This is a genomic window from Cupriavidus sp. SHE (assembly GCF_000812445.1).
Taxonomy (GTDB): Bacteria; Pseudomonadota; Gammaproteobacteria; order Burkholderiales; family Burkholderiaceae; genus Cupriavidus; species Cupriavidus metallidurans.
In genome coordinates, this window is record NZ_JWMB01000107.1 from 57672 (window position 1) to 113570 (window position 55899).

Annotated in this window: 56 protein-coding genes (2 of these 56 running past the window's edge); 25 read left to right on the top strand and 31 right to left on the bottom strand. The window is 64.7% G+C overall.

The genetic code is table 11. The features are described from left to right. Window positions 1-1356, bottom strand: partial view of an EAL domain-containing protein gene (locus RN01_RS31775; RefSeq protein WP_029700357.1) — the 5' portion only. The gene continues 390 nt to the left of window position 1, outside the view; only the first 1356 of its 1746 coding nucleotides appear in the window; the start codon lies at window positions 1354-1356; the stop codon falls past the left edge of the window. A gap of 18 nt (window positions 1357-1374) precedes the next feature. Here RN01_RS31775 and RN01_RS31780 point away from each other — a divergent pair, with 18 nt between their 5' ends. Further along, entirely contained in the window at window positions 1375-3363 is a 1989-nt protein-coding gene (locus RN01_RS31780; protein ID WP_024570308.1) for a diguanylate cyclase domain-containing protein, read from the top strand. An 81-nt stretch (window positions 3364-3444) separates the two neighbouring features. Here RN01_RS31780 and RN01_RS31785 read toward each other — a convergent pair whose 3' ends face one another. Beyond that, window positions 3445-3816 carry a hypothetical protein gene (locus tag RN01_RS31785; RefSeq protein ID WP_017510601.1) on the bottom strand — a complete coding sequence of 124 codons (372 nt, stop codon included), beginning with the start codon at window positions 3814-3816 and terminating at the stop codon, window positions 3445-3447. Window positions 3817-4026: 210 nt separating this feature from the next. On the opposite strand from RN01_RS31785, the gene RN01_RS31790 reads away from it, so the two are divergent. Both RN01_RS31790 and fumC read left to right on the top strand, forming a co-directional pair. Next, window positions 4027-4377: a four-helix bundle copper-binding protein gene (locus RN01_RS31790; RefSeq protein WP_011520154.1), complete on the top strand. Its 351-nt coding sequence runs from the start codon at window positions 4027-4029 to the stop codon at window positions 4375-4377. A gap of 165 nt (window positions 4378-4542) precedes the next feature. Next, window positions 4543-5946: a class II fumarate hydratase gene (gene fumC / locus RN01_RS31795; protein ID WP_017510600.1), complete on the top strand. Its 1404-nt coding sequence runs from the start codon at window positions 4543-4545 to the stop codon at window positions 5944-5946. Window positions 5947-6061: 115 nt separating this feature from the next. On the opposite strand, the gene RN01_RS31800 is transcribed toward fumC, so the two are convergent. The 4 genes from RN01_RS31800 to RN01_RS31815 form a co-directional block, all read right to left on the bottom strand. Then, complete coding sequence (locus tag RN01_RS31800) at window positions 6062-7225, bottom strand: porin (RefSeq protein ID WP_017510599.1); 1164 nt, start codon at window positions 7223-7225, stop codon at window positions 6062-6064. 226 nt (window positions 7226-7451) lie between these two features. Beyond that, complete coding sequence (locus RN01_RS31805; RefSeq protein WP_017510598.1) at window positions 7452-8783, bottom strand: MFS transporter; 1332 nt, start codon at window positions 8781-8783, stop codon at window positions 7452-7454. Window positions 8784-8832: 49 nt separating this feature from the next. Continuing rightward, window positions 8833-9942, bottom strand: a complete 1110-nt coding sequence (locus tag RN01_RS31810; RefSeq protein WP_017510597.1) for a M14 family metallopeptidase — start codon at window positions 9940-9942, stop codon at window positions 8833-8835. A gap of 12 nt (window positions 9943-9954) precedes the next feature. Continuing rightward, window positions 9955-10758, bottom strand: a complete 804-nt coding sequence (locus RN01_RS31815) for a gamma-glutamyl-gamma-aminobutyrate hydrolase family protein (protein ID WP_024570307.1) — start codon at window positions 10756-10758, stop codon at window positions 9955-9957. A 116-nt stretch (window positions 10759-10874) separates the two neighbouring features. Here RN01_RS31815 and RN01_RS31820 point away from each other — a divergent pair, with 116 nt between their 5' ends. The 3 genes from RN01_RS31820 (at window position 10875) to RN01_RS31830 (ending at window position 13014) form a co-directional block, all read left to right on the top strand. Next, on the top strand, window positions 10875-11822 hold the full coding sequence (locus RN01_RS31820) for a LysR family transcriptional regulator (protein WP_017510595.1): 948 nt from the start codon (window positions 10875-10877) through the stop codon (window positions 11820-11822). 173 nt (window positions 11823-11995) lie between these two features. Then, a complete protein-coding gene (locus tag RN01_RS31825; RefSeq protein WP_017510594.1) occupies window positions 11996-12511 on the top strand; it encodes a hypothetical protein in 516 nt (171 codons plus the stop codon). A 125-nt stretch (window positions 12512-12636) separates the two neighbouring features. After that, the gene (locus RN01_RS31830) at window positions 12637-13014 is read left to right on the top strand and encodes a hypothetical protein (protein ID WP_017510593.1); all 378 of its coding nucleotides are present in this window, start codon (window positions 12637-12639) and stop codon (window positions 13012-13014) included. Between the two features lie 31 nt (window positions 13015-13045). Here the strand turns inward: RN01_RS31830 and RN01_RS31835 are convergent, their stop codons facing one another. Continuing rightward, a complete protein-coding gene (locus RN01_RS31835; RefSeq protein WP_223277398.1) occupies window positions 13046-13321 on the bottom strand; it encodes a hypothetical protein in 276 nt (91 codons plus the stop codon). Window positions 13322-13794: 473 nt separating this feature from the next. Here RN01_RS31835 and RN01_RS31840 point away from each other — a divergent pair, with 473 nt between their 5' ends. Further along, window positions 13795-14037, top strand: a complete 243-nt coding sequence (locus tag RN01_RS31840) for a hypothetical protein (RefSeq protein WP_008643961.1) — start codon at window positions 13795-13797, stop codon at window positions 14035-14037. Between the two features lie 50 nt (window positions 14038-14087). On the opposite strand, the gene RN01_RS31845 is transcribed toward RN01_RS31840, so the two are convergent. Together RN01_RS31845 and RN01_RS31850 are read right to left on the bottom strand one after the other, a co-directional pair. Continuing rightward, window positions 14088-14306, bottom strand: coding sequence for a hypothetical protein (locus RN01_RS31845; protein ID WP_011520164.1), 219 nt, complete (start codon window positions 14304-14306; stop codon window positions 14088-14090). 206 nt (window positions 14307-14512) lie between these two features. Next, window positions 14513-15208, bottom strand: coding sequence for a Crp/Fnr family transcriptional regulator (locus RN01_RS31850; RefSeq protein ID WP_017510591.1), 696 nt, complete (start codon window positions 15206-15208; stop codon window positions 14513-14515). Between the two features lie 155 nt (window positions 15209-15363). Between RN01_RS31850 and RN01_RS31855 the strand changes: the two genes are divergently transcribed. Continuing rightward, window positions 15364-16998, top strand: a complete 1635-nt coding sequence (locus tag RN01_RS31855; protein ID WP_017510590.1) for an acyl-CoA synthetase — start codon at window positions 15364-15366, stop codon at window positions 16996-16998. Window positions 16999-17077: 79 nt separating this feature from the next. Here the strand turns inward: RN01_RS31855 and RN01_RS31860 are convergent, their stop codons facing one another. Both RN01_RS31860 and panE read right to left on the bottom strand, forming a co-directional pair. Then, entirely contained in the window at window positions 17078-18661 is a 1584-nt protein-coding gene (locus RN01_RS31860; protein WP_017510589.1) for a S9 family peptidase, read from the bottom strand. 169 nt (window positions 18662-18830) lie between these two features. Then, window positions 18831-19754: a 2-dehydropantoate 2-reductase gene (gene panE, locus RN01_RS31865; protein WP_017510588.1), complete on the bottom strand. Its 924-nt coding sequence runs from the start codon at window positions 19752-19754 to the stop codon at window positions 18831-18833. Between the two features lie 568 nt (window positions 19755-20322). On the opposite strand from panE, the gene RN01_RS31870 reads away from it, so the two are divergent. Further along, window positions 20323-21099 (top strand): enoyl-CoA hydratase, encoded by a 777-nt coding sequence (locus RN01_RS31870; RefSeq protein WP_017510587.1) that lies wholly within the window; start codon window positions 20323-20325, stop codon window positions 21097-21099. Between the two features lie 48 nt (window positions 21100-21147). Here RN01_RS31870 and RN01_RS31875 read toward each other — a convergent pair whose 3' ends face one another. The 3 genes from RN01_RS31875 to RN01_RS31885 form a co-directional block, all read right to left on the bottom strand. Continuing rightward, window positions 21148-21576 carry a MarR family winged helix-turn-helix transcriptional regulator gene (locus tag RN01_RS31875; RefSeq protein WP_008652586.1) on the bottom strand — a complete coding sequence of 143 codons (429 nt, stop codon included), beginning with the start codon at window positions 21574-21576 and terminating at the stop codon, window positions 21148-21150. 157 nt (window positions 21577-21733) lie between these two features. Beyond that, a complete protein-coding gene (locus RN01_RS31880) occupies window positions 21734-22063 on the bottom strand; it encodes a calcium-binding EF-hand protein (RefSeq protein WP_008652587.1) in 330 nt (109 codons plus the stop codon). A gap of 154 nt (window positions 22064-22217) precedes the next feature. Further along, window positions 22218-22424 (bottom strand): hypothetical protein, encoded by a 207-nt coding sequence (locus RN01_RS31885; protein ID WP_017510585.1) that lies wholly within the window; start codon window positions 22422-22424, stop codon window positions 22218-22220. A 212-nt stretch (window positions 22425-22636) separates the two neighbouring features. Here RN01_RS31885 and RN01_RS31890 point away from each other — a divergent pair, with 212 nt between their 5' ends. Continuing rightward, entirely contained in the window at window positions 22637-23473 is an 837-nt protein-coding gene (locus tag RN01_RS31890; protein ID WP_017510584.1) for a hypothetical protein, read from the top strand. A gap of 92 nt (window positions 23474-23565) precedes the next feature. Then, window positions 23566-24273: an HAD-IA family hydrolase gene (locus tag RN01_RS31895; protein ID WP_024570304.1), complete on the top strand. Its 708-nt coding sequence runs from the start codon at window positions 23566-23568 to the stop codon at window positions 24271-24273. A gap of 39 nt (window positions 24274-24312) precedes the next feature. On the opposite strand, the gene RN01_RS31900 is transcribed toward RN01_RS31895, so the two are convergent. Both RN01_RS31900 and RN01_RS31905 read right to left on the bottom strand, forming a co-directional pair. Then, window positions 24313-25338: a hypothetical protein gene (locus RN01_RS31900; protein ID WP_024570303.1), complete on the bottom strand. Its 1026-nt coding sequence runs from the start codon at window positions 25336-25338 to the stop codon at window positions 24313-24315. A 34-nt stretch (window positions 25339-25372) separates the two neighbouring features. Beyond that, window positions 25373-25708 (bottom strand): cupin domain-containing protein, encoded by a 336-nt coding sequence (locus RN01_RS31905; protein ID WP_008652211.1) that lies wholly within the window; start codon window positions 25706-25708, stop codon window positions 25373-25375. 509 nt (window positions 25709-26217) lie between these two features. Here RN01_RS31905 and RN01_RS31910 point away from each other — a divergent pair. The 6 genes from RN01_RS31910 to RN01_RS31935 all read left to right on the top strand — a co-directional run bounded on the left by RN01_RS31910 (window position 26218) and on the right by RN01_RS31935 (window position 31408). Further along, window positions 26218-27294, top strand: a complete 1077-nt coding sequence (locus RN01_RS31910; RefSeq protein WP_017510581.1) for a porin — start codon at window positions 26218-26220, stop codon at window positions 27292-27294. A 123-nt stretch (window positions 27295-27417) separates the two neighbouring features. Further along, window positions 27418-27783, top strand: coding sequence for a hypothetical protein (locus RN01_RS31915; RefSeq protein WP_008652207.1), 366 nt, complete (start codon window positions 27418-27420; stop codon window positions 27781-27783). Window positions 27784-27859: 76 nt separating this feature from the next. Beyond that, complete coding sequence (locus RN01_RS31920) at window positions 27860-28567, top strand: hypothetical protein (RefSeq protein ID WP_024570302.1); 708 nt, start codon at window positions 27860-27862, stop codon at window positions 28565-28567. A 1-nt stretch (window position 28568) separates the two neighbouring features. Next, window positions 28569-29216 carry a hypothetical protein gene (locus RN01_RS31925; RefSeq protein WP_017510579.1) on the top strand — a complete coding sequence of 216 codons (648 nt, stop codon included), beginning with the start codon at window positions 28569-28571 and terminating at the stop codon, window positions 29214-29216. 228 nt (window positions 29217-29444) lie between these two features. Then, window positions 29445-29750 carry a DUF485 domain-containing protein gene (locus tag RN01_RS31930; protein WP_017510578.1) on the top strand — a complete coding sequence of 102 codons (306 nt, stop codon included), beginning with the start codon at window positions 29445-29447 and terminating at the stop codon, window positions 29748-29750. Next, window positions 29747-31408, top strand: coding sequence for a cation acetate symporter (locus RN01_RS31935; protein WP_017510577.1), 1662 nt, complete (start codon window positions 29747-29749; stop codon window positions 31406-31408). The genes RN01_RS31930 and RN01_RS31935 overlap by 4 nt, the downstream gene beginning before the upstream one ends. 28 nt (window positions 31409-31436) lie before the next feature. Here the strand turns inward: RN01_RS31935 and RN01_RS31940 are convergent, their stop codons facing one another. Next, window positions 31437-31715 (bottom strand): hypothetical protein, encoded by a 279-nt coding sequence (locus RN01_RS31940; RefSeq protein WP_024570301.1) that lies wholly within the window; start codon window positions 31713-31715, stop codon window positions 31437-31439. A gap of 160 nt (window positions 31716-31875) precedes the next feature. Here RN01_RS31940 and RN01_RS31945 point away from each other — a divergent pair, with 160 nt between their 5' ends. The 3 genes from RN01_RS31945 to RN01_RS31955 all read left to right on the top strand — a co-directional run bounded on the left by RN01_RS31945 (window position 31876) and on the right by RN01_RS31955 (window position 33720). Next, window positions 31876-32064, top strand: a complete 189-nt coding sequence (locus tag RN01_RS31945) for a hypothetical protein (RefSeq protein ID WP_008648821.1) — start codon at window positions 31876-31878, stop codon at window positions 32062-32064. Between the two features lie 82 nt (window positions 32065-32146). Further along, window positions 32147-33409: a serine hydrolase gene (locus RN01_RS31950; protein WP_017510575.1), complete on the top strand. Its 1263-nt coding sequence runs from the start codon at window positions 32147-32149 to the stop codon at window positions 33407-33409. Between the two features lie 62 nt (window positions 33410-33471). Then, entirely contained in the window at window positions 33472-33720 is a 249-nt protein-coding gene (locus RN01_RS31955; protein ID WP_011520185.1) for a hypothetical protein, read from the top strand. Between the two features lie 82 nt (window positions 33721-33802). Here RN01_RS31955 and RN01_RS31960 read toward each other — a convergent pair whose 3' ends face one another. Continuing rightward, complete coding sequence (locus RN01_RS31960; protein ID WP_017510574.1) at window positions 33803-34450, bottom strand: DsbA family oxidoreductase; 648 nt, start codon at window positions 34448-34450, stop codon at window positions 33803-33805. Window positions 34451-34690: 240 nt separating this feature from the next. On the opposite strand from RN01_RS31960, the gene RN01_RS31965 reads away from it, so the two are divergent. Then, on the top strand, window positions 34691-34885 hold the full coding sequence (locus tag RN01_RS31965; RefSeq protein ID WP_008648807.1) for a DUF1059 domain-containing protein: 195 nt from the start codon (window positions 34691-34693) through the stop codon (window positions 34883-34885). Window positions 34886-34966: 81 nt separating this feature from the next. Here RN01_RS31965 and cyoD read toward each other — a convergent pair whose 3' ends face one another. The 4 genes from cyoD to cyoA are packed head-to-tail and all read right to left on the bottom strand — an operon-like array spanning window position 34967 to window position 38960. After that, window positions 34967-35332, bottom strand: coding sequence for a cytochrome o ubiquinol oxidase subunit IV (gene cyoD / locus RN01_RS31970; protein ID WP_008648806.1), 366 nt, complete (start codon window positions 35330-35332; stop codon window positions 34967-34969). Beyond that, entirely contained in the window at window positions 35329-36018 is a 690-nt protein-coding gene (gene cyoC, locus RN01_RS31975; RefSeq protein ID WP_017510573.1) for a cytochrome o ubiquinol oxidase subunit III, read from the bottom strand. The genes cyoD and cyoC overlap by 4 nt, the downstream gene beginning before the upstream one ends. A 2-nt stretch (window positions 36019-36020) precedes the next feature. Beyond that, on the bottom strand, window positions 36021-37997 hold the full coding sequence (gene cyoB / locus RN01_RS31980; protein WP_017510572.1) for a cytochrome o ubiquinol oxidase subunit I: 1977 nt from the start codon (window positions 37995-37997) through the stop codon (window positions 36021-36023). Window positions 37998-38000: 3 nt separating this feature from the next. Then, a complete protein-coding gene (cyoA, locus tag RN01_RS31985; protein WP_024570300.1) occupies window positions 38001-38960 on the bottom strand; it encodes a ubiquinol oxidase subunit II in 960 nt (319 codons plus the stop codon). A 111-nt stretch (window positions 38961-39071) separates the two neighbouring features. On the opposite strand from cyoA, the gene RN01_RS31990 reads away from it, so the two are divergent. Beyond that, entirely contained in the window at window positions 39072-40469 is a 1398-nt protein-coding gene (locus RN01_RS31990; RefSeq protein WP_017510570.1) for a PLP-dependent aminotransferase family protein, read from the top strand. Window positions 40470-40478: 9 nt separating this feature from the next. Here the strand turns inward: RN01_RS31990 and RN01_RS31995 are convergent, their stop codons facing one another. Then, window positions 40479-42239, bottom strand: a complete 1761-nt coding sequence (locus RN01_RS31995; RefSeq protein WP_024570299.1) for an OPT/YSL family transporter — start codon at window positions 42237-42239, stop codon at window positions 40479-40481. Between the two features lie 226 nt (window positions 42240-42465). Between RN01_RS31995 and RN01_RS32000 the strand changes: the two genes are divergently transcribed. Beyond that, window positions 42466-43401 (top strand): 2-hydroxyacid dehydrogenase, encoded by a 936-nt coding sequence (locus RN01_RS32000; RefSeq protein WP_017512206.1) that lies wholly within the window; start codon window positions 42466-42468, stop codon window positions 43399-43401. A 12-nt stretch (window positions 43402-43413) separates the two neighbouring features. Here RN01_RS32000 and RN01_RS32005 read toward each other — a convergent pair whose 3' ends face one another. The 5 genes from RN01_RS32005 to zwf all read right to left on the bottom strand — a co-directional run bounded on the left by RN01_RS32005 (window position 43414) and on the right by zwf (window position 48705). Then, on the bottom strand, window positions 43414-44745 hold the full coding sequence (locus RN01_RS32005) for a HAMP domain-containing histidine kinase (RefSeq protein WP_017512205.1): 1332 nt from the start codon (window positions 44743-44745) through the stop codon (window positions 43414-43416). Next, entirely contained in the window at window positions 44745-45473 is a 729-nt protein-coding gene (locus tag RN01_RS32010; protein ID WP_008646337.1) for a response regulator transcription factor, read from the bottom strand. The genes RN01_RS32005 and RN01_RS32010 overlap by 1 nt, the downstream gene beginning before the upstream one ends. A 6-nt stretch (window positions 45474-45479) precedes the next feature. Further along, window positions 45480-46490: a glucokinase gene (locus RN01_RS32015; protein WP_017512204.1), complete on the bottom strand. Its 1011-nt coding sequence runs from the start codon at window positions 46488-46490 to the stop codon at window positions 45480-45482. A gap of 4 nt (window positions 46491-46494) precedes the next feature. Continuing rightward, window positions 46495-47175: a 6-phosphogluconolactonase gene (gene pgl, locus RN01_RS32020; protein ID WP_017512203.1), complete on the bottom strand. Its 681-nt coding sequence runs from the start codon at window positions 47173-47175 to the stop codon at window positions 46495-46497. An 81-nt stretch (window positions 47176-47256) separates the two neighbouring features. Further along, the gene (gene zwf, locus RN01_RS32025; protein ID WP_024570298.1) at window positions 47257-48705 is read right to left on the bottom strand and encodes a glucose-6-phosphate dehydrogenase; all 1449 of its coding nucleotides are present in this window, start codon (window positions 48703-48705) and stop codon (window positions 47257-47259) included. Window positions 48706-49025: 320 nt separating this feature from the next. Here zwf and edd point away from each other — a divergent pair, with 320 nt between their 5' ends. Then, the gene (edd, locus tag RN01_RS32030; RefSeq protein WP_008646344.1) at window positions 49026-50852 is read left to right on the top strand and encodes a phosphogluconate dehydratase; all 1827 of its coding nucleotides are present in this window, start codon (window positions 49026-49028) and stop codon (window positions 50850-50852) included. Window positions 50853-50965: 113 nt separating this feature from the next. On the opposite strand, the gene RN01_RS32035 is transcribed toward edd, so the two are convergent. The 3 genes from RN01_RS32035 to RN01_RS32045 all read right to left on the bottom strand — a co-directional run bounded on the left by RN01_RS32035 (window position 50966) and on the right by RN01_RS32045 (window position 54199). Further along, a complete protein-coding gene (locus RN01_RS32035; RefSeq protein WP_017512202.1) occupies window positions 50966-51820 on the bottom strand; it encodes a mechanosensitive ion channel family protein in 855 nt (284 codons plus the stop codon). 130 nt (window positions 51821-51950) lie between these two features. Continuing rightward, the gene (locus tag RN01_RS32040) at window positions 51951-52868 is read right to left on the bottom strand and encodes an AraC family transcriptional regulator (protein ID WP_024570297.1); all 918 of its coding nucleotides are present in this window, start codon (window positions 52866-52868) and stop codon (window positions 51951-51953) included. Between the two features lie 71 nt (window positions 52869-52939). Then, window positions 52940-54199, bottom strand: coding sequence for an MFS transporter (locus tag RN01_RS32045; protein ID WP_017512200.1), 1260 nt, complete (start codon window positions 54197-54199; stop codon window positions 52940-52942). 308 nt (window positions 54200-54507) lie between these two features. Between RN01_RS32045 and RN01_RS32050 the strand changes: the two genes are divergently transcribed. Continuing rightward, window positions 54508-55899 carry the 5' portion of a TonB-dependent siderophore receptor gene (locus tag RN01_RS32050; RefSeq protein ID WP_029700355.1) on the top strand. Its footprint extends 762 nt past the window's final position, so only the first 1392 of its 2154 coding nucleotides appear in the window; its start codon is at window positions 54508-54510; its stop codon lies off the right edge, out of view.

A 55899-nucleotide genomic window follows, 5' to 3' on the forward strand; every position in this document is an offset into this window, starting at 1 on the left:
GCCGTCGACGAGAATGCCCTCGGTCACCTCGATGGTCAGACTGGCGGCCGGCAGCCCGGAAGCGCGCAACGCCTGCGCGACGGCCGCCGGGAAACTTGCCTGACGCAATTGCAGCGGCGAAATATTGACCGCGACATCGATATCGCACCCCAGCTCCTGACGCACCGACTGAATATCCTGGCAAGCCTTGCCCAACGCCCACTCGCCAAGCTCGCTGACGAGCCCGCACTGCTCGGCGATCGGGATGAACTCAGACGGCTGCATCACGCCGCGCTCGGGGGTCTCCCACGCGATCAGGGCCTCGACCCCGAGCAGCGCCAGCCTGGAAACGTCGACGATTGGCTGGTAGCGCAACCGGAACTCCCCCTTGGCCAGCGCGCGACGGAGCAACCCCTCGATCGTGAAGCGCGTCCGCGATGCCTCCGCCATCTCGCTGGCAAAACGCCGCAGTTGGGCGCGCCCGCCATGCTTGGCGGCATACATCGCCGCGTCGGCCGATTTCATCAGGTCCGTCAGCGAATTGCCATCCTGGGGAAAGATCGCCATGCCGAGCGAGGGCGTGACGCGAACATGTTCGCCCGCCAGTGGCAGGTCCTCGGACACGCGCGCAAGAATCTTGGCAGCCACCAGTTCGGCCTCGCCATCGAAGCGCAAGTCTCCAAGCGCCACGGCAAATTCGTCGCCGCCCATGCGTGCCACCACATCGCGGGGCCGCACCGCCCCGCGAATGCGGTCGGCGATGGTCCGCAGCAGGTCATCCCCCACGGGATGGCCGAGCGTTTCATTGATGTGTTTGAAATGGTCGAGATCGAGCAACAGCAACGCCACACCACTGCCACGACGGCGCGCTTCCGCGAGCAGTACTTCGCATCGCTCATGCAGTTCCGACCGGTTTGGCAGCCCCGTCAGCGCATCGTGCTTTGCCATGTGGCTGATATAGGCATCCGCAAGCGTCGCTTGCTTGCGCGCTTCCTGGCGCTCACGCCGAAGACGGCCTGCGAGCCATCCCGCCAGCATGACCGCAGCCGTCGCGAGTAGCAGCGGAAGCCAGACGAGCGGTGACAAGAGCGGTTGCATGAACGAAAGAATGAAACAGCAGTGGAGGCGTTGTGGGCCCTTTCTCTGGCGAAGGACACCCGAAGAACACCGTGTCTGGCGCACTATACCTTGTGTGCTTGCGCCCGCACAGTAGCGGTCGGTTCGCTTCCGATGACAAGAGACGCATGGAACGCAGGCTGTCAAACCCGGTTTCTCCGGACTTTCATCATCAGGCGAACGTGATAACTTACGTTCGCCAGCAACCAGATATGCGCAAAGCGCTGGCTCCAGCGAATTCACAGGCTTTCGATGCCACATCGACTCCGTGACACTCACATGCCCCGGTTACTGCCGTCGCTCAAGGTACGCATTGCGCTGATCACCACAGTGCTTGCCGCCATTCTCGGCGGAGGCATCGTCATCGGCTCGCTCTACTTCGCCCATCTCGATCTCGAAGACGCGCTGCAGAACCAGCAGGACTCCATCGTCAAGCTATCGGTGGACCAGCTCGACACGGCGATGGACGACCGTATCGAGCTGCTCTCCCACCTGGCACCGCAACTGCGCGACACGCTCGCTTCCGCGCATGAGCAGCCACACGATGCCGTACGGGCGGCGCTACAGCAGGCAATCGACCGCACGATACCGATGCCCGAGGCGTTCAATGCCGTGATGGTCGTCGACGCGGCTGGCACAGTCCTGACCATGGACGGCAAGCCCGTCGAGGTGGGTGACCGCGCCTACTTCCTCGAGGCCATTCGCACGCGCAATGTCGTGGTTGCCGCGCCGATCCGCTCCCGCGTCGGCGGCTATGTGGGCGTCCTGGTGGCGGTACCGGTGCTCTCGTCGTCCGGTGAGTTCCTGGGCGTCGCGGGGGGCTGGCTCAACCTTGCCAACTCGAACTTCCTGGTGGAAATCGCCAACAACCGGCTGGGCACCACGGGCTTCTACTGTCTGGTGTCGGCCGGCAGCGAACCCGTCTATGTCCAGCATCCGGACCCCACCATGGCGCGCAAACCCGCCCACGCCGTTGGCGAGACCTGCGGCGTGGACGATCACAGCGCGCCGCTGGAATTTCTCACCCCGACCCGGCCCGTGATCGCCCGCCGGCTGATGGCAAGCACGGGCTGGGAACTCGTGGCCGTGATGCCGGCGCAGGAAGCCTATGCGCCACTGCGCCAGATGCAGCGGCGATTCCTGATGATGTCGGCCATCGCCCTGTCGGTGGTGGCGCTGCTGATCTGGCTGGCGGTACGTCAGTTGCTGACGCCGCTTTCCCGCCTGCATCAGGTGGTGCAGGCGAGCGCGAACGACCTGGATGCATTTCAGCGCTTGCCAAAGCGTCCGCACCGCGACGAGATCGGCGATGTCACCGGCGCCTTCATCCGCCTGATGCGTGACATGCGCCAGCGCGGACTGCAACTGGCACGCAGCGAGCGACGGCTGCGCGCGGTCACCGACACGCTCCCGGCACTGCTGGCCTTCATCGACAGCGACGAACGCTACGTCTTCAACAACATCGCCTACGAGCGTGTGTTCGGTATGTCGCTGGATGAAATCCAGGGCAAGACCGTGCGCGAAGTGCTGGGCGAGGAACGCTACGCGCGCGCCCAGCCCTTCCTGCAACGCGCGCTGCGGGGCGAGGAGGTCAGCTTCGAGGCCGAGTATCACTTCCCGCATCATCACTGGATGGAAATGAGCTATCGCCCGGAATGGGGCGAGGATGGCCGGCAGGTGGTGGGCGTACACATCCACGTGGAGGACATCACGCGGCGCAAGGTGGAGAATCTGCGGCTGTCGCACATCTCGCGAACGGACCACCTGACCCAACTCCAGAACCGCAACGCCTTCGAAAGCCAGTTGCGGGACGCGATGACGCTGAGCCGCGCCGAGCAGCAACTGATGGCCCTGCTCTATCTGGACATGGATCGCTTCAAGGCCGTCAACGACATCCACGGCCATGCCACCGGCGATCTGCTGCTGCAGGCATTCGCGCTGCGTCTGCGGCGCTGTGTGCGCGAGAGCGATCATGTCGCGCGCATCGGCGGGGACGAATTCGCGGTGATTCTCGAGGACATCGGCACGCCAGCCACGGCGCAGCGAATTGCCAGCGCGATCCTGGAATCGGTCGGTCGGCACTTCTATTTCGATGGAATACTGGCCGACGTCGATGTGAGCATCGGCGTGGCGCTCTACAAGGGCACGCCGATCAGCGAGGAAACGCTGATGCGGCAGGCCGATGTATTGCTGTATCGCGCCAAGGCCCTGGGCCGGGGCCGCTATGAAATCGGCCCTGCGGAACTGCTGGCAGACGTTGGGGCCTGACCCACTTTCGGCGCTGAAAGCCGCCTGACAGTGTCAGAATCGGCTGGCCGGTGGCGCTAGAGATGGAGCTGGAGCTGCTGCTCAGTGCTTCGTGGACTCGTCGGAAGCGTCCGACGCCTGGGGCGCATCCGCGTCGAACGGCACATGGCGGCCGTCCGCCGACTGGTAACCGAGCTTCGCGCTCTCGCCCATCATCCTCTCGTAGGCCAGCATGGCCTCGGCCACGGCCTTGGACTCGCCCTTGAACACGACCACGTCGTTGCCGCAGTTCGGGCATTGACCGCCGAATACCGCGTCGATGCCGTGCAATCCCGGCGCCGGGATGGCATCGAAATTGGTGAACGCCGTCTTGCAGGCTCCACAGACCAGTTGTGCCGGCCGCAGTGCATCGACGCGCGCACGCGCCTGTTGTGCCCGTTCCTCGGGCGTTCCCCGCCGTTTTGCCTCACCCATGATGCTGTCCTTTCTGACTGCCTGTTTTCGTCTACCACCGCCTTCTGCGCGCTTCGTCGCCCAAACCCCATTCAAAGGATTCATCCAGACTCCGCCGGCGCATGGCACGGGCGTGCCATTGTAGACCAGTACGCGTGTCCGGCACGACCACGATACGCCTGCTATTGTGGATAACGGTTGCCTACCACCTACCCCCCAAGGAGGACACCGATGATTCGACCCACCGTGCAGGAGAATTTCTCCCGTTACGCCGACTGTATCGCAGCCTGCAATGCCGCCGCCGCCGCATGCCTCAAGTGCGCGGCCGCTTGCCTGGAGGAGCCCGACACGAGGAAGATGACGCGCTGCATTGCGCTCGATATGGATTGCGCAGGCATCGCCAACCTGGCCGCGTCCTACATGCTGCGCAACAGCGAGTTCGCGCCGCTGGTCTGCGAAGACTGTGCCGAAGTGTGCAAGTGGTGCAAGGAGGAATGCGAGCGCTATGACCATTGGCATTGCCAGGAATGCGCCAAGGCCTGCGCCGCCTGCATGGAGATGTGCCTGAAGATGACTGCCTGAAGCGCCCCGTCCCAACCTGACCAGGCAACCGCCGCCGGCGTGCATCCATGCACGCACCGGCGGCAGGGACTTTGTTCCAGTACCCGGCGGATATCACACCAGGCGGCTATCCTTGCAGATCGTACTCAGCACTTGCTGCGATCCCTTTCCTGAAGGAGTCCGTCCATGTCCGAGAAGTCGTCCGCCACCCGCATCGAGAAAGACAGCCTTGGAGACGTCGCCGTCCCAGCAGATCATCTCTGGGGTGCCCAGACCGAGCGATCGCGTCAGAATTTCCGAATCGGCAGCGAAAAAATGCCGCCTGCGTTGATCGAGGCGTTCGCGATACTGAAACTGTGCGCGGCCCGCGCCAACCGGGAACTCGGTGTGCTCAAGCCCGATCTGGCCGATGCCATCGAACGCGCAGCCGAGGAAGTGATCGCCGGCAAATGGCCAGGCGAGTTTCCGCTCTCCGTCTGGCAGACGGGCTCCGGCACGCAGACCAACATGAACCTGAACGAGGTCATCTCCAACCGGGCCATCCAGCTCCTGGGCGGCGAGGTCGGCAGCAAGAAGCCGGTGCATCCGAACGACCACGTCAACTGCAGCCAGTCTTCCAACGACAGCTTTCCGACGGCGATGCACATCGCGGCCACGCGCGCGATCCAGCAGACGCTGCTGCCTTCGCTGGAAAAACTCCAGCAGACTTTCGCGAAGAAGGTCGAGGCATTCGACGATATCGTCAAGGTCGGCCGCACCCATCTGCAGGACGCCGTGCCGCTGACGCTGGGCCAGGAATTCTCCGGCTACATGACACAGGTGGCCGATGCCCAGTCGCGCCTGCAACAGGCCATGCTGCGCGCGATGCCGGTGCCGCAGGGTGGCACGGCAGTCGGCACCGGACTCAACGCGCCGCCGGGATTCGCCGCCGCCTTTGCCCGCGCGCTGGCCACCTACACCAGCCTGCCGTTCGAGCCCGCGCCAAACCGCTACGCACTGCAAGCCGCCCACGACGCGCTGGCCGACCTGTCCGGCGCGCTGAACACCACGGCTTCGTCATTCCTGAAGATCGCCCGCGATTTCATGCTGCTGGGCTCGGGGCCCCGTGCCGGCTTTGCCGAACTGCAATTGCCCGCCAACGAGCCCGGCTCGTCGATCATGCCCGGCAAGGTCAATCCGACGCAGGCCGAGGCCTTGGCGATGGTCTGTTGCCGCGTCATCGGCAATCACACGACGGTGACACTGGCAAACAGCCTCGGCACGCTGGAACTCAATGCGTACAAGCCAGTGATCATCTACAGCCTGATGCAGTCCGTCACACTGCTGGCCGACGCCGCATCGAGCTTCGCCGAACACATGGTTGAAGGCGTGGAACCCGATCGCGCGCGCATTCAGGAACTGCTTGAGCGCTCGTTGATGTCGGTGACCGCGCTCAACCCGCATATCGGCTACGACAAAGCTGCCGAGATCGCGAAGCTTGCGGTGAAGAAGAACCTCTCGTTGCGCGAGGCCGCCATCGCATCGGGCCACGTCACCAACGAACAGTTCGATCAGTGGATCGACTTCAAGGCAATGACGAAGGAAGTCTGAGAGGCGATCAGAAAGGCGAGCGCGCTATTGATCTGGTTGAAACGACAAGGCCAGGCAAGTGAAGGGATTCACTTGCCTGGCCTTTTTAGCCACCGGCAGGCCGGGGCCCAGACGATCAGAACTTGTGACGTACGCCGAGCGCAACGCCGAGCATCGTGCTCTGGCCGCTGGCGAGGAAGTATCCGTTCGCGAAGCTGATGGCCGACGTATCGAAGTTGAGGCCCGCGTTCTTCGAGAACGCCGTCGTCAGGTACAGGTCGGTGCGTTTGGACAGCGTGTAGTCAGCGATGAAGGACACCTGCCATGGGTTGGCCAGATGCGTCTGGCCCAGCAGGTTCTTCACGTTGTCGTAGTTGTACTCCAGCGTCAGACCGAGCGCCGGGGTGACCTGGTAGTTGCCGCCAATCCAGAAGAAGTCGTCCCGCAGAATCAGCGTGGAGCCGTCTTGCGCCTTGTTCTGACCCCAGCGATAGCCGCCCATGATCTTGGCGGTGGCACCCAGCGTATAGCTGGCACCGATCGTCGCTTTCTTGAATGAGCCGGTACCAACGAAAGCGCCCGCGGCTGAGCTAAGGCTCGGGTTGTACTGGTCATAGGCCACGGCCACACCGAAGGGGCCGGCTGCATATTCCGCACCGAGGCCATAGGCGGAGTCGCGACGGAACTGGCCCGGCACTTCGCCATTGCCGCCCACGCTTGGCGCACCCAGGCTCGTGCCCGGCAGCGCGACACCCGTGCCGAACGACCAGTGCGCGATGGCCGTCACCGGGCCGAATGTGCCGATGTATTTGGCCGTGTTGTCTTCGCGAAGGTTCGCACCTGCGAATGCCACGACGGGTTCGTACTGCACCGCATAGGCCGTGGGCGAGTAGTTCGCCATGATGTGGAATAGCGACGTGTACTGGCGCCCGAACAGGAACTGGCCATAGCGGCTGTCGAGTCCAACGTATGCCTGGCGACCGAACAACCGGCCTTGCGACTGCACACCATTGTCGATGCTGAACCCGCTTTCCAGCACGTACACGGCCTTGGTGCCGCTGCCGAGGTCCTCCACGCCGCGCAAACCCCAGCGTGAACTGGACAGGCCACCCGAAGTCAGTCGCCATGTGTTCCCACCCTGCCCGGCATTGAAGCCATTAGCAGGTGTTGGCGGCTGAGAGCCAAGATGACTCACGTACTCGATGTTGGCATCCGCGACACCATAGAGCGTCACGCTCGACTGAGCGTGTGCAGTACCCATGGCGCCAAGCACCGCCGTCGCAAAAAAGATCTTCTTCATCGTTATGTTTCTCCTCTCATCGGTCTGAAAGACCTTCCACTCCTGCCGGAGCGGCGCGAAAACACCACCGCTCCCACAAAACTTCAAGCCGCCGTGCCCGAGACAGGTTGCTGGTCAGGAAAATGGGCGCAATTGCCCCCCGCCAGCGAATTACCCCGGCTTTGGCTCGCACTGCAGATTGGGAACACTGGGACGGCACTGCGTCCCACTGGCGAACAGGCGTGTGCTATTCGGAGATGTCGGTGCCGCGCGTTTCCGGCAGGAGCCAGATCGCCACAAGGCTGACGATGCTGGTGGCGGCGAGGTACCAGGCCGGCGCGTTAGGGTTGTGCGTCCAGGCCAGCAAGCCTGTCACCACGAACTGCGTGGTCCCTCCGAATAGCGTGGTACCGATCGCGTAGACCAGAGAGACGCCGATACTGCGAAAGCCAGCCGGCAACAACTCAGGAATCACGACGATCGATGCCGCGGCACTCATGGCGGTGAGCGCTGCGAGTACCGCTGTCACGGTCAGGAAGCTGATGGCACCGGGCATTGCACCCAGCCACCAGAACATTGGCACGATCAACAGCATCAGCGCGACGCGCGGCGCAATCAGGACAATCTTCCGGCCGCGCCAATCGCATAGCCAGCCTCCCACCAGGCCGAACGCGAACGTCATCACGCCACCAACCAGCGCACTGGTCTGCGCAAGTGTTGCGGGCAGGTGCAACGTCTGGATTGCGTAAGTGGTCATGTAGTTGCCAATCTGAGACGCGACGGAGGCAGACAGCACCATCAGCACACCCAGAACAACATAGCGCCGGTGCGACTTCATCAGGCCACCGACCACCTCGGTCGTGCTCCGCTCGGTCCGGGCTTCGAAGGTTTCGGGCAGGCTGCGGCGAATCTTCAGGGCGACCGGCACGAGCGCGATGCTAATCACGAAGGGGATACGCCACCCCCAGGCGGCCAGGTCTTCCGCCGGCAGCAACATCGACACTGCAACGCCCAGCAGTCCACCAACCGCCACGGCAATACCCTGGCTGGCCAATTGCCAACTCGCGTAAAGTGCGCGGCGATGCGGCGGCGCGGCCTCGACGAGTAGCGCGGTTGCTGGCCCCACCTCTCCGCCGAGCGCAAGGCCCTGTAGCAGACGGCAAGCCACCACGATGATGGGGGCAGCGATACCGATGGACGCATAGCTTGGCGTGGCGGCCATGCCAAGCGTGCCAAAGGTGATCAACGCCACGGTCAGGATCATTGCAGGCTTGCGACCGGCCCTGTCAGCCAGCGCGCCGATCAGTACGGCGCCGAGCGGGCGGGTGAAGAATCCCACTCCGAAGGTGGCGGCCGCGAGCAGCAGGCTGCCGAACTCGCCACCGACCGGAAAAAATGCGCGACCGATGTAGACGGCAAAGTAAGCGTAGATGACGAAGTCGTAGAACTCGAGGGCGTTGCCGGCAACGGCGGCGGCAACCGCGGCCCGACCAATGACTGGCCGAACGTCGGGCTCGCCGACATCCCTCGCCGTGTGAACCGCAAGCGTCTGGGCAGACGCCGGACTGGTGGCGCGCATTTTGTCTCCTTGGAATCGTTATGAATGGGCTGAGGGCCTGCTCAGACGATCAGTCTTCCCGCAGTCCATTCAGGGTCTGCAGGAACACGTCGCGGCCCTGTTGCCAGACAGCCTGTTGCCAGTCGTCCGCCTGGGGATAGAACGCATCCTTGAGGGTCTGGCGGATGGCCGCCGTCTGCAGCGGGTCAGACGAACCGTGGCGGTGCAGCCAGTGTTCGGCACGGCTGGCGCCAATGACTTGTGGCATCGGATACGTGCCGAACTCCAGGCAGAGGTTGGTCTGCTCGGCCTGCGCGCACTCGTCGAAGAGCGCGAACTGGATCGGCCCGGTCATCGGGATGCTGTTCGAAGTCCCGGCATGAACGGACGTCACATCTCCCCACCAACGACGCGCTCGCTCCAGCGAACGCCCTTCGTCGAGGCAAGCGAAGATGCGCTCCCCCACGCCATAAGGTCCAAGCCCGGTGTGAACATCAATGGAGCCCAGGTGCTGGCAGTTGCGCGCATGGCGTTGGAGGATCCGACGAAATGTGGTGTTGCTCCAGGCTGGCTCGCGTCCGCCGAAATGCATGCCATCCTCGAAGCGGTATTGACCCAGCGAGACAGCACGCTGAAACCCCTTCACACCCCACTCCTTGCGCAACATGAACAGCGCCAGCTCGTTGTCATCGCCGGGCGGCCACTCCCTGGGGAGCAAAAGTTCGTGGATCTCCGCATAGGGCTTGTTGTCCGGCAGCGGAGCCGAGAAGTCGACGAAATTGCGGTTCAGGTCGACGTTCTCCTGCGTCTCCCGGCGCGAGTACGAAAACCCGTGGGGATTGACCGCATGGATATACAGCACCGCCGTGTCCGGCGCGGCTACCGGGCCAAGGCCAAGCAACCCGGTCTGAATGGCGGAGCCACAATAGCCTTCCACGCCGTGCACGCCACTGATGATGACGACCAGCTTCGAAGCATGCAGCGGCCCGTCGCGCACGACGTCCGTGGCCAGCGTCTCGCCATGTGCGCCATCGAGCGGCAGTTCATGGGACTCGACGTCGAGCCCGCGCGATGCGGCGGCCTGCAGGAACTTCTGCCGGGCCTCCGCGTAGTTTCGACTGAACAGGTTACGAACTTCTGGTTGCACCTTGACTCCTCGATGATGCAGCGCTGATTCCATATGCCGATGACCTCAGGCGGGGAATGTCGGTCTGGATGCGCGCGTCCGAGTGGCGCGACGTTCGCCACATGCGCGTCCAAACTCGGAAAAGATCGCTTTGGCCAGGCCGCAATCGTCGATACGCATCTCCGGATGCCACTGGACGGCAAGCGTGAATTGCGCTGCGTTGGCAAGCGAGAACGCCTCCACGAGCCCATCGGGCGCCGTCGCTTCGATACGCAGTCCGGCACCGAGCCGCTCGACGCCCTGGTGATGCAGCGAATTGACCATGGCCGAACGCCCGGCGATCCCTGCCAGCCAACCGCCAGGCACGATGTGAATATCGTGGCTATCGTCGTACCACTGCTGGATCGGTCGGTCGTGGTCGCCCTCCCGATGATCCAGTCGGCCAGGCTGGGCGTGCACCGCGCGCTCGAGCGTGCCGCCATGCAAGACGTTCAACTCCTGAAAGCCACGGCAAATCCCCAGTATTGGGACCCCGGCATCGATCAGGGCTGGCAGCAGACCAAACACCGCGGCGTCACGGTGGGGGTCCTGGCATGTCGTTGCCGGCAGGGGCGTGGCTCCATACCTTTCCGCCGCGATGTTGGACGGACTGCCGGTCAGGACGATGCCATCCAGGGTGTCGATCAACGTGTCGGCATCGATGGCGTCGGCGCACGCCGGGAGCAGCAGCGGCTGCGCACCGGCAATCTCGCTAACAGCCCGCACATAGCCACCGAGAACCGAGTAGGCCGGATGCCTGTGGAGGTCGATACGATCCGTGATGATCGCCACGACCGGAAGAAGTGACTTTTGAATTGGGGCGGATGACATGGAACGATGCGGCAGTCGGAATGGATCTGGCCGCAGTTTGGAGACATCCACTACTTGTGTAAATTGCAACTAAATTCTGGTTAGAATGCAATTCATGCAAGTGGACTGTCATCGTCATGAATACGCGTCAACTACGCCACTTTCTGGCCCTTCTCGATACCGGCTCATTGGCCGCGGCGGCCGAATCGGTTCATCTGAGCCAGCCAGCGCTATCTCGCAGCATCCGCGCGCTTGAAGACATGCTTGGCGTGCCGCTGTTCGACAGGAATGACCGGCGGCTGCGCCCGACCACCTATGCCATCGCCTATGCGCCCCGCGCGCGCAGCATGCTTTCCGACGAAAAAGAAGGCCTGCGGACACTCGGCCTGATGCAGTCCGGCGATCTCGGCACGTTCTCGGTAGGGATGGGCTCGTCGCTTGCCACGCCAATCCTGCGCCCGATGCTGGCTGAACTGCTGCGCACATCGCCTGGACTGCGGCTGCGCAGCCTGATCGACACGTCCGAGCGACTCCTTGATGCCCTGCATGCCGAACGCATCGACTTCTTCGTCGGCGACACCCGCGTGGCAAAGCTGCACGATGGGCTGGCGATCGAATCCATCTTTCCTTGCACATTTGGCTGGTATGCGCGGCGCGGTCACCCGCTCGCAAACAACGAAAATGTCAGCGCCGCGCAGATCCGCGAGTACCCTCTGATCGCGCCCGGCTACTTCGAGCCTTCGCTGGGACAGCGGCTTGCGCAGCTCTATGAACTGCCCGCGCCAGTGCAGGACCAGTTCGCGCTGATCTCGGATGACATCGGCACCGTACTGGAGATCGTGGCATCCACCGATGCAGTTGTCCCGCTGACGGACCTTGCCGCGATCTCCGCGCTCAAATCACAGCTCATTGTTGAACTTGCCGTACGGCCCGCACTGGAACTGGACTTGACGCTCGGCATCGTCCGGCATGGCAACCGCACCATGGCGCCCGCAACCATGATGGCCTTCGAGATCATCCGCCAGCGGTTCGCCATGGCGGCAAGCGAGATTGCCACCATCAAAGGACTTGCGGCGGATCGGTGATCCCACTCGATCCGCATATGGGCAGTTCGATCAGTGGGCGGGCTTCAGGACGACTTCCGCGACGATGCCCAGAATGGTCTGATTCATGACCCATGGCAAAGGGCCATGGCTGCGGGCGTTGCGGCGCTGTGATAGTTTCCGCAGGTTGTTTCAATGCCTGTCTGGAAGTCCCCATGCATAAGCTTGTCTGTGTCACCACCCTCCTGCTGACGGCGATGTCGGCGGGGATGCTGACCGGCTGCAGTTCACTGATGAATGAGGGCACGACGGCTGTCGCTGGCATGGGCGGCGCTGCCATTGCCGGCGCGGTCACGGAAAACGCGGCGATTGCCACGGGCATTGGTCTCGGTGTGCAGGCTGGCGCCAAGGCCGCCCTGCAAGCCAGTCAGCGCAAGGTACACGCCGAAACGCAGCATCAGATCGCGCAGGTGGCTGGCAACCTCGATGTCGGCGCGGTGGCGACCTGGGAAGTGGCTCACGCCGTGCCCCTCGAGCCCGATGAGAAGGGACGGGTGACCGTGACGCGCTTGCTAGGCAATGCGTACCTTGCCTGCAAGGAGATCATTTTTTCCGTAGACGATGCGAACAAGGGCAACGGCTTTTATATCGCCGCGGTTTGCCGCGACGGGTCGGTATGGAAGTGGGCATCCGCCGAGCCCGCTACCGAGCGGTGGGGTTCGCTTCAGTGAGGACGCTCTGCGCGAGGTTGGTCTTGTCGGCGGCGGTCGCGAGTCTCTGCGCGTGCAGTTCCGTCGGCGAAATCTCGGGTGCCGTAGCCGGAATTACCACCGGTGCCGTCACGGCAAATCCTGTTGTGGGATACGGTGTCGCGGTCGGCGTCAGCGCGGCGGCCGATGCGGCTGGCAAGTACGTCTACCGGTACTGGCAACGCGAGGAGCAGGACAGCATCGCAGCGGTCATTGGTGATACGCCCATCGGCTTCGAGCAGCCGTGGGAGGTCCGGCATGCCGTCGCCTATGGCAATCAACGCGGCGTGCTACAGGTAATCCGCGTCATCGACAGCCCACTTGCTCTCTGCAAGGAAGCCTTGTTCTCCACCGTCGAGTCGGAAACGAGCGGGCAGCCCGCCAAGACTTCCCAATGGTTCTTCGTCACGGCCTGCCAGCAGCAGGGCCAGTGGAAATGGGCCAATGCCGAGCCAGCGGTTGCACGCTGGGGCAACCTGCAATAACCACCTGCCACTACCCCTTGACGCTCCTGGCTTACGGCGCGTGCGGCGTGGGCCTGGGGCGAGGCGGCTGCGGAGGGTGCGGTGGATTCGGCGGATAGGGAATCGGCCCGCCACCGGGCCCCACCTGGATATACGGGGCGACGATGTACGGGTACTGCCCCGATCCGTCGGTTGGCCCCATCGGCTGCGTGCCGGTCACGCCCCGCTGCGAAAGCGGCGCGGTGCTCAGCTCGGTGCCGCCGCTGCTGCCATCACGGATACCGCGTTGCGTATCGAGCGACTTCGTCTGCGATGCGGCGAATGCCATGTCAGACGCTGCGCCAAGCAGCACAACGATCGCGACGCCTCTCAACCAATGAATCGACCCTGTGAACATGAGCGTTCCGTCTTGATATGGGAATGCCGGTGACCACCAGGGGCGAACTGCACCGCTGCAACCGGCTCGAGCATGGCTGCCTGACAGCCATATCGACACAGCGTAGCAGCGTCCTGGTCACTTCAAAGCGGCATTTACCGCCGGAATCCGGCATTTATTCCCAGGAATATTTTCGTCTTCTTTCGGGAATAAGGCGCCGGGCCGGGCAGTTCTACAGGTGCATGGCACCGCGGCGCGTAGAGCCGGAACGACAGGATCGAACGATTCTCGGGCGCGTGGTCGGCATGCAAGCCCATGCGCGGCCGTTGGTGGCCATGCGATCCATTGCGACCCACTGCGGCCCGTTGCGGCCCGTTGTGGCCACAGGCGCTGGGCACCCTTTCGTATTGCCTCAGGAGATGATCATGAAAGCCCGTATCGCGGCGGCAGCCGTTGCCGCCATTGCCTCGCTTGCATCTTTCGCCACGGTGACGTCCGCCGCCGGACTCACCCCCACTACGACGGCGATGCCGGAAGGTCACGCACATGCCATCGGACCACGTGATCCGTACACCGATGGTGGCAAGGCAAGCAGGTTCGATGTCTATGCAGACACCGCGAATGTCACGGACCGGCGCGACCCGTACACCGACGGCGCGCACAGCTAATCCACGACAGCAATCAGGTGGGCCCTGGCCCACCTGCGCTACCCGCAGCGTTATGCGGGCACGGAGATCGCCGCTGCGGGCGAGGAGGAAGTGGCCAGCACGCGAGCGGACCGCACGCGCTTCTTGTCGAGCACGGCAACAACGATCAGACCAAGCGACGGGCTCAGGATCAGCGAGAAGAGAATCCAGGCAGGGCTGGAGCGTCCCAATGCAGTGGCAAACATGCCGACACCGAGGGAAGCGAGAAACCAGACAGAAATCGCGAGCATGGTGGCAGATCCCATGAGTCAAAGTGATCGCCGCGTGAACGTGGCGAGCCCTCAGTATGGGAACATCCGCAACCAGTAGCACTTGGGGAAAGGCATTAAGGGAAAGGCACTAAGGGAAAGCGCTAGCCGCAAGTGCCCGACACGTGACTCGCGGCACCAGATTGCGCACCCGGCGCCGCAATTTCGACGCCCTCAGCCTCTCGCCCTCACAACTCCGACAAGCCGAAGCGTCGCAATCCCTCGAGATCGGTCACCCTGATGGTCTGGTAAGCGAGGCTGACCATGCCGCCAGCCTCCAGCCGGCGCAACGCCTGATTCACACGCTGACGCGACAGACCGGTCAGCAGGCCAATCTCTTCCTGTGAGAGTTCCAGCACTTCCGTGGTCTTCGGGTACAGCGCCGGATGGAACAATTGCGCGACGGCCTGTGCGACACGCGCATCGGCGCCAAGCAGCCGATCGTTCTGCACCGTGGCAATAAACTGGCCCATGCGCTCGTTGAGCTGCCGCACCACGAAACCCGCGAACGGCAGGCTGTCCGACAGCAGCGTGTTGAAAACCGTCTCCGGCACCAACAGCACGCGCGAGTCGCGGATCGCAATCACGTCGTAGCGGCGATCCTCGCGTTTGATCACGCTGCCCTCACCGCACCAGCCTCCGGCGGGCACGCCGGAAAACGTGCAACCACGCCCGTCCGGCGTATAGACCGCGAGCTTGATCAGCCCCGTATCCACCCCGATCCAGTAGCGGGAGAACTCGCCGCGCCGGGCGATATAGCCGCCTGCGGGGTATTCGCGGACAACGGTCTCGGACGCCGCCAGCGCCTGATGCGCCGGGGACAGCGCACGAAACCAGTCATGCTGGGCCAGCAGAGCGTTAACCTGATCAAGGGACGAAGACATTTGATAAGAATCAATTTTCTGGGCACTCACAATGCTGCAACGCATCGAAAACGCCAGATCTGTCATCCGGACGACAGAGTCCGCCGGAGGCGAGATGATAGCTTGCGCCGGATTTCATTCGACGAATCCCCAAGGATCACAATAGGAGACACGCCATGCCGACCGACTACGACACCGGACTGGCCCGCAACCCCGCCAACTACGTTCCGATCACCCCGCTCGACTTCATCGCCCGCGCGGCCGAGGTCTACGGCGATCGCCTGGCCATCGTGCATGGCACGGTGCACCAGAACTGGCGTGACACCTACACGCGCTGCCGGCGCCTGGCCAGCGCGCTGACCCGCGCTGGCGTGGGCAAGGGCGATACCGTGGCGGCGCTGCTGCCCAACACCCCGGCGATGGTCGAGGCGCACTTCGGCGTGCCGATGGCCGGTGCGGTGCTGAACGCACTCAACATCCGCCTGGACGCTGCCAACCTGGTCTTCATGCTGCGCCACGGCGAAGCCAAGGTGCTGCTGGCGGACACCGAGTTCGCCGATGCCGCCCGCCAGATGGCGCGCGAGGTGCTTGGACTCAAGGTGATCGCGGTGGAAGACGTGCTCGGGCCCGACGCCGAGCGGTTCGGTGACACCGATTACGAGTCCTTCCTGGCCAGCGGCGATCCGGAATTCGACTGGAAGATGCCCGGCGACGAGTGGGACGCCATCGCCCTGAACTACACGTCGGGCACTACCGGCGACCCGAAGGGCGTGGTCTATCACCATCGCGGCGCGGCCATGAACGCCATCTCCAACATCCTGGAGTGGGACATGGCCAAGCATCCGGTCTACCTGTGGACGCTGCCGATGTTCCACTGCAACGGCTGGTGCTTTCCGTGGACAGTGGCGGCCCGCGCCGGCGTGAACGTCTGCCTGCGCAAGTTCGAGCCGAAGCTGGTCTTCGACCTGATGCGCGATGAAGGCGTGACGCACTACTGCGCCGCGCCGATCGTCCACACCGCACTAGTCAACGCGCCGCCGTCGTGGCGCGAAGGGCTGCGCGGGCCGGTGCGCGGCATGGTGGCGGGCGCCCCGCCCCCGGCGGCGGTGCTGGCGCAGATGGAAGCAATGGGTTTCGACCTGTCGCATGTCTACGGCCTGACCGAGGTCTACGGCCCGGCCGCGGTCTGCGCGGAGCAGGACTCCTGGCACACGGTGTCGCAGGAAGAACGCGCGGTGCTGAAGGCGCGCCAGGGCGTGCGCTATCACCTGCAGTCCGGCGTTACGGTGCTGGACCCGGATACGATGCAGCCCGTGCCGCGCGACGGCGAGACCATCGGCGAAATCATGTTCCGTGGCAACATCTGCATGAAGGGTTACCTCAAGAACGACAAGGCCACGCGCGAGGCGTTCGCGGGCGGCTGGTTCCATACGGGCGACCTCGGCGTGTGCATGCCTGACGGCTACATCAAGATCAAGGACCGCAGCAAGGACATCATCATCTCCGGCGGGGAGAACATTTCCAGCGTCGAGGTGGAAGACGCGCTCTACCGCCACCCCGCGGTGCTGGCCGCCGCCGTGGTGGCGCAGCCGGATGCCAAGTGGGGCGAGACGCCGTGCGCGTTCGTCGAGCTGAAGGATGGCGCGAGCGTCACGGCCGAAGAACTGATCGCGCATTGCCGCACGCTGCTGGCCGGCTTCAAGGTGCCGAAGGCGGTCTACTTCGGGCCGCTGCCCAAGACCTCTACCGGCAAGATCCAGAAGTTCGAACTGCGCAAGAAGATGCAGTCAAACGCTGCCATCGACGTCTGATCATCTGATCGTTTGATCGCTCAATGGAAAAACGCGCGACGGGTCGCCCCGCCGCGCGTTTTTTTATCGACGTTCCCGCTCAGAACTGCCCGAAGAACGCTCGCGCGGCGACCATGCAGAACGGCGCCACCAGCGTGCCGTGATACGCCTGGATGACCGCCGACGCGCCGCCATCCTGCGCCCCCGCCGCCACCGCCTGCGCGGCAACGTTCATCTTCGCCATCGAAAAGCCTTGCTTGAGCGCCGCATAGGGGTCGCTTGGGCCGGCGATGGGCGCATCCACATCCAGCACGCTGGTCAGGCCCGCCGGCACCTTCGCGCTGCTCCAGTACGCCTGCTGCACCGTGGCGTTGAAGAAGAACACAGTGGGGTCGTCATGCCCGCCGCATAGCTGGACCGGGGCGCGTGGCTGCCAGTTGCGCAGGTCGTTGAGCTTGAAGTCCACGCGCAGCGGTTGCACGGGCCGCGTTGCCGGCGCCATCGCCACGGTCGAACTCGGGAACGCGCCGTCCGGATTGACCAGCGCATCTTCAAGCATGGCCAGCCGGTAGTCGTTGCGCACGAGGTCGGCATTGCCGAAACCGAGCGCGAACACCGGCGTCAGGTCTGGCGAAGCCAGCGGCGGTGCCAGCGGCGGCGTCAGCGATGCGAACTGCGAGGCCGGCGGCGTACTGTTGAAGAGCTGAGTCGGCGGCAACTTGCCCTGCGTGAAGATCTTGTCGAGCGAATTCATGCTCGGCAGCAGGCTGGCGATGCCTGGCGCATAGGCCGACTCGTAGAACTCGGACGGCTTGCGGTAGAGATTCTGGTAGGACCGCTGGTAGCTCGTGGTGACGAGCACGGCGAACACCGTGGAACCGATACCCACCTGCCCGGCCACCAGTGCGTCGCCCATTGCCGCCAGTGCATACGGACCCGACCCCGGCGCCGACGCGGTCACCGGAATCCCGGCAGCCTGCAGCAGCCGGTGCGTGGCCATCGCCACGTAGCCACCCTGCGAATATCCGGTGACGAAGAGCTTGCCGCTCTCCTGCACGTTGCGCCCGCTACCCGGCGCCCGCATGACGACACGCGCGGCGGCAAGCGCGCCCACCATGTCGGCCGATTGCTGCGCCCCATTCAGGTACGGGTGATAGTCGAGATCCGAGCCCGCATAGCCGGCATAGTTGCTGGCCACGACGATATAGCCCTGCGCAGCGTACATCGCAGCTACGCTGATGCCCTCCGACGCGCCGTCGCCGTTACGCGGGTCGGTCTGCGTGATATCGGCGAGGTTGTATTTCTTGTATGTCGTGGTGCCGTGCGCGTACAGCAGCGTCGGGCGCGGACCACTGCAGGCCGCGCCACCGGGAATCATCAGCGCGGCGCTGGCGTTCGCCGGTTCCCCGGCGCCGCCCACCGTGCGGTAGCGCAGCGTCACGATCTCGATGTCGCACCTTGGCACGCCCGCAACCTGCATCAGCTGGCGTCCATCGTCAGTGGATCCGAGCAGTGCCGCCAGTTGGGCCGCGCTCAGGCGCAAGGTGGTCTGCTGGTTCAGCAGGCCACCTCCGCCAAAGCCGCAACCGGCCCCATTGCATGCCGCGGTGCTTTGGGCGCTGGCGCCCAGCGTGGTGCAGGCCGCCAGCGAGGCAAGGCCCACCTTGAACAGGATTTCCCGCATTTACGACCTCCTCCGCTCTTGTTTTACCCGGCATGGCTCGTGCCGGGCGCTGCTTGTAATGTGCGGAGTGTAGGTAAACGGCGTCGTTCGCCCAATCGAAATCGCGTGTATCAGGCTTGATTCTGTCCTGACAAATTCTGCGATGCGGGCGAATCGGACGCCGGCGGCTTCAGCCTCCGCGCGCGCGGCGCGCTTCGTAGGCTTTCAGGCTGGTCAGCGCCATCTCCAGCGTGGGCGCTGCGGTCTGGCCACGGCGGGCCAGCATGTCACCCACGATCTGGTCCGATTCGATCGCCCCGCCGCGCTCAAGGTCGCGCAACATCGAGGCCGTCAGCGGCAATCCTTCGGCAAACAGCGTGGTCTTCGCCTGCTCCAGTGCGGGGCCCCGGGCCGGATAGCCATTGGCGGCCGCAACGCCGGCGCATTCGCCAAGCAACGCCGCGATGGTCTCGCGCCCGCGTGGCGCGGCAAGAATATCGCCGATGGTCGCTCGCATCAGGCAGGTAGCCGATGCCAGCGTGGCAAGGAACAGCCATTTCTCCCACATGTCCTGCAGCATGGCGTCGCTGCGTTGGACGTCGAAGCCGGCATCGCTGAAGGCGGCGGCCAAGGTCAGCGCGCGCTCACTGCTGCCCGAAGGGCGCTCGCCAAACGACAGAACGTGGAAGCTCGACAGATGAAGAATGGTGCCCTGGTCATCGAGCGTGCTGGAGATCAGGCAGCGGCCACCCATGACACGCCCGGCGCCGAAGCGCGCATCGAGGCGATCCAGATGCTGCATGCCGTTGAGCAACGGGATGATGACCGTGTTCGGCCCCATGGCGGGCGCGAAGCCATCCATGGCGCTTTCGAGGTCGTACGCCTTGCAGCTCAGCAACACCACGTCATAAGGCTGCGTGATCTGCTCGGACAACACCACCGGGGGATTCGGGAAATGCAGGTCGCCGTGCGGGCTCTTTACCCGCAGACCGTGTTCGGCCAGTTGCGCGGCGCGGCGGGGGCGCACCAGGAACGTCACATCACGCCCGGCCTGCAACAGCCGCGCGCCAAAGTAGCCACCCGTGGCTCCCACTCCGACAACCAGAATTCGCATCCTCGACTCCCAGATCTGGCCCGGCAACGAGCCGGGCAATGCGCCATTGTAGTGACGGCCTGGAAAGTCTGCTGGAAGCGAAATGCCGGTCGCCGGATGGCGCGGAAGCCGGGACTCGTGGCGTTGCGCACGGGTCAGCCCCGCGCAACGCCACGAGCGTCAGGTCATGTCAGTAGGTTGAACACCAGCCCGAGTGCAATGGCGCCGCCCAGTGTCTCCACGGCAGCCAGCGCGATCAGGTTTCTCAGAATGAAGGCATCGTCCTGCTTGGTCACCATGGTGTTGTCTCCAGAAGGGTTTCCAAACCCCGGGGAGACGCCGCGCGCCCCCCGGCCACACTGCACAACCTGGGTTCAGTAGACTGCAACGCCGCCAAGCGGAAAAGTCGGCACAAACCCTCATGGGGTGATTGCTGATGGCATACAGGTCACGCGCCTGCCGCGGCCCTGGAGGAAAGGGTGATGCTCGCGCCGGTTTACTTCGCACGCGAATCAACTATACTTTGCATCTACTTCGCATACGAACATCTTCATTGCCCCCTATCCCTTCCATTGCAGGAGACAAAGCCGTGATTCCGGAAATCCAAGCAGGACTTGAACGTGGCGTGCTGACCCTCACGATTTCGCGAGCGGACAAGAAGAACGCGCTGACCAACGACATGTACGGCGCCCTGGCGGACGCCATCGAGAGTGCATCGACCGACGCATCGGTCCGGGTCGTGCTGATTCAGGCTGACGGTGATTCCTTCACGGCCGGCAACGACATCGGGGAGTTCGCGGCCCAGGCCACCGGCAACGCCCCCAAGGAGCGCCATGTCGTGCGATTCCTGCATAGCCTGGCGAATGCCACAGTGCCGATCGTCGCGGCAGTCCAGGGCAAGGCCGTCGGCGTCGGCACGACCATGCTGCTGCATTGTGACTACGTGGTTCTGGCCGACGATGCGCAGTTAATCACGCCGTTCGTGAACCTCGCGCTCGTGCCCGAGGCAGCGTCGAGCTACCTGCTGCCGTTGCGCATCGGCCACGCGCGCGCGTTTGAAATGTTCTCGCTGGGCGATCCGTTGCCGGCGGACACCGCCGTGGCATGGGGCATCGCGAACCGGACGGTTCCGGTCGACCAGTTGCGCGCGGAAGGCCGACGCATCGCGGAGAAGATCGCCACCAAGCCGTCCGGGTCTCTGACGGCAATGAAGCGTCTGATGCGGGAGGCCGAGAAACTGGTCGCGCAAATGGACGCCGAGAGTTCGACGTTCGTGGAGCGGCTGCGCAGCGCGGAAGCGAAGGAAGCCTTCACGGCGTTTGCCCAGAAGCGCCAGCCGGACTTCAGCAGGATCGCCAAGCAGTGATGCGCCAGAAGGCGTCGTCTGCTTCGGCGCCTTCGTTCATCCCCGGCATCACTCGTCGTCGCTGGCCGGGAACTTGTCCTGCAGGCTCGTCAGCCAGCGCGCCACCACATCGATCTCGGCGGCCGTGAACCCCTCGGTCAATCGGGCATTCAGTTCGGTGAGATTCGACCGGGAGCGCTTGAGCGCGGTGCGTCCGGCATCGGTCAGCCAGATGCGGAAGGCCCGGCGATCGTGCTCGTCCAGGCCGCGTTCGACCAGCCCCGCCCGCTCCATGCGATCCACAAGCCCGCTCACGCCCGGCGCGCCAAGGTCGAGCGCCGCGCCTGCCTCGCTCATCAACGCGCCATCGTTCTTGCCGAGGAAGAACAGCATTCCGGCCTGCGATGCGGTGACGCCACCGGCGGCGGTGCGCGCCTGTGTCCATCGATGCAGCCGACGCTGACCGACATTCAGGAGGTAGACAAGTCGAGGATTCAAGACGGCACCCGGGTGATTTAGTTCGCGCGCGAATTTTTTAAATGTTATCACGCACGTCACACGGGACTTTCGATGACCGGGGGGACCGGTCTGGAGATACGCTCAGGCGCGACCAAGGCGGCGCCGGTGGCGACCGCCCTGGCGGATGCGGCTCGGATCAGTTCAGGTTGCCCGGGTCCTGGGCGCGGCGCTGCTTCGCCTTGGCGGCGTAGTACGCGCCAACCTGCTTCTGCGTGACGTAGCCCTTCTTCTTGGCATCGATCTTGTCGAAGTCCTTCGCCACATGCGGCATTCCTGCCTCGGCTTCCTCGCGCGTCAGCTTGCCATCGTGGTTGGCATCCGCCTCGTTGAACTTCTCCGTGAACTTCGCCTTGGCTTCCTGCGCGTTCGCAGGTGGTTGCGGCTGCGGTTGGGTCTGCGCGCCAGCGGTGGCGGACAGCAACAGCAACGCGAACACTGCGCCGGCAGCGGCGAAACGATGGCTCATATCAGTCTCCTCGGGTAACTCAGGTTGTTGTGATGCCACCGCGGGCCTCCCCACAGCAGCGGTACTGCAATGGACCCAATCCAGACGCATTCTATGGGCACCGCTTGCGTTCGGCCGACGCATCGAAAGAATTCAATTCCGCAGCACAAAGGCTTCACATCAGGTTGTCTTCATCTCGTGACAGCCACGACTCGACACGGTTGCGGCCGCCCCTCGTGGCGCAATAGGGCGCAAGGAACCAGCCCCATGCTTCAAACGCCTGTTCGCCACGTAGCGGGCGCGGCGTCCCATTGATCACGGCACGCTGCGTCACGAGCGTTTTGAGGATGCATGCGCGATCACCCAGGAACGGCGCCGCCATGACGGAGGCTTTCCGTCTCATGAATTACGACGGCGGACGAATGATCGGAACGTCGCGCGTATGGGAAACCCGATCTGGCGGCAAGTGCATCATGACCCGCCCATCGCATTGCGTGCTTGGGCATCGCCCGGGCTTTCGTCTACGTTATAAAACCAGGCCGCTTCAATGGGGGGTGCATGATGAAGAGGGTCACTGTGCGCTGGGCCATTCGTATGGCCATCTGCCTCGCAACCGGCCTGCTCGCGGCAGGCAACGTGAGCGCATCAGACATCATCTGCCATCCGCGCGGAACCACCCCCCCGGTGGTTTGCGATGATCCCGGCGGCAACGGGATGCGCTGCTCGCTGAACACCAACAACCCACACGCAAGTGGCACACGCAATCGCCTGGTGTGCGATTCGGCGGGACTGTCCGAGCGTTACGAACGCATCTATGCCGAGCAGCAAAGGATGCTGCACAAGGGCACGATCCAGAACGCCGATATCGTCGCCTGGCGCGCCCGACGGGATGCCTGTGATTCGGCACGCTGCCTCGATGGCCTGTTCCACCTGTTCTGGCGGGACCGTAGTTCGATGCACGGCACGACGGCCGCCGCGCCGCACGTCGCAGCGAGCGTGCCATCGACCGGACGTCATGACGCGCCGCCGACACCCGCTGCGCCAGCGCAACGCATGGCGACGATGGCAGAACCTGTCCGCGCGACTGCCGCACCTGCCATCGCGCAGCCGGTTCGCGCCACATCGTTTGAAACATCCGTTGCCATGGCTGTCGCGCGCGCCCCCGTCACCTCGACAACCGCCGTCGACATCTCGCTGACCGATTCGGACACGGCGACCAATGCCGACGAGTCCGGACCTGCATCACTGGCGTGGGCCAGCGCCTTGCTGGCACTGGTCATCACAGGAACTACGGCTGGAGTCCTCTGGCGCCGTCGACGCGCCTACCCGCCTTATCGGCCGCCCGTGGTCATCCCCGCAGCCATCGTGATCGTGTATGCGCTGCTGCTGGTCAACGTGTTGCTATTGCCATTCACGCTCAGCCTGAAGTGACCTTGCGGTCGACCCGGCCTGCGGGGGCGATGCGAACGAAGATGGTAAATTCGGCGGAACCCCTGCAATTCCGCTTTTTCACATTCCCCACCATGCGTCTGGCCGGTATCTCCGCAATATCTCTCGATCTCGACGACACCCTTTGGGCCTTCGAACCTGCCGTCGTGCGCGCGGAACAGGTCCTGCATGACTGGCTGCTGCAGCAAGCGCCCAAATCCGCGCCGATCCTTTCATCGCCCCAGGTGCTGCGTGACCTCCGCGTCCAGTTCGAGGCCATGCGCCCCGAGCTGGCTGGCGACATGCGCGCGCTGCGGCTGGGCTCGATCCGGTTGGTGCTCGACATGTCGAAAGAAGACCCCGGCCTTGCCGAGGCCGCCTACGACGCTTTCTACGCCGCGCGCCAGCAGGTCGATTTCTTCGACGATGCCCTGCCCGCGCTGGAATGGCTGAGCCAGCGGTTTCCGCTCGTCGCGGTATCGAATGGCAATGCGAATCTCAAGCTGACTGGCGGGCACCAGTTCTTCCGGGCATCGCTGAACCCGCAGAGCTTTGGCAGCGGCAAACCCGGCGCCGCGATTTTCCACGCGGCAGCCGATGCAGCCGGATGCGCGCCCGGCCGGATGCTTCACGTCGGTGACGATCCCGACCTCGACGTTGCCGGTGCGATCGCCGCAGGCGCACAGGCCGCATGGGTGGTGCGCTCCGAAGAGGCGTCCGCCGCGCAATGGTCACGCAGCAGCCCGCCTCCGCACCTGATCGTTCGCGATCTGCGGGCGCTGTGTCAGGCACTGGACGCCTGAAGCGCGTAAAGATGTTATCGAAAGAAAACGAAACAGCTCTTAGAGGAAGCGCTCCGCTTCGTCCAGCATATTGCGCACCGGGACTATCGCACTGCGCTTCACCCGCACCAGCATGAACGCCCGAACCAGCGGCGGGGCACCGGGGATGGTCGCCGACGACAGCTCGACGTCATCGCCACCCACGTCGTCTTTCGTCAGCAGGACATTCATGCGGCTCAGCCGCACGTGCCGGTAATCCACCCGGAGCAATTGCCTGACATCCCCGATCACCTTGATCAGGATGTCCAGTTGGCGATCGAGCGTGCCGGTGGCCTCGGACAGCTTGGCCAGTTCGGCATCGTTGCGCGCGATTTCGGCGTCCAGTTTCGCCACCTCACCGATTGCCGGTTCCACCGCGCCGCCCACTACCGCGCCCATCCCCTTGCCTTGCGACTCGAGCAGGCGCTGCCGCGTCTTGAGCAGTGCGATCTCCTGCTTGAGCGCATCGCGCTTCGTCAGCCGGCTGGCAATGCGCGCCATCCCCTGGATCGCCAGTTGGTCGAGCATTCGGCGCACGATCTCCTCGCGCAGCGCGGCCTCGGCCGGCTCGCACATCGTGAGTTGGTGATCGCTGAAGCTGAATGTCGTCTGCGGCACATCGGAGCGCACGGTATCGCCTTCCGTGGCCACGCCGAGCGTGTGGCGCTCCACCATGGTCATGCCGAGCACCGCGTACGCCTCATCGGCCGCCAGGTTGTTGTCGAAGAACTTGCGCAGTGTCGCGGCCCCATTCAGCGCGCGGGATACGTCGTCCGCCGTCGCAAAGCAGGCATGGATGCAGGCATCCGTCGACCAGTCGGCCGCGCATGCCTCATGAACGGCGGGCAGTTGGGCCACCAGCCCCCTGACGTATTCGAGCGCCGCGGCGGTCTCGGGCGCCAGCCTCTGCTGGTAGCGCGTGGCCAACCGCAGGCGCGGATTCAACGCCGTCATGCGCTCGATTGTGTCTTCGACGTCACGTCCGCCTCTGGCGCCCCCACCGGATGCCTCGGTCCCGCGCCGCCTGAACCATCTGCTGATACCCATCGGATCCTCTTGTCAGTCGCGTGTCAGTCGCGTGTCAGTCGTGATTCAGCAGCACGATCGTCAACAGCAGCGAGGCATCGCTGAGCGCCGCCACGTCGTGCGGCTCCCCGCCGGCGAGGTAGAGCAGATCGCCGTGTCGAAGCCGTTGGGCAACGCTGCCGAGCGTTACCTCGATTTCGCCTTCGAGACATTGAATCGTGACCGGGCCGGGTACCGCGTGCTGTGGCAGCCGCTTGCCGGCCAGCATGACGAGCCGGGCAACTTCGAGGTGGGGGGCCTTGAACAGCGCGCTGCTCGGCGTTTGCGCCAGGTCCGTGCCGAGCGGCAGGACGCTCGCGGTCTGGCCAGACGAAAGATGGGGCAGTGACATGGATAGGGGCTCGCTGATTGGATGAACGCCGGGCGGCGCGACGCACGCCGCATGTGGCCGCTTTCAGTCTATTGCCAGAACCGGCCGGTCAGAAAGGGACGTGCGTCAAAAGACGCGCATTTCGGGGCGTCGGAGCGAATGCAGTAAACTACGCATCGTTCGCCACGCCGGACGCGGCCCGTCGTGCATGTCTTTATCTGCACACGAGCCGCCGTCACGAACGTCGAAGTGGGTATCCGGCGAACACATCCCTGGGCCCTCGCGCCCGCCCCACCAGCCTGCCCGAACCTGCCAACGAGCGGTCCGGCTTGCGCCCCCTCCAGGCTTTGCCTGCCGCTTCGACCCTCGATCCGGGCCTACGCGCCTTTTGCCGCGCACGGTCTGGATAACGCCCCGCGCGCCCTGACGGGACCGCCGCGCGGGACTGGAACCCCCCAGGCAACTGCCTGACCGGCCTGTCCCTGGACGCGCTCATGCGCCGGGCGGGACCGAATTCCGGAGGACAATCCATGAAGAAGTCAGCCAGCCTCTGGCTGCTTGCCGCCACCGTCGTGCCCGGCACCACCTACGCCGAATCCGGTGTGAACCTGTACGGCATCGTCAGTTCGGCGGTGCGCTATACCTCGAACCTCGACGGTCGGCATCATGACCAGGTCGCACTCGTATCGGGCGGCATGGTCGCCAGCCGCTTCGGCCTGCGGGGCTCCGAGGACCTTGGGGGCGGCAACAGGGCCATCTTCCAGCTCGAGGCCGGCATCGGCAGCGACGATGGCCGCGCGGCCTACAACGCATTTTTCGGCCGCCAGGCCTGGGCCGGTCTCTCCGGCAACTGGGGCAGTCTGACCTTCGGGCGCCAGTACAACGCGCTCAACAACATCGGCTGGGCGTTCAATCCGCTCGATCAGGGCTGGGGCAACTTCTGGTCCGACCCGCTGTACGTCGGCGGCGACATCTTCTTCCAGGACTACCGCATCAACAACAGCGTGGTCTATCAAAACACGATCGGCCCGTTCTCCGTCCAGCTCGACTACGGCGCGGGCGAGCAACCCGGCAACCAGAGCCGCGGCACCACGCTCGGCGGCGGCGTGAAATACCAGCAGGGGCCGCTGGCGCTGGGCGTGGCCTACGACCAGCGCAGCAGCACCGATGGCACGAACACGATCCGCAACTACTCGGTGGGCGGGTCCTACGCGTTCGGCAAGGCCACGGCCTACCTGGGCCACATGGGACGTCGCGAAACAGTCAGCGATGCCTCATTCGCCACCTCGTTCATCGGCCTCGGCTATCAGCTCACCCCTGCGCTGCATCTGTCTGGCGCCTATTACCGCTACCAGCAACGCGGGGCCGTGACCACGCAGTTCCAGGAGACGCCCATCCTGCTGGGCAGCGGCAACGCCGACAGCGTCGCCCTGGTCGGCGACTACGCGCTCTCCAAGCGCACCAGCCTGTACGTGGAGGCCGATGTCGTCTACGCGCGCGGCGGCACCGTCGGCCGCGAGACCGAGTATTGGGCTGGCACGCCGGTGACCGACATCGACAGCACCACACGCGTGGGCGTCATGGTCGGCATGCGCCATCAGTTCTGAGCATCCGGCTGGTTTCCATTGGTCCCTAGGGCTTTGGACCAATGGAGACCATACAGCGGCAGGGATAAAGTGGATCGAGCACAACGGACAGCCGCCTCGCAGGAGAACATCTTGAAGCCATTGATGCGTACCGCCTTGATTGCAGTGCTGGGCCCCTGCTGGCTGGCGGCCTGCAATACCGCGCCAATCCCGCCCGGCAAACCCGTCGATATCTCCACCGCGCTGGAAAAGATCACCACCGACCTGTGCGCGTTCAAGCAGAAGTTCGCGCAAAAGGCACAGGGCCAGGGCGTGGCGGTGGATACCTATCGCGTCGAGCTGGCGCTGAGTGTCGACGGCGCGCGGAATCCGCCCGTGGCCGTCGCGCCGGATATCGCCTTCATGCCGACCGTGAGCTATGGCCAGACCATCACCATCGCCAAAGACAGCAAGGTGGTGGTGACCTTCAAGGATACGGGCGCATCGAGCCTGGCGTGCGACGGCCAGTAGCGGCGCATTCCTGAACGCTGCCGTCCGCCCGGCACCCATCTCGAACCACTCCAACTTACCCGCCAGGTGAACCGCCATGCCAGGAAGCCAATCGGAGTCCGATGCGATGGAGCAGGCGGACGAAGGGCGCGATCCAGCCCTTAATGTCGTCGATCGTGTCGCAGAGATGTGCTTTGGGCTGTTCATGGCCCTGACGTTCGTCGGCGCGGTATCTTCGGCAACTTCCGCGCCCTCCCCGACTTCCGGGGCCGACGCGGGCCACACGATGCTCGTCACGGCGCTGGGCTGCAATCTGGCCTGGGGGCTCGTCGACGCGATCATGTTTCTGGTACGCACCCTGGCGGATCGCGGGATGCGATTCAAGGTGGCAACAGCCGCCCGGGAGGCGCCAACCGCAACCGAGGCTGTGCGCGCCATCCGCACCGCGCTGTCACCCAGCGCGCAGTTGCTGCTGAGTGACGCGGAGATCGACATGTTGCGCCAGCGGCTGGCCAGTGCCGTGGAGCTCCCTGAGCGGGCGAAGCTCAATACCCGCGACCTGCTGGGGTCCATCCGCATCTTCTTCATCGTCGTGCTGTCCACGTTTCCTGTCGCGCTGCCATTCGTGTTGCTGAGCGATGTGTCGACGGCCCTGATCGTTTCCCGCATCCTGACCCTCATCATGCTGTTCGCAGGGGGCATGGCGCTCGGTCGCCACGCAGGATTCAATGGCTGGGCCACCGGCATTGGCATGACCGCGCTCGGCGTCGCCCTGACAATGGCCGTCATCGCCCTGGGGGGATGAGATGCGCCACCCGGTCGCCGCATTGGGTATCGCGCTGGCCGTATCCAGCGCGCACGCGCAGGAAGTTGCCGCGCCTGCGGCCAACGCATCGCAGGAAGCGCAGCCACCCACCTGGAATTTCTCGCTCGCCGGCTACTGGAACATGCCGCGTCAGGAGCAGAGTTACCTGTCCGCCATCGCGATCGCGGAGCGCGACAAGCTGCATCTCGAAGCCCGTGTCAACTACGAGGCCATGCACGCGCAATCGGCCTTCGTTGGCTGGTCCTTCGCCGGCGGCGAAGCTTTCACCTACAAGGTGACGCCGATCATCGGCTTCGCCATGGGAAGCATCCACGGCGTGATTCCAGGGCTGGAGGCGAGTCTCGCCGCGTACAAGTTCGACTACTACATCGAAGCCGAGTACCTGACCGGCTCCGGCACGCAGACGCCAAGTTATCTCTATGCCTGGAGCGAGCTTGGGTATCGTCCGGTCGATTGGCTGCGGCTTGGCTTCGTGATGCAACGGACGCGGATCTACGGCGGCGATCGTGAGTTCCAGCGTGGCGGCCTGGTGCAACTCACGTTCAAGAACGTGACGGTCGGCTGCTACTGGTTCAATCCCGGCTCGTCCGAACAGGTGGTCATGACGAATCTCACCGTCTCGTTCTAATTCTCCTGCGCGCGGCAGCACGCAATGCCGTGACGCCCCAAGCCCATCCCGACGCACCACTCCGCGTTTACCCCCGGGCATTTCTGTGACCCGTGTAAGAAGCAGGTAAGCCGAACACCGTACCTTGTCGGCATGGTTCCCTGATGACGCTCATATTGCGCGCCCCGCTGGCGTGGCGCGCGGGCGGCACTCGGCCATGCAAAGCGCACAAGTACGCAGGAGACAGAGATGAATGACGATCTGGTCGAAAGACTGAAGACCAACCCACGGTATCAACAACTCGTCCACAAGCGCTCGCGGCTTGGCTGGATGCTCACGCTCGTCATGCTCGTGGTGTATTACGGCTACGTGCTGCTGATTGCCTTCGACAAGGACCTGATGGCCAAGAAGGTCGGAGACGGCGTGACGACATGGGGCATGCCGATCGGGCTGTTCGTGATCGTCTTCACCGTCGTCATCACGGGGCTCTACGTGCGCCATGCCAACAACACTTATGACGAGCTCACCGAGCAGATCAAGCGGGAGGTCGCATGAAAACGCATCACGTTATCGCCGCAAGCGGCGCCCTGCTGTTGTCGACGGCCGCGTTGGCCGCGGGTGGTGATCTTGGTCAGGCCGTCAAGCAGCCCACCAACTGGACGGCCATCGGCATGTTTGTCGTGTTCGTCATCGGCACGCTGTTCATCACCAAATGGGCGGCCAAGCGGACCACGTCCGCGGCGGCGTTCTATACGGGCGGTGGTGGCATCACCGGCTTCCAGAACGGCCTGGCCATCGCTGGCGACTACATGTCGGCGGCATCGTTCCTCGGCATTTCCGCCGCCGTGTTCGCAAACGGCTACGACGGCCTGATCTACTCGATCGGCTTCCTGGTCGGCTGGCCGATCATCACGTTCCTGATGGCGGAGCGCCTGCGCAACCTCGGGCGCTTCACCTTTGCCGATGTGGCCGCCTACCGCTTCAAGCAGGGCCCGATCCGCGCGTTCGCGGCGTCGGGCACGCTGGTGGTGGTGGCGTTCTACCTGATCGCGCAGATGGTGGGCGCCGGGCAACTGATCAAGCTGCTGTTCGGGCTCGAGTACTGGATCGCGGTGGTGATCGTTGGCGCGCTGATGATGGTGTACGTGCTGTTCGGCGGCATGACGGCAACCACCTGGGTGCAGATCATCAAGGCTGGCCTGCTGCTGGGCGGCGCATCGTTCATGGCCTTCATGGTCATGGCGCAGTTCCACTTCAGCCCCGAGGCACTGTTCGCCAAGGCCGTTGAAGTCCATGCCAAGAAGGACGCGATCATGGGCCCGGGCACATTCATCAAGGACCCGATTTCTGCGATCTCGTTCGGCATCGCGCTGATGTTCGGCACGGCCGGCCTGCCGCACGTCCTGATGCGATTCTTCACCGTGCCCAACGCCAAGGAAGCGCGCAAGTCCGTGTTCTGGGCCACCACGTGGATCGGCTACTTCTACATCCTGACGTTCATCATCGGCTTCGGCGCCATCGTGCTGGTGAGCACCAACCCGACGTTCCAGGACGGTAGCGGCAAGCTGCTCGGCGGCCTCAACATGGCGGCCGTTCACCTGGCCACTGCAGTGGGCGGCAACGTGTTCCTCGGGTTCATCTCGGCGGTGGCGTTCGCGACAATCCTGGCCGTGGTGGCCGGCCTCACGCTGGCCGGCGCGTCAGCCGTGTCGCACGACCTGTACTCCACGGTCTTCATGCACGGCAAGGCAACCAGCTCGATGGAACTGCGCGTGTCGCGCATCACCACGATCATTCTGGGCATCATCGCCGTGGTGCTCGGCATCGTCTTCGAGAAGCAGAACATCGCGTTCATGGTGTCGCTGGCGTTCGCCGTGGCGGCATCGGCCAACTTCCCGGTGCTGTTCATGTCGGTGCTGTGGAAGAACTGCACCACGCGCGGCGCGATGGTGGGCGGCTTCCTCGGCCTGCTGTCGGCCGTGATTCTGACCGTCCTGTCGCAGGCGGTGTGGGTCGACGTGTTCCACTTCAAGGATGCGCCGTTCCCGTACACGTCTCCGGCGCTGTTCTCGATGACGATCGGCTTCGTCGGCATCTGGTTCTTCTCGATCACCGACAGGTCGCCCCGGGCACGTATCGACCGGGCCGGCTTCGAGGCACAGGAACTGCGTTCCGAGACCGGCATCGGCGCCGTCGGGGCCGCAAGCCACTGATCCGCCCGGCGCCGCCCTCCCGCGGCGCCTACGGCAACTGCTTGCCGGGCAGCGTGGGTGTCACGCCACGCGTGCCTGCGGCGGGCACACGGCGCGTGCCGGTCTGTCTGGCACGCGCCTTCTCCTTGCCTGACACCGGCGTAGCCAGAATGGCCTGGCCCTCGAACTGGCCGCGCGCGTCGAACGCCCCCATCCGCACCGGCTCGCCCATGCCGCCCACCACATGCTGGGCCAGCGCGTTACCGGAACTGGCTGCCGCGAGCAGCCATGCCGCCGTCATCACACGAACGCCGCAATCCCTTTTCATTCGATCCTTCCGTATCCCTTATCGTCACGGTCGGCGAGCATAATGCGGGCGGGATGCTGGCGTTGTAATGAATTGTTATGCCCCCGCGCAAGGCCACCAGACGGCCCGAACCAGCCGCTTGCCGGCCCACCTGCGTACAATGCCGGGCTCAACTAGTGGGATGACGTCCGTGAAGAAAACCGACCTGGAAAAGAACAAGGGCCTGAAGATCAACAACAGCATGAAACAGTACGGCGCCAACCGGGCTGGCTCGCTGCCTAAGGGCGGCCGCCGCGCAGAGACCGGCAAGACCGGCCTGCTCGGCAAGCTGCTCGGCAAGGCCGTGCCGCCGGAGAAGGCTGGCGACTGAGCGGGATCCGCGTCTCCCGGGGTATCCTTGACCCTTCACGGCACATGCAGCACTGAACTGAACGCCGGATCGAGGAGAAGCCATGGATATGCAAGGCAGGGAAACGCAGGGGATGTCCCGGGAGCGGCTGGGGCGGATCGATCGTTTCATCAATGAAGCGTATATCGCCAACGGCAAGCTACCGTGCGCGCTGACCCAGGTGTGGCGGCGCGGCGAGCTGGTGTTGAACTCGGTGCTGGGCCAGGCCGACCGCGAGCGGCAGGTGCCGCTGGCCGAGGACTCGATCTTCCGCATCTACTCGATGACCAAGCCGATCACCTCGGTGGCGATCATGATGCTGCTCGAGGAATGCAAGATCGCGCTGGACGATCCGGTCAGCAAGTACATTCCCGCATGGGAAAACCTCGGCGTCTTCACCGGCGGCTTCATGGAGAGCTTCCAGACGCGCGCGCCGGCACGACCGATGCAGGTGGTCGACCTGCTGCGCCACACCTCTGGACTGACCTACGGCTTCCAGCAGAACACCAATGTCGATGCCGCCTATCGCAGGCTGAAGCTGGGCGACATCGCCACGGACGGCACGCTCGACGACATGATCGAGAAGCTGGCCACGCTGCCGCTAGAGTTCTCGCCGGGTGAGGCCTGGAACTACTCGGTATCGACCGACGTGCTGGGCTACCTGGTCGGCAAGATCAGCGGCATTCCGTTCGAGACCTTCCTGAAGGAACGCATCTTCGATCCGCTGGGCATGGTCGATACCGCGTTCCATGTACCCGAGGACAAGGTATCGCGCTTCTGCGCGTGCTACGCCATCGGCGCGCTGGGTTCGAAGGTCATTTCGCCGCGTGGGCCGATGCTCCAGGACGATCCTCTGGCCAGCACCTACCTGAAGCCGCCCAGCTTTGTCTCGGGTGGCGGTGGTCTGGTGTCGACGGCGGCGGACTACATGCGCTTCGCGCGCATGTTGCTGCAGGGCGGTGAACTGGATGGCGCGCGCCTGCTGAGTCCGAAGACCCTGGCGCTGATGACGGCCAACCATCTGCCGGGCGGCGTGGATCTGCCGCGTATGTCCCGCTCGATGTTCAGCGAGGCCACCTACGAGGGCGTCGGATTCGGACTCGGCTTCGCCACGACGCTCACGCCAGCCACCACGCTGATTCCCGGCAGCGCCGGAGACTTCTTCTGGGGCGGCGCGGCCAGTACGTTCTTCTGGGTCGATCCCGAGGAAGACCTGATCGGCCTCTTCCTGACCCAGCTCCTGCCGTCGTCGGCCTATCCCGTGCGCCGCCAACTGCGCACGATGGTCTACAGCGCGATCACGGAGCCGGGCGCCGGTGCGCGCTGAACGTCACACGCATCGGACGGTACTACAATGCACGCATCAGAGACCGAGTCGGGATACCGTTGATGAAGAAAGCAACTTCCCTCGTTGCGATCGTGCTGATCGCCTTCAGCACGCTGGCCAACGCCAGCGTGGCCGAAGGCGCCCGTGAATTCAAGGCCGACGTCAAGGCGGCGGGCAAGAAGACCGGACACGCGGTGCACGAGACCGCGATTGCGATTGGCGACGGCGCCAAGGCTGCCGGCCATGCCGTCGCCGATGCCAGCAAGCGTGGCTATCACTCGACGAAGAAGTTCGTAACGGGGCACGAGTAAGGGGCACGAGTAAAGTCACCCCGACGTCCAGCAGGCAACGTGGCCGCGTGCGGGTGAGGACCCGCACGCGGCCACGGTCACTTCATGACTGCCGTTTTTCCAGCACTTCGCGAATCACCTGCTCGAAGGCTTCCGGCAGTTGCCCGCCCGTGAGGAGGTAGCGGTTGTCGAAAATGACCGATGGCACCGAGTTGATACCCATCGACTGGAACTGCGCCACTTCTGCGCGCACTTCATCGGCATAGGCATCGCTTTCCAGAATGCGGCGCGCCTCCGCGCCATCGAGACCCGCCGATTGCGCGGCCTCCACGATCACGTCGTGATTGCTCGGGTCCTTGCCCGCGCCGTGATACGCCTTCAGCAAGGCCAGCTTGAGCGGCAGCTTCTTGCCCTGCGTGCCGGCCCACTGCAACACGCGATGCGCGTCGAAAGTGTTGTAGATATGCGTCCGGGGGCCGAACTCGAATCCAACCGCCTCGCCGCGCTCGCGGATCTGTACCTGGCGTTCGGCAAGCTGCTCGGCGGTGCTGCCGTACTTCGTGCTGACGTAGTCGAGGATGGTGCGGCCTTCCGGCGGCATGTCGGGATTCAGTTCGAACGGATGCACGACGATCTCGGCTTCCACTTCGTCCCCGAGACGCTCCAGCGCCTGCTTGAGCGACGTCAGGCCAATGGCGCACCATGGGCATGCGATATCGGAAACAAAATCGATCCTGAGTGCTTGAGTCATGACTTTTCCTGATCTGCGGAATATGGGAACCGCGACAGGTTAGCGTGAATCGCCGGGCCGTGCTTGGCGATGCGTGCCACGCCCTATACTGGACATGACATCGGCCAACCGCGCCGGTGTCCCGTCAACGACCATGCCTGCAGGAGGAGCCGAACCCGCGGATGCTGCGCAGCCGGCCTCCGCACTGGGAGCCCCCGAGAGGTTCCCGTCCCGACGAACCATTCGCGCCAGGAGGCAACGATGGGACGCAAATTCATCGATTGCCGCGACTATCCCAGCCAGATGCATTGCACGGTGGCACTCAGTGCTGATACCGAAGAGGAACTGCTGGAAGCCGCGGTCCAGCACGCTGTGCAGGTGCACGAGCATCAGGACACGCCAGAGTTGCGCAGCCAGCTCAAGGCGTGCTTCAAGGACGGCTCGCCGCCGAGTTGAAGCCTGGATAAAAAAGGGGCGCGGCGGCACAACGCCCATTGTGCCGCCACGCCTTCCCCAAACCGGATCGGTTCGATTCGCTCAGCCCTTCGGGCTGGCCTGCAGCGGCATCGACTGCATCGGCATCATGTTCAGATTGGCGTTGTGCATGACCCACAGCGAGCCAGACACCACGATGGCGATCAGGAACACCGTGCAGGCGAAGATCGCCGTGTTGCCACGCTGCCCCTTGCGCGGGCCCAGATGCAGGAAGAAGACCAGTTGCACCAGCAACTGCGCGATGCAGAGCAGGACGATGACCGCGAGCCCGTAGCCCGGCGGCAGTACCCCACTCATCACGGCACCGAAGGACACCAGGGTCAGCACCACCGACAGCCCGTAGCCGATCAGATGGCTGCGAATGCTGCCGTGCGACGATTCATGAGCGGTAACGCTGGTGGGCTTCACAGGAAGGTCCTCAGGTAGACGATGGAGAAAACGCAGATCCACACCAGATCCAGGAAGTGCCAGAACAGGCTCAGGCAGGCCAGGCGTCGACGCACGATGCCGTCGAGGCCGAACACCTGGATCTGGTGCACCATCACGATGATCCAGAGCAGCCCGGCCGTGACGTGCAGACCGTGCGTGCCCACCAGCATGAAGAACGCCGACAGATAGGCGCTGCGGCCCGGGCCAGCCCCTTCGTGAATCAGCTCCATGAACTCGAAGATCTCCATGCCGACGAACGCCGCGCCGAGCGCGAACGTCAGGACCATCCAGCGGATGACCTGGTTCGGATTGGCCTTGCCGTCCTGCAGCTTGATCATCGCCACGCCGAAGGTCAGGCTGCTGGTCAGCAGCAGCATCGTTTCACCGAGCACGAAGCGCAGGTCGAACAGTTCGCGCCCGCCCGGGCCGCCTGCGGTGTTGTTGACCAGCACGCCGAACGTCGCGAACAGCACCGCGAAGATCAGGCAGTCGCTCATCAGATAGAGCCAGAAGCCCAGCGTGGTGCGCGATTGCACCACGTGATCGTCGTGTCCGTCGTGACCGTCGTGACCATGGGCAGCGTCATGGCCGTGGGCGTCGGACGCATGGCCCGGCGCATGGATGCCGGGCGCTGCGTCGGCCCGGAGTTTCAGGGATGTCGTCATGATCAGTTGGCGCCTTGCAGTTGCTGGAAGCGCGCGCGTTCGATGCGTTCCACTTCGGCGGCGGGGACGTAGTAGTCCACGTCGCGGTCATACGCGCGGGCGATGAAGGTGAAGATCATCGCGGCCAGGCCGAAGCCGACCATCCACCAGATGTGCCAGACAAAGCCGAAGCAGAACACAAGGCCGAACACGGAGACGAGGAAGCCGGCCGATGTATTGCGCGGCATATGGATGTCCTCGTACCTGGCGGGCTGCGCGTAGGCGCGGCCGGTATCCTTGTCTTCCCAGTGCTGCTCCAGCGACGTGATGTTCGGCACGTGCGCGAAGTTGTAGAACGGCGCGGGCGAGGCGGTGGCCCACTCCAGGCTGCGGCCATCCCACGGATCGCCGGTCAGGTCACGGTTCTGGTTGCGGTCACGCACGCTGACGTAGAGCTGCCACAGGATCGCCAGGATGCCGGCGCCGATGATGCACGCGCCAACCAGCGCGACGATCAGGTACGGCTGCCACTCGGGGTTGGTGTAGTGGTTCATGCGGCGGGTCATACCCATCAGGCCCAGCGCGTACAGCGGCATGAAGGCCAGGTAGAAACCGATCAGCCAGCACCAGAACGCGACCTTGCCCCAGAACTCGTTGAGCGTGAAGCCGAACACCTTCGGGAACCAGAACGACATGGCCGCCAGACAACCGAAGACCACGCCACCAATGATCACGTTGTGGAAGTGGGCGATCAGGAACAGGCTGTTATGCAGCACGAAATCCGCGCCCGGCACGGCCAGCAGCACGCCGGTCATGCCGCCCACCGCGAACGTCACCATGAAGCCGATGGTCCACAGCGTCGATGAATGGAAGCGGATGCGGCCGCGATACATCGTGAACAGCCAGTTGAACAGCTTCACGCCGGTCGGGATCGAGATGATCGACGTCATGATGCCGAAGAACGCGTTGACGCTGGCGCCCGATCCCATCGTGAAGAAGTGATGCAGCCAGACGAAGAACGACAGCACACCAATCGACGACGTCGCGTAGACCATCGACTTGTAGCCGAACAGCGGTTTGCGCGAGAACGTGGCGATGATCTCCGAGAACGCGCCGAAGCACGGCAGGATCAGCACGTAGACCTCGGGGTGGCCCCAGATCCAGATCAGGTTCACGTACATCATCGCGTTGCCGCCAAGCTCGCTGGTGAAGAAATGCATATCCAGGTAGCGGTCGGCGGTAAGCAGCGCCAGCGTGGCGGTGAGCACCGGGAAGATGGCGACGATCAGGATGTTCGTGATCAGCGCGGTCCAGGTGAACACCGGCATCTTCATCAGCGTCAGGCCCGGCGCGCGCATCCGCAGAATCGTGACGATGAAGTTGATGCCTGTCAGCGTGGTGCCAAGCCCTGATATCTGTAGCGCCCAGATGTAGTAATCCACCCCGACGGTGGGACTGTACTCAAGACCACTGAGCGGTGGGTAGGCCACCCATCCGGTGGCGGCGAAATCGCCAACGAACATCGAGATCATCACCAGCACCGCGCCAATGGCCGAGAGCCAGAAGCTCAGCGAGTTGACGAACGGATAGGCCACGTCGCGCGCGCCGATCTGCAGCGGCACGATCACGTTCATCAAGCCCAGGATGAACGGCGTGGCCACGAAGAAGATCATGATCACGCCGTGCGCCGTGAAGATCTGATCGTAGTGGTGCGGCGGCAGGTAACCGGCGGTCTCGCCGACGGCAATGGCCTGCTGCGTGCGCATCATGATGGCGTCGGCAAAGCCGCGCAGCAGCATGACCAGCGCCATGATGATGTACATCACGCCAACGCGCTTGTGGTCCACCGAGCAGATCCACTCGCGCCAGAGGTAGGTCCACTTGTGGTGATACGTGATCGCGCCGAACAGCGCGGCGCCGCCCAGCAGTACCACCACCAGCGTGCCCATGATGATGGGCTCGTGCATGGGGATGGCATCGAGAGTGAGTTTTCCGAACATGGGTTATTGCTCCACGGTGTCGGGCAGCGGCGGCAGTGCGGCGCGCAGCGTCTCGGGGCTGTCCGCGCGGCAGATGTCGCCATAGCTGGCCATGTATTGATCGACGACACCCTGGAAGAGGCGTGGCGAAACGTTTGCGTAGATGGTGACCGGGTCCTTGCTGCTGGGCTGTTTCAGCGCGCGGTAGGTCTGTTCGTCGAGCACGTTGCCGGACGCCCGTGCGCGGGCGATCCAGGCATCGAAATCCTCGCGCGAGGTGGCAACCGTCCGGAAATGCATGTCCGAGAAACCGGCGCCGCTATAGGCAGCGGAGCGGCCGTCGAACACGCCGGTTTCATCGGCGATCAGATGCAGCTTGGTTTGCATCCCGCTCATCGCATAGACCATGCTGCCGAGCTTCGGGATGAACAGCGCATTCATCGCCGATTCGGCCGTGATGCGGAAGTTGATGGGCGTGCCGACCGGCACAGGTAGCTCGTTCAGCGATGCCACGCCGTACTGTGGATAGATGAACAGCCACTTCCAGTCGAGCGCGACGACGTCCACCTCTATCGGCGCCACCTTCGATTCGAGCGGCCGGAACGGGTCGAGCTTGTGTGTGGTGTCCCAGATGATGATGCCGAGCAGCGCCACGATCACGCACGGGATGCCCCAGACGACGACCTCGATCTTGGTCGAATGCGACCAGCGCGGCGCGTACTCGGCCTTGGTGTTGGTCTCGCGATACCGCCACGCGAACACCAGCGTCAGGATGATGACCGGGATGACCACCAGTAGCATCAGCGCGGTGGACAGCACGATCAGGTTGCGCGTTTGCACACCTACGGCGCCGCTCGGGGAGAGCAGATCGTAGGAACAACCGCTGAGGATCAGGGGAGCCGCGACGTAGAGCCACGCGCGGACTTTGGGGGGGATGGGTACTCGCCGGCGGACATGCTCCGGGGCGGCAACTCGCTCACGCATTTCAGACACCTATTGATGGGGGCACAGGCGTATTCCGGGTATTTGTATGGATTGGCCTGAGGTGCGCGGGATGCTAAGGTAAGACAACATCCATACAAGACGGATTTTTCGGTGCGTACAAAGACTTCCGCGCTTACAGGCAAGCCGGCCTGGATCGGCGAGTTCAGCCCGACCGGCGGGCCGCGCTATCTGCAAATCGCGGGATTCCTCGAGCACGCGGTGGCAGACGGGCGGCTCTCTCCCGGGGACCGGCTGGCGCCTCAGCGAGAACTGGCAGCAATGCTTGGCGTGGACCTGACCACAGTGACACGGGCGCTGGCCGAGGCGCGGCGCCGTGGGCTGGTCGAACCACGCGGCTCGCTCGGCACCTTCGTCGCCGCGCCGGTCTTCGAACTGGCCCAGACCGTGGACCTGAGCATGAACGTGCCGCCACCACCGGAAAGCATCGACTTCGACGACATGCTCCGGCGCGGGTTGGCGCAGGTGACGCTGCACGCGGACGCCAGCCTGTTGATGACCTACCAGTTGGGTGGCGGCACGCAGCCGGATCGCGAAGCCGGCGCGCGGTGGCTCGGACCGATGCTCGGCACGGTAGCGTCCTCACGCGTGATCGCCAGCCCCGGTGCCCAATCGGCGTTGTCGGCAGTGATCCTCTGCCTCAGCGACCCGGGGTCAGTCATCGCGGCGGAGCCGCTGATCTATCCGGGGCTGCGCGCGGCGGCGGCGCAAACGGGGCGGCGCGTGGTGACGGTGGCGACAGATAGCGACGGAATGCGTCCCGATGCGCTCGAAGCCGCTTGCCGCGCGCACGCGATTCGGCTCATCTACCTGAACCCGACGTTGCAGAATCCCACCACGCACACGATGCCCGAGCACCGTCGGCGTGACATCGCACGGGTGGCCGCCCAGTGCGGCGCGCGGATCATCGAGGACGACCCGTACTGGCTGCTCACGCCCGACGCACCGCCCCCGGTGGCCGCACTCGCGCCAGAGCAGACGATTCATATTGCGACCCTGTCGAAATGCCTGAGCCCCGGATTGCGCACCGCATACGTGGTGGCGCCCGATGCCGACACGCAGGAGTCGATCCTGGCCGCGCTACGCGCGATCACCCTCATGGCGTCGCCGATCGCCACCGCGCTTGCCACGCAGTGGATTCGCGATGGATCCGCCGAGGCATTGCTGAACGGCATTCGCAGCGAAGCGGCGGCTCGGCAGCAAATCGCGCAGCAATGGCTGATCGGAGCCGAACAGTCGCCGCAATCTGGCATCCATGTGTGGCACCCGTTGCCAAGTTACTGGACGTCGAGCGGATTCAGCCGCGCGGCCAGCGACGAGCACCTGCGGGTGACCGCATCGGATGCGTTTTCCGATGGGACCGATGCGCCCAACGCCATTCGTATTTCGCTCGGCGGCGTGGCGGAGCGCGCGCAGCTTTCGATGGCGCTCAAGAAACTGTCGGGGTTGCTCGCGCGCAAGCCGCCACACGCAATGCTGCAGGTGATCTAGTCCGCCGTATCAGTGCACGACCGCCAGCAAGCCTGCGATGCCGAACCCCAGCGCGGCCAGCGCATCGCCGGCGATCAGTCCGCCACCGACCAGCGATGTCGTGCTCATGTCATCGGGCAGTGCCGCATCCTTTGATGACGATTGCGCCCGGCTGTCGACCAGGTTGGCGACCACGCCACCGGCCGCCATCCACGCGGCGGCGGGCAAGTTAACGAAGCCGCCGAAGGACGACGCATACGGCGACGGCAGCAACACGGCATCCAGAAGGAAATCGCAGCCCTTGCCGACACGGCTCTGCTCCGTGAACCGGCGATAACGCGTCGACGCCCTTATCAGCTTGCGCAGGACTTCGGTGACGAGCCCGATGCCCAGGCCAATCCATACCGCCAGCCGCAGATACGGCTTGTCTTCGGTCATGCTGCGCAGCGCACCGACAATCTTGTAGGTCATGGCCGACGTCCAGCGCGCGGGCTGGGCATCGGCGGGCAGTGTGGTCTGGTCCAGTCGCAGAACCGGATAGGCATCCATGAACAGACGCGCGAGCAGCACCGCCAGGATCGCGCCCACGACGATGCCGGCGACCTGATAGCCGAACTGGATCATGCGATTGGTGCCGAGGCGCCAGCCAGTGGATCGGTCCTGCTGCATGTCACATGCCTCTGCCGTGGAGACCAGCAGCACGGTTGCGGCAATCAAGCCGACATGCGGCTGACGCAAACCCACCGCCGCCATCAGGATCACCGTCAGCACGAACGCGGACGAAATCGGATTCTGGTCGACCATGCCGACCGAGATGCCGTTGACTAGCGCGAATATCAGCACCAGCGCCACGGCCATCAGTTGATAGCCGACCGGTTGGCCGAACCAGGCCACGCCGGCGGCCACGACCGCCGCGCCCCAGACCGCTACCCATGCGACGATCCAGCGTTGCGGCGCCCTGCCGCCCGAGCCAACGGCGCGCGTGCGTTGCGCCGCGCGCATCAGGAGTAGCGACACATCGACGGCCGCCGCGCCCATGATCATGCCCAGCGCGATCAGGAACGTGATCTTGCGATAGGGGTCGCCCGGCGCCAGCCAGCCGATGGAAACGAAATACGGCGTCAACGCCCAGCTTGCGAGCCCGCCGACCAGCGCCGCGATGCCAATGCGGGCACCGACGATCATGCCCGCGCCAAACGTGGAAGCCGACAGGTCGATCGCGCCAAGCCATGCTACGCGTGTGGCACCGATGCTCGCCAGCACGCCAAGCCCGGTGCCGCCCGCCAGACGGGCAACCGAGCGCCGCAGCAGCACGGGATCGGTCAGCGCGCGCAGGATATTGGCCACCGCGAGCCCGGACGGGAACGTGAGCTGCATCCGGTCCACCAGCAGCGGGGTATAGAGCATTCCCACGCCCACCCCATACATGCCGATGCAGAGCATGTAGCCGATCAACTGCCACATCGGCGGCGGCGCCATGCCCATCCAGCCCATCGCCTGGATCACGACGGCCATGCCGCTCATGCCGGCCACGGACGCGGCGGCGGTCTGGATGTAGTTCGCGCCGTGACGCCCGGATGCGCCGTAGCCCGCCGTCACGGCCGACCCGAGAATGCCGGCCAGTACCTGTCCCCCCACGAAGAACCCGAGCGAAAAGTTCATGTAGGCCGCGGCGATACCACCGAGCGGCCCCAGGATCAGCATCCCGGCCGCGCCGAGCAGCAGGTGGTATTGCCAGCTATCGGGGGCAGGCAACCAGGTTGGGAGTTCTCGGGTGAGGGTAGTGGGCATTGGGTGATTGTGAGCGGCTGCGGGAGGATACCGGACATGTCCAGCATCATCGCCCACCAAAGCGTACCCATTTCTGCGTACGCCAAATGCCCGAAGCGTACCCGTTTCTGCGAGCGTGGGCGAGGGCCGGCAGCCATCGACCATCAGGCATAAAATGGCGCTTCGGCCGCTGAAGCCGACATCCAGAAGCAGTCTCTCCCTCGCCTTGCCGTTACGTCCTGAAGTCATGAAGCCCGCCCTGCTCATCCTCAACCATCTCGAACCTGCCCACCTCGCCCTTATCGCCGAACACTACGACGTTCGCTATGCGCCGACTGCTGCCGAACGTGCTACCGAGGTCGCTACCCATGGCAAGACCTTCCGCGCGGTGCTCACCATCGGCAGCATTGGCTTGACCGCGAAAGAAATCGACGCCATGCCCGCGCTGGAGCTGGTCTGCGCGATGGGTGCCGGCTACGAGAACATTGACACCGCCAAATGCCGCGAACGCGGCATAGCCGTCGGCAACGGCGCCGGCACCAATGACAGTTGCGTGGCAGACCATGCGATGGCGTTGCTGCTGGCGTCGGTACGCCGCGTACCCGCTTACGATCGCGCCACGCGCGAAGGCATCTGGCGCAATGCGCTGCCGCTGGCCCCGAATTTGTCAGGCAAGCGGATGGGCATTATCGGGCTGGGCACGATCGGCCGGCGAATCGCGCAACGTGGTCTCGGGTTCGATCTGGAGATCGGCTATCACAACCGCCGCGCGCGCACGGACGTGCCGTATCGCTACTTCGACAGCGTGATGTCCCTGGCCGAATGGGCCGACTACCTGATCATCGCCACGCCGGGCGGCACAGAGACGCGCCATATGGTCGACACGCCCGTGCTGCGCGCGCTGGGCCCGGCGGGCTATCTGGTGAATATCGCGCGTGGCAGCGTGGTAGACACGGCGGCGCTGGCGGCCGCGCTTCGGGCAGGCGAACTAGGCGGCGCGGGGCTCGATGTCTACGAAAGCGAGCCGGCACCGCCCGTCGAACTGTTCGATTGTCCCAACGTCGTGCTGACGCCGCACGTGGCCGGCTGGTCGCCCGAAGCAATCTTCGCCTCGGTCAGCCAGTTCGTCGAGAACGCGCGGCGGCACTTTGCCGGCGAGCCGCTGGTGGCGCCGGTACTCTGATCAGCCGACAGATCAGGCGGTCACAGGAAACACCACCCGCACACGCAGCCCCGGCGCCGCATCTTCCAGAAAGACGCGCGCGCCGTGCGACTGCGCGATCTCGGCCACGATGGCCAGACCTAGCCCGCTTCCGCCGGTGGGCGCATCTGGGACGCGATAGAAGCGATCGAACACGCGCTCGCGCTCGGCGGCGGAAATACCCGGGCCGTTGTCGATCACGGCCAGTTCCACGCCCGCCGCGGTCTCGCTCACCCGCACATCGATGCGCCCGCCACGCGGAATATATTGCAGCGCGTTGTCGACCAGATTGGTCAGCAGGATGCGCAAGGCATCGGCATCGCCACGCACGGTGGCCTGGCTCCCGGCCTTGTCATCCAGACCGAGGTCGATATCGCGATTGATGGCGGCCTGGGACATATCCGCCACCACGCCGACGGCCAGTTCGCGCAGGTCGATCGGTTCATGTGGCGGCGGCACGGCGCCTGGCTCCTGCCGCGCCAGCGTGAGCAACTGCGCCACGAGGTGGGTCAACCGCTCAAGCCCCTGCCGTAGCTGACCCACGGCGTCCTGCCGGGCCTCGGCATTTTCGGCGCGTTCGACGAGTTGAGCCTGCAACTGCAGCGCGGCCAGCGGCGTGCGCAACGCATGAGCGGCATCGGCCACGAACGCGCGTTGCGTGTCGATGGCATGCGCCAGCCGCCCCAGCAACTGATTCAAGGCATCGGATAACGGCGCGATCTCCACGGGCATATTGCGCACGGACAGCGGCGCCAGCGTGTTGGCATCGCGCGCGCTCACCTCGCTGGCAATCTCGCGCAGCGGCCGCAAGCCACGCCCCACCGCCAGCCACACCAGCCAGCCAAGCAGCGGCAACAGCAGCAGCAGCGGCGCCACCGTGCGCAGCGCCATATGCGCGGCCAGCGTGCGACGCGCGCTCATCGGCTGGGCGATCTGCACGACCGCCGGCCCAAGCTGCACGCTGTAGATGCGCCACTCGCCAGAGTTGGTCTGCGCATTCGAGAAACCCAGTTCCGCCTGCGGCGGCAATGCCGGATGCGAGTGCGACAGATAAAGGCTGCGCCCCGAGCCATCCCAAATATGGATCACGACGTCCTCGTCGGCGTGCAGCAAGTCAGCGCCCGTCGGGCTGCCGGAATCGAACGGCGGCGCCACCGGCGCGGAAAACTGGCTCGGCAACGCGGCCGCCAGTTGCTTCATCTGGTAGTCGAACAGCGCGTTGGCTTCCTGCCGCGCCTGCCCATAGATCAGCGCGGTGGCCACGGCGATCCCCACGGCAAGCCCCGCCGCCAGCCACCAAAGCAGCGTACGTTGAATCGAGCGCATCAATGCATGGCTCCCTCGGGACCGCCCTTGGTGTCTTGTTCCGCGCCGCTTTCGGCGGGGATCACATAGCCCACCCCGCGGATATTGCGAATCAGCGCCGCGCCGAACTTGCGGCGCAGCGCATGGATATAGACCTCCACCGTATTGCTGCCGACTTCGTCATCCCAGCCATACAACCGCTCCTGAAGCTGCGGCACCGACCACACCTTGCCGGGTCGGGCCATCAGCGCCGACAGCAGTGCGAATTCACGCGCCGACAGCCGGACGGAAGCGCCGGCCTGGGTGGCTTCGCGGGTGGCGGGGTTGAGCATGATGTCGCCGTAGCGCAGCACCGGTTCCGCGCGCCCCTCGGCACGGCGCACCAGCGCGTGCATACGGGCCGCCAGTTCCTGCAGGTCGAACGGCTTGATCAGGTAGTCGTCGGCGCCAGCGTTGAGTCCGGCCACGCGGTCGGCCACCGCGTCGCGCGCGGTCAGGATCAGCACCGGCGTGCGCACATTGCGGGCCCGTAGCGTCTTCAGGACGTCGAGCCCAGGGCGGCGCGGCAAACCCAGGTCTAGCAGCACCACGTCGTAGCCGCCGTCGGCCCGGGGCCCGTGCTGGTCCGATGCGGCATCGAGCCCGGCATCGCCATCGCGCACCCAGTCGACCGTAAAACCCTCCTGGCGCAGCGCCACCTTCACGCTTTCGCCGATCATGGCGTCATCTTCTACCAGCAATACACGCATCGTCTTTCAGGATTGAGAGGTCTCGGCGCGGCGCGCGTCGGCTTCGAGCCGGTCCGCCAGTGCGCGAGCCAGGCCCGGCAGCGCCGGATACTCGGCCGTGATCACGTACACCGGCACATCGGCAAGAAAGCTGCCCATGCGGCCCTTGGCGACAAAGCGCTCCGCGAAGGTCGACGCCCGTAGGGCATCGACAAAGCGTGGAACGATACCACCGCCGATATAGACGCCACCACGTGCGCCGAGCACCAGCGCGACATCGGCGGCAACCGAGCCGAGCATCCCGCAGAACGCGTCAAAAGCGCGGCGGCATATCGGGTCGCCCGCGCGCATCGCGCCGTCCGTCACCTGCGCCGGGGTCAGCGGCACATCCAGAGGCGTACCCATTTCTGCGGACAGCGCGGCATGAATATGCGAGAGACCCATGCCCGACAGCAGCCGCTCCGCCGACACGCGCCCAAACTGGTCGTGGGCGGCGCGCCAGGCGATCCACTCGTCGTCGGTGACCGGCATGATCTCGATGTGTCCGCCCTCGCCCGCCAGCGCCACCGCGCCACCCAGCGCAGGAATCAGGCCGGATACGCCAAGGCCGGTACCGGGCCCGATCAAGGCCCGGGGCGCCGTGGCCACCGCCGTGCCGTCGCGTACCTGCACAAGGCTGGCGTCGGGCAGATACGGCAGCGCCAGCGCCAGCGAGGTGAAGTCGTTGATGGCCACCAGCGTGTCGAGATCGAGCGCGCGGCGCATGGCCTCGATCGAGAACGCCCAGTTGTGGTTGGTCAGCTTGACCTGGTCACCAGTGACCGGATTGGCCAGGCCGATGGCCGCGTGGCGCGGCCGGGCCGCGCCGCTACGCGTCAGCATGTAGAGCCGCATCGCGGCTTCGAGCGAGGCGTGCTCGGCCACCTTGTATGCGGTGATCTCGCCGATGCGCATCGGCGCCGTCTCCATGGCAAAGCGCACGTTGGTGCCGCCCACGTCGGCCAGAATCCGGGGATAGGACATCGCACGATCCGTCATCGGCTTAGACCCGGAAGACATCGACGCCGTGGCGGTGCCGTGCCAGCACGACACTGACCGGCAACGAGGGCGTCGGCGTCTTCAGCGCCTGCTCCAGCACGGCAGCCTTCTTCTCGCCGCTGATCGCCAGGAACATGCGGTCCGCCGCCAGCAACGCCGCCAGGTTCAGCGTGATGCGCGCATGGGGCGCGACGGACGGATGGGTAACGATGTAGCCCGGAGTCGGTTCGGACAGGGCGGTCTGAAGCTCAGGTGCATCCGGAAACAGCGAGGCCGTGTGACCATCTTCGCCCATGCCCAGCACTACTACATCCGGTTGCAGGAAGGCCTGATTCAGGCGCGCCACCGCGCTTTGCGGATGCGCGGCCTCGGCCTCGTCGCGGATCAACGGCACCCAGGCCGCCACGCCCGCGCCTTCTCGCAGCAAGTGGCTGCGCACCATGGCTCCGTTGCTGTCAGCGTCATCGGGCGGCACCGCGCGCTCGTCGACCAGCGTGACCGTCACGGCTTCCCAGCGAACGGGGCGGTAGCGCAGCCGCTCGAACATGGCTTGTGGCGACTTGCCGCCCGACACGGCCAGCACGGCCCAGCCTTTGGCCTTGATCGCGAGATCAAGCGCGTGACCGATCGAGATGGCCAGCGATTCAGCCTGGTCCATCAACGTCGCATGTTCGAATTGGCGCATGGGCTGCTCCTTCTACTCCTTATGGTTCGCGTGTCGTGGTGAATCCGAAGTTTCCGATGTTTCCGATCCTTCGGTGGCGCGTCAGGCCTCCTCGTGCCACAACGCGCCGTCGCGCGACATCAGGGCCGACGATGCCGCCGGTCCCCAGGTGCCGGCCGTGTACGGTTTGGGCGGCACGGTGCTCTGGTCCCACGTATCCAGAATCGGCTCGACCCAGCGCCACGCCTGCACCTGCTCGTCGCGTCGCACGAACAGGCCAAGCTTGCCGCGGATCACGTCGAGCAACAGCCGCTCGTATGCGCCCGCACGGCGCATCTTGAACGAGTTGGCGAAGTCGAGATCGAGCGAGGTCGGCGTCAGCTCCACCGTATCGCCCGGTTGCTTGACCAGGAAATACAAGCGGATGCTCTCTTCGGGCTGCAGCCGTATCACGAGCCGGTTCTGCGGCGACAGGGTCAGCGGCCTGGGAAAGATCGCATGGGGCACGTCGCGGAAATGGACCACGATCTCGGCCACGCGCGATTGCATCCGCTTGCCCGTGCGCAGGTAGAACGGCACCCCTTCCCAGCGCCAGTTGGCGATTTCGGCCTTGATGGCAACAAAGGTCTCGGTCGTGCTGTCGGCGGCGATGCCCTGCTCGTCGACGTAGCTGACCACGGGCTTGCCGCCGACGGCGCCGGCGCGATACTGGCCGCGCACGGTCTTCTCGGCAACGTCCTGCGGCAGGATTGGCTTGAGCGCCTTGAGGATCTTGATCTTCTCGTCGCGAATCGCGTCTTCGGACAGGCTGGCCGGCGGTTCCATCGCCACCATGCACAGCAGTTGCACCAGGTGGTTCTGCACCATGTCTCGCAGCGCGCCGGTGCGATCGTAGAAATCACCGCGTGTCTCCACGCCCAGTTCCTCGGCGATGGTGATCTGCACGTCCTGCACCCACTCGCGCCGCCACAGCGGCTCGAACAGCGCGTTGGCGAAGCGGATCGCCATCAGGTTCTGGACCGATTCCTTGCCCAGGTAATGGTCGATCCGGTAGATCTGTTCCTCGCCAAAATACCGCGACACGGCGTTGTTGATCGCCTCCGACGAGTCGAGATCATGGCCGAGCGGCTTCTCGAGCACCACGCGCACGTTGGGCGCATTGAGGCCGGTTCGCCCCAGTTGCTCGCAGATCGGCACGAAGATATGTGGCGCCGTGGCCAGATAGCACACGACCACTTCGGGCTTTCGGGCCAGCACCTGCTCGGCCAGCGCGTCGAAGTGCGCCGGCTGGCGCGCGTCGGCCTGCACGTAGCCGATACGATCCATGAACGAGGTCCACGCTTCGGGTGGCGCATGTTCGAGGCCAGGACGCACGCTTTCCTCGAGCATCGCCTTGTATTGCTCAGTGGTGTGCGGATGACTTCCGGTAGCGAGAATGCGCGAGGACGGGTGGAGACACCCCGTGCGGTGCGCGTCGAAAAGGGCTGGCAGCAGCTTGCGCCGCGCCAGGTCTCCGGTGCCGCCGAACAGCACCATGTCGAAATCGGGCAAGCTCACCCTGGGCTCCTTGCGGGGGATGGGGCGCCCCGGCAACTATTGAGTCCGCCGCGCGGCGCATTGGTTCCGGCCATGGTACGTCACTCGCCGCCGCTTGGGCAGGGGGAAGTGGCCACGAGCATGACCCGCGCCGCACATCGGACCCAAAGCGTACCCGTTTCTGCGTGGCCCAGATCACCGTGGCGGAACAACCGTGAGCCGCTTCAATCCCACATGCAGACGCCCTCGCAAACGGGCAGGTCGCCGATCCGGACGGCATTCCGATGATGCCCATGAATTTCGACTACGCTGATAGCGCCCTACAGGAGACTTCCATGCCCCGCCACCCCGTACTGGATGCGGTCACGGCCCGCATCGTGGCCCGCAGTGCCCCTACCCGCCAGGCCTACCTGGAGCGCACCCGCGCCATGGCGGGCCAGAAGGTCGAACGCGCCAACCTGTCGTGCACCAATCTCGCACACGGTGTGGCGGCGATGCCCGATGATGCGAAGATCCGGCTCAAGGCGCAGGAGCGGCCGAATCTCGCAATCGTGTCGGCCTACAACGAGATGCTGTCCGCACACCAGCCGCTGAATGCCTTTCCGCAGTGGATCAAGGAAGCCGCGCTGGACGCCGGCGGTACCGCGCAGTTCGCCGGTGGCACGCCGGCCATGTGCGATGGAGTCACGCAGGGCCAGGACGGCATGGACCTGTCGCTGTTCTCGCGTGACGTGATCGCGATGGCCACCGCGGTCGCGCTATCGCACCAGATGTTCGACGGCGTGCTCTGCCTCGGCGTGTGCGACAAGATCGTGCCAGGCCTGGTGATGGGCGCGCTGTCGTTCGGACACCTGCCCGCCGTGTTCGTGCCGGGTGGCCCGATGACGACCGGCATGGGCAACGAGGAAAAGGCGCACATCCGGCAACTCTACGCGGAAGGCAAGATCGGGCGCGAGGAACTGCTGGAAGCCGAGACGCGGTCGTACCACGGCCCGGGCACCTGCACCTTCTACGGCACCGCCAACTCGAACCAGATGCTCATGGAGATCATGGGCCTCCATCTGCCGGGCACGGCCTTCATCAATCCGAACACGCCGCTCCGCGAGGCCCTGACCCGCGAATCCGCGCGCCAGGCGCTGCGGCTCGTCCACGGCGGCACGCGCTACATGCCGATTGCCGAAGTCCTGGACGAACGCGCCTTTGTGAACGGTATCGTCGGGTTGCTGGCCACGGGTGGGTCCACCAACCACACGTTGCACCTGATCGCCATGGCCCGCGTGGCCGGCATTCTGCTGACCTGGGACGATTTCGACGAGCTGTCCGCCGCCGTGCCCTTGCTGGCGCGCGTGTACCCGAACGGCAAGGCCGACGTGAACCAGTTCCAGGCGGCCGGCGGGTTGCCAGTGGTGATACGCGGCCTGCTGTCGCTGGGGCTGCTGCATGACGACGTCAATACGATCGCCGGCACCGGTCTGGCCGATTACACGCGCGAGCCGGTGCTGCGAGACGGCAAGCTGAGCTGGATCGACGGCCCGGTGAAATCCCTGGACGACACCATCGTGCGCACCGCCGACAGCCCGTTCGCGCCCGACGGCGGTATCAAGCTGCTCGATGGCAAGCTCGGCCGCTGCGTCATCAAGACATCGGCCGTCAAACCCGAGCATCAGGTCGTGGAAGCACCCGCCATCGTGTTCCATCGCCAGGACGATCTGCTGGCTGCCTTCAAGCGTGGCGAACTGGAGCGTGACTTCGTGGCCGTGCTCCCGTGGCAGGGCCCGTCCGCGTGCGGGATGCCGGAGCTGCACAAGCTCACGCCGACACTGACATTGCTGCAGGATCGCGGCTTCCACGTGGCGCTGGTGACGGATGGCCGCATGTCGGGCGCATCGGGCAAAGTACCGGCTGCCATCCACGTCTGCCCCGAAGCGCATGCGGGCGGAGAGATCGGCAAGGTCCGCACGGGCGATATCGTGCGCGTGGATGCCCCGGCGGGCGTGCTCACGGTCAGGGTCGACGAGGCGGAATGGGCGTCACGGCCCATGGACACGCCCGATCTGACACGCAATCGGCATGGCGTGGGCCGCGACCTCTTCGGCGGCTTTCGCGCGCACGTGAGCACGGCCGAAGCCGGCGCGTGCTCGCTGTTCGCGGAAGAGCATTGAGGGAATTGGGGGGACGGCCGCCGGGGTGGCGGCCGCGAAAGCGTACCCGTTTCTGCGTACGATTCTTGCGCGCGTTTTGTACGCCTTTTGCACGCGTTTTGCGTGCGTGTGGGTTACGCCCGGGCGGCGTCGCCGCTCTCTGGCCTGCGTACTTCCTGCACGGGTACGGCCAGGCGGCAACCGGCATCCTCCAGCCGCTGTTGCAGCCGGCCGAAGAAGCCATACTGGACGTTCCAGAAGTCGCCGCTGTTCGTCCAGTAGCGCGCGTTCAGCGTGATACCCCGGTCGGTGTAGCGGGTCACCATGACTTCGGGCTTCGGCTCGGGCAGCAGGCGTGACTCCTCGGCCATCATGGCCTTGAGCGCATCGAGGCCCGCCTGAATGTCGCTGTCGAACGTGACGATGGCCTCGATGTCCAGGCGGCGCGTCGGGTTCTCGCTGTAGTTGGTGATGGCGCTGCCCCAGATCTTGCCGTTCGGCACGCGCATGCACACGCCATCGGCCGTCGTCAGCTCGGTCATGAAGAGACCGGTTTCGCGCACCGTGCCCGCCACGCCCTGCGCGTCGATGTACTGCCCGACGCGGAACGGCCGCAGCAGCACCAGCATGATGCCGGCCGCGATGTTCTGCAGCGTGCCCTGCAACGCCAGCCCGATCGCCAGGCCGGCGGCACCCAGCATCGCGATGATGCTGGCGGTCTGCACGCCAAACTGCGACAGCACCAGCACGATGGTCAGGATCCGGATGATCCATTGCGCCACCGCGGTCAGCATCGGCCTCAAGGTGTCGTCGATGTAGGTGCGCTGCAGCGCCCGCGTCAACGCCCGGCTGACGCGGCTGGACAACCACCACCCGGTAACCAGTATCGCCAGCGCGGCCAACAGGTTCAGCCCCTGGCTAACCGCGAATTGCGCGAGATAGGTCCAGGTGGCCTCGACTTTGGCGGCATCAATGAATTTCAGGTCCATCCGTCGGCTCCTTCCTTTCAGGGCAAAGCTCGTAGACACCCGTCGGACCGAGACGTTCCGGATCGGTCTTCAGCAAAAGCGTACCCATTTCTGCGTGACGCAGTGCAGCGAAACGGCCTAAATGTGCACCTTACGATGCCTGAGAGGCCGAAATAGGCGGCAGTGCGCCCATTCCAGAGGCACGCGCTTGTCCCGGCGTCACCCCATAGGCGGCGCGGAATCTGTTATTGAAATGGCTGGCGGAGGCAAAGCCAGCCTGGTCGGCTACCTGTTGCAACGAGAGCCGCCGGTCGCCCAGCAGCCCGCACGCCCGTGACAGCCGCGCGCGCATGATCCAGACGTGCGCGGGCATTCCGAATGAAATACGGAACATGCGGGCGAAGTGGTACTCGGACAGATCCGCCAGCGCGGCCAGGTCTCCGAGCGTGGGATTGGCGGCCGGATGGGCATGAACCCACTCCGTCACACGCCGACGCGCGGCGGCGGAAAGACCGCCGCGCCAGTCGACCGAAGGCTGGCGCGTACCGTGTGACAGCAGCATCCGCGTCACTGCCTCGTGCGCCATCGCATTGGCGGCCATGCGCATGTCGGGCGCTTCCCAATCGAGCGCAACCATGTGGCGGGTCAGCGCCACCAGCGCATCGTCTTCGGCAAACAAGCGGTCCTGCAACTGCAGCGCGCGTGGCTCCATGTCCAGCACACGCACGCAGTGCCAGGCCAGATGCTCGGGCTGGAAGTAGAGATGCATGAAGCGCTGCGTGCCGCCGACGTGCCACCGAGACTCATGGTCGGCAGGCAGCAGGCACAGGCGGTCGGGCGCGCCCTTGCGGTCGGGTGCGTCGCGCCGGTACGTCGAGAAGCCGCCCTCGAGGTATACCGACATCGTGTGATGGCCGGGCCGCGCATACGCGGTGTCGTCCATCCGGTTGCGCCAGAGCGCGAGGCCAAACCCGTCACCCAGCGCGCAGGCGCGCTCCAGCGACGCACGCGATTGCGTGAGCGCTGAGAACACCGCGTTGTCATGGAGGGGTGTGGAGGGAACGGACATTGGGCGACTATAGCGCGATCACCGGCGCGCAGAAACGGGTACGCTTTTCTGCCGGCGAGCGGCCATGCCGCTCAGCTTGCCTTGGCCGGATGATGGTCGTGCAGGCGATCACGCTCGGTGAGGTTCGGGAACAGGCGCATCCACGTCACCACCACGATCAGCGTGCCGACACCACCCAGCAGGACCGCGCCAACCGGCCCGAGCAGCGCGGCGGTCACCCCGGATTCGAATTCGCCAAGCTGGTTGGAAGCGCCGATGAACACCGAATTCACCGCGCCCACGCGTCCGCGCATGTCATCGGGGGTGTCGAGCTGTACCAGCGTCTGGCGCACTACGACGCTGATCATGTCTGACGCACCGAGCACCACGAGCGCCGCCATCGACAGCGGCAGCCATTTGGAGACGCCGAACACCATCGTCGCCAGACCAAAGATCGCCACAGCCGTGAACATCACGCGCCCGACGCGACGGTTGAGCGGGTTGCGGGCCAGCCAGAGCGCGGTGGTCAACGCACCGATCGCGGGCGCCGAGCGCAGCAGGCCAAGACCCCACGGACCGGTATGCAGGATGTCTCGCGCGTAGATCGGCAGCAGCGCCGTGGCGCCGCCGAGCAGTACCGCGAACAGGTCCAGCGACACCGCGCCCAGCAGCACCTGATGGCTTCGGATATAGGCAAATCCGGCGAACAGCGTCTTGAGGCTGGCCTGCGCGGTCATCCGCTGCGCGGCCTGCCGGAGCTTCAGCGTTGTGACCAGGACCGCGGCAATCGCGAACAGCGCGGCGCTGATCGAATAGACCACACCGGGCCCCGCTACGTAGGCAAAGCCGCCCAGCGCCGGCCCGATGATGATCGCGGTCTGCCCCGCCGAACTCGACAACGCCACCGCGCGTGGCAACTGGCGTGACGTCACCACGCTGGGCAGCAATGCCTGGAGCGTGGGGGTTTCAAAGGCGCGGCACCCGCCGATCGCGGCGACGAACAGGAAAATGTGCTCGCTCGTGACCCAGCCCGAGAAACTCGCCACGGCCATCGACGCCGCGATCAGTGCTTCCAGCACCTGACAGGTACGCACCACGATGCGGCGATCGAACCGGTCGGCCACATGACCCGACATCAGCAGCAGGACGATCGACGGCAGGAACTGCACCAGCCCGACCATGCCGAGCATGAACGGATCGCGCGTCAGGTCATACATCTGCCAGCCGACGGCGACAGTGAAGATTTGATAGGCGATGGTGGTGCAGAGCCGGGCAAACCAGAAATGCCGGAAAGCAGGATCACGAAAGACGGTTTGCGGCTCGTCGGCCGCTTGCGCGGGGGCGGTGGACATGGGGTGTATCGGCACTCGAAGGAGCGCTTCGGAGACGCTTCGGCAGCACATTTTGTGTACTGCGAGGCGGGAAGCGCACGAATGCGTGCACTTGGACACAAAGGTGGTGATTCTAAACGAGGCGGTCGGGAGGTGCTGGCGCTTTCATGTATCAACGTTGATGCATTTACGCCACATGTCAGACAAAATTTGCCGTTAACAATGTAGCTGCGAATCATTCCTATTTATACTTTCGAGGCCTTGTGACGCAGCGCACGCTTTTCGCGACGCGCTGCGCACCATCAGGCACTTGTATTTGCCTACCTCGGATGTTCACCGTGCTGCCAGCTTTTCGCCTGACCCTTTGCGCCACCGGCGTCGCCCTGCTCGCCCTTCCTCTCGCCTCCCGCTCCCAGACCGCACCGGCCGTCACCCGTGCCGATGAAACCACGCTCAACGCCGTGACCGTGGTGGGCAATTGGCTCGAGGCCCCCAACGAAGAAAAGGTGTTGGAGCATCCCGGCGCCCGGACCATTGTCGACCGGGAGGCCATTGTCGAGACGGGCGCCAATAACGTGCGCGACGTGCTGAAGCGCGTACCAGGCGTGCAGGTGCAGGACAACAATGGCACCGGCGGCAGCGATATCTCGCTGAACGTGGGCGTGCGCGGGCTGACCTCGCGGCTCTCCCCACGTTCGACGATCCTGATGGATGGCGTGCCCTTGGCCGTGGCGCCCTATGGACAGCCGCAACTGTCGATGGCTCCTACCTCGCTGGGCAACCTCGCGGCAGTCGACGTGGTGCGTGGGGCGGGTTCGGTGCGATACGGCCCGCAGAACGTGGGCGGCATCATCAACTTCGTGACGCGCCCGATCCCGCAGACCTTCGCGGCAGACGCGTCGGTCTCCACCGACATCTACAGCCACGGTGGCAATGCCAAGGCCAACCCCACCGCCTTCATCGGCGGCACCAACGACAATGGCCTCGGTGGCGCCCTGCTCTACTCGGGCGTGCATGGCAATGGCTACCGCGAGAGCAATGACAACGTCGATATCGACGACCTGATGCTCAAGGGCGCCTATCGGATCTCCAAGACCGACGAGCTCTCGGCCGCGTTCCACTACTACGAAGCGCACGCCGGAATGCCTGGGGGCCTCACGCCGGAGCAATTCGCGGCCAACCCGTTCCAGTCCACGCGCCCGTTTGACGATTTCTCGGGCCGCCGCACGGACTTCTCGCTCAAGTACGCGCACAATGACAACAACCGCAAGTTCGAAGTCCTGACGTACTACACCGACAGCTTCCGCGGCAGCACGCTCGAGCAGCCCAACGGCAGCCAGATGCGGCTGACCAAATCACCGCGCAACTATCACGTGTTCGCGATCGAGCCGCGCTACTCGCAGTTGTTCCGCACCGGCAGCGTCAGCAACGAGATCAGCGTCGGCTATCGCTATCTGCGCGAGGCCAGTTCCGAACGGGCAACGCGCACGGCCCTCTACACGCCGGGCAGCGTGTACGCGCCCGACCTGCCTGCCAACCTGTACCAGTCCAGCGACGGCGGCACCACGGCCAACGCGATCTACATCGACGACACCATCAACTGGGGCAAGTGGACGATCACGCCGGGCCTGCGCTACGAATTCATCCGCTCGAACATCACGGACAACGTGACCGGCAAGCGAACCGACAATTCGGCGAACGAGCCGCTGCCGTCGGTCTCG

What these genes read in the sequence shown, in the direction of transcription:
- RN01_RS31780 (WP_024570308.1), top strand. Translation starts at nt 1,375, where the DNA reads ATGCCCCGGTTACTGCCGTCGCTCAAGGTACGCATTGCGCTGATCACC.
- RN01_RS31785 (WP_017510601.1), bottom strand. Translation starts at nt 3,816, where the DNA reads ATGGGTGAGGCAAAACGGCGGGGAACGCCCGAGGAACGGGCACAACAG.
- RN01_RS31790 (WP_011520154.1), top strand. Translation starts at nt 4,027, where the DNA reads ATGATTCGACCCACCGTGCAGGAGAATTTCTCCCGTTACGCCGACTGT.
- fumC (WP_017510600.1), top strand. Translation starts at nt 4,543, where the DNA reads ATGTCCGAGAAGTCGTCCGCCACCCGCATCGAGAAAGACAGCCTTGGA.
- RN01_RS31800 (WP_017510599.1), bottom strand. Translation starts at nt 7,225, where the DNA reads ATGAAGAAGATCTTTTTTGCGACGGCGGTGCTTGGCGCCATGGGTACT.
- RN01_RS31805 (WP_017510598.1), bottom strand. Translation starts at nt 8,783, where the DNA reads ATGCGCGCCACCAGTCCGGCGTCTGCCCAGACGCTTGCGGTTCACACG.
- RN01_RS31810 (WP_017510597.1), bottom strand. Translation starts at nt 9,942, where the DNA reads ATGGAATCAGCGCTGCATCATCGAGGAGTCAAGGTGCAACCAGAAGTT.
- RN01_RS31815 (WP_024570307.1), bottom strand. Translation starts at nt 10,758, where the DNA reads ATGTCATCCGCCCCAATTCAAAAGTCACTTCTTCCGGTCGTGGCGATC.
- RN01_RS31820 (WP_017510595.1), top strand. Translation starts at nt 10,875, where the DNA reads ATGAATACGCGTCAACTACGCCACTTTCTGGCCCTTCTCGATACCGGC.
- RN01_RS31825 (WP_017510594.1), top strand. Translation starts at nt 11,996, where the DNA reads ATGCATAAGCTTGTCTGTGTCACCACCCTCCTGCTGACGGCGATGTCG.
- RN01_RS31835 (WP_223277398.1), bottom strand. Translation starts at nt 13,321, where the DNA reads ATGGCATTCGCCGCATCGCAGACGAAGTCGCTCGATACGCAACGCGGT.
- RN01_RS31840 (WP_008643961.1), top strand. Translation starts at nt 13,795, where the DNA reads ATGAAAGCCCGTATCGCGGCGGCAGCCGTTGCCGCCATTGCCTCGCTT.
- RN01_RS31845 (WP_011520164.1), bottom strand. Translation starts at nt 14,306, where the DNA reads ATGCTCGCGATTTCTGTCTGGTTTCTCGCTTCCCTCGGTGTCGGCATG.
- RN01_RS31850 (WP_017510591.1), bottom strand. Translation starts at nt 15,208, where the DNA reads ATGTCTTCGTCCCTTGATCAGGTTAACGCTCTGCTGGCCCAGCATGAC.
- RN01_RS31855 (WP_017510590.1), top strand. Translation starts at nt 15,364, where the DNA reads ATGCCGACCGACTACGACACCGGACTGGCCCGCAACCCCGCCAACTAC.
- RN01_RS31860 (WP_017510589.1), bottom strand. Translation starts at nt 18,661, where the DNA reads ATGCGGGAAATCCTGTTCAAGGTGGGCCTTGCCTCGCTGGCGGCCTGC.
- panE (WP_017510588.1), bottom strand. Translation starts at nt 19,754, where the DNA reads ATGCGAATTCTGGTTGTCGGAGTGGGAGCCACGGGTGGCTACTTTGGC.
- RN01_RS31880 (WP_008652587.1), bottom strand. Translation starts at nt 22,063, where the DNA reads ATGAGCCATCGTTTCGCCGCTGCCGGCGCAGTGTTCGCGTTGCTGTTG.
- RN01_RS31885 (WP_017510585.1), bottom strand. Translation starts at nt 22,424, where the DNA reads ATGGCGGCGCCGTTCCTGGGTGATCGCGCATGCATCCTCAAAACGCTC.
- RN01_RS31890 (WP_017510584.1), top strand. Translation starts at nt 22,637, where the DNA reads ATGGCCATCTGCCTCGCAACCGGCCTGCTCGCGGCAGGCAACGTGAGC.
- RN01_RS31895 (WP_024570304.1), top strand. Translation starts at nt 23,566, where the DNA reads ATGCGTCTGGCCGGTATCTCCGCAATATCTCTCGATCTCGACGACACC.
- RN01_RS31900 (WP_024570303.1), bottom strand. Translation starts at nt 25,338, where the DNA reads ATGGGTATCAGCAGATGGTTCAGGCGGCGCGGGACCGAGGCATCCGGT.
- RN01_RS31905 (WP_008652211.1), bottom strand. Translation starts at nt 25,708, where the DNA reads ATGTCACTGCCCCATCTTTCGTCTGGCCAGACCGCGAGCGTCCTGCCG.
- RN01_RS31910 (WP_017510581.1), top strand. Translation starts at nt 26,218, where the DNA reads ATGAAGAAGTCAGCCAGCCTCTGGCTGCTTGCCGCCACCGTCGTGCCC.
- RN01_RS31915 (WP_008652207.1), top strand. Translation starts at nt 27,418, where the DNA reads ATGCGTACCGCCTTGATTGCAGTGCTGGGCCCCTGCTGGCTGGCGGCC.
- RN01_RS31920 (WP_024570302.1), top strand. Translation starts at nt 27,860, where the DNA reads ATGCCAGGAAGCCAATCGGAGTCCGATGCGATGGAGCAGGCGGACGAA.
- RN01_RS31925 (WP_017510579.1), top strand. Translation starts at nt 28,569, where the DNA reads ATGCGCCACCCGGTCGCCGCATTGGGTATCGCGCTGGCCGTATCCAGC.
- RN01_RS31930 (WP_017510578.1), top strand. Translation starts at nt 29,445, where the DNA reads ATGAATGACGATCTGGTCGAAAGACTGAAGACCAACCCACGGTATCAA.
- RN01_RS31935 (WP_017510577.1), top strand. Translation starts at nt 29,747, where the DNA reads ATGAAAACGCATCACGTTATCGCCGCAAGCGGCGCCCTGCTGTTGTCG.
- RN01_RS31940 (WP_024570301.1), bottom strand. Translation starts at nt 31,715, where the DNA reads ATGAAAAGGGATTGCGGCGTTCGTGTGATGACGGCGGCATGGCTGCTC.
- RN01_RS31945 (WP_008648821.1), top strand. Translation starts at nt 31,876, where the DNA reads ATGACGTCCGTGAAGAAAACCGACCTGGAAAAGAACAAGGGCCTGAAG.
- RN01_RS31950 (WP_017510575.1), top strand. Translation starts at nt 32,147, where the DNA reads ATGGATATGCAAGGCAGGGAAACGCAGGGGATGTCCCGGGAGCGGCTG.
- RN01_RS31955 (WP_011520185.1), top strand. Translation starts at nt 33,472, where the DNA reads ATGAAGAAAGCAACTTCCCTCGTTGCGATCGTGCTGATCGCCTTCAGC.
- RN01_RS31960 (WP_017510574.1), bottom strand. Translation starts at nt 34,450, where the DNA reads ATGACTCAAGCACTCAGGATCGATTTTGTTTCCGATATCGCATGCCCA.
- RN01_RS31965 (WP_008648807.1), top strand. Translation starts at nt 34,691, where the DNA reads ATGGGACGCAAATTCATCGATTGCCGCGACTATCCCAGCCAGATGCAT.
- cyoC (WP_017510573.1), bottom strand. Translation starts at nt 36,018, where the DNA reads ATGACGACATCCCTGAAACTCCGGGCCGACGCAGCGCCCGGCATCCAT.
- cyoB (WP_017510572.1), bottom strand. Translation starts at nt 37,997, where the DNA reads ATGTTCGGAAAACTCACTCTCGATGCCATCCCCATGCACGAGCCCATC.
- cyoA (WP_024570300.1), bottom strand. Translation starts at nt 38,960, where the DNA reads ATGCGTGAGCGAGTTGCCGCCCCGGAGCATGTCCGCCGGCGAGTACCC.
- RN01_RS31995 (WP_024570299.1), bottom strand. Translation starts at nt 42,239, where the DNA reads ATGCCCACTACCCTCACCCGAGAACTCCCAACCTGGTTGCCTGCCCCC.
- RN01_RS32000 (WP_017512206.1), top strand. Translation starts at nt 42,466, where the DNA reads ATGAAGCCCGCCCTGCTCATCCTCAACCATCTCGAACCTGCCCACCTC.
- RN01_RS32005 (WP_017512205.1), bottom strand. Translation starts at nt 44,745, where the DNA reads ATGCGCTCGATTCAACGTACGCTGCTTTGGTGGCTGGCGGCGGGGCTT.
- RN01_RS32010 (WP_008646337.1), bottom strand. Translation starts at nt 45,473, where the DNA reads ATGCGTGTATTGCTGGTAGAAGATGACGCCATGATCGGCGAAAGCGTG.
- RN01_RS32015 (WP_017512204.1), bottom strand. Translation starts at nt 46,490, where the DNA reads ATGACGGATCGTGCGATGTCCTATCCCCGGATTCTGGCCGACGTGGGC.
- pgl (WP_017512203.1), bottom strand. Translation starts at nt 47,175, where the DNA reads ATGCGCCAATTCGAACATGCGACGTTGATGGACCAGGCTGAATCGCTG.
- edd (WP_008646344.1), top strand. Translation starts at nt 49,026, where the DNA reads ATGCCCCGCCACCCCGTACTGGATGCGGTCACGGCCCGCATCGTGGCC.
- RN01_RS32035 (WP_017512202.1), bottom strand. Translation starts at nt 51,820, where the DNA reads ATGGACCTGAAATTCATTGATGCCGCCAAAGTCGAGGCCACCTGGACC.
- RN01_RS32040 (WP_024570297.1), bottom strand. Translation starts at nt 52,868, where the DNA reads ATGTCCGTTCCCTCCACACCCCTCCATGACAACGCGGTGTTCTCAGCG.
- RN01_RS32045 (WP_017512200.1), bottom strand. Translation starts at nt 54,199, where the DNA reads ATGTCCACCGCCCCCGCGCAAGCGGCCGACGAGCCGCAAACCGTCTTT.